This window comes from Sneathiella sp. (assembly GCF_047631475.1).
Classification (GTDB): Bacteria; Pseudomonadota; Alphaproteobacteria; order Sneathiellales; family Sneathiellaceae; genus Sneathiella.
This window is the reverse complement of the sequence record NZ_JBLHZT010000027.1, coordinates 1-50,890: the sequence shown is the minus strand read 5'-3', so window position 1 is coordinate 50,890 and position 50,890 is coordinate 1. Positions and strand designations below refer to the sequence as shown.

General features: G+C 49.1%; 52 protein-coding genes and 1 pseudogene. 33 read left to right on the top strand and 20 right to left on the bottom strand.

What is annotated here, in order from left to right; genetic code table 11:
* On the top strand, positions 1–974 hold a 974-nt coding region (locus ACJAYR_RS12060), incomplete at its 5' end, for an ATP-binding protein (protein WP_415236827.1).
* 10 nt (positions 975–984) lie between these two features.
* On the opposite strand, the gene ACJAYR_RS12055 is transcribed toward ACJAYR_RS12060, so the two are convergent.
* From ACJAYR_RS12055 to ACJAYR_RS12030, 6 genes are all read right to left on the bottom strand, one after another.
* Positions 985–1,332 (bottom strand): hypothetical protein, encoded by a 348-nt coding sequence (locus ACJAYR_RS12055; RefSeq protein ID WP_415236826.1) that lies wholly within the window; start codon positions 1,330–1,332, stop codon positions 985–987.
* Between the two features lie 9 nt (positions 1,333–1,341).
* Positions 1,342–1,692 (bottom strand): tRNA-binding protein, encoded by a 351-nt coding sequence (locus ACJAYR_RS12050; RefSeq protein WP_415236825.1) that lies wholly within the window; start codon positions 1,690–1,692, stop codon positions 1,342–1,344.
* 58 nt (positions 1,693–1,750) lie between these two features.
* Positions 1,751–2,176 carry a hypothetical protein gene (locus tag ACJAYR_RS12045; RefSeq protein ID WP_415236824.1) on the bottom strand — a complete coding sequence of 142 codons (426 nt, stop codon included), beginning with the start codon at positions 2,174–2,176 and terminating at the stop codon, positions 1,751–1,753.
* Between the two features lie 51 nt (positions 2,177–2,227).
* Complete coding sequence (proC, locus tag ACJAYR_RS12040) at positions 2,228–3,037, bottom strand: pyrroline-5-carboxylate reductase (protein ID WP_415236823.1); 810 nt, start codon at positions 3,035–3,037, stop codon at positions 2,228–2,230.
* 3 nt (positions 3,038–3,040) lie between these two features.
* Positions 3,041–3,634: a YbjN domain-containing protein gene (locus ACJAYR_RS12035; RefSeq protein ID WP_415236822.1), complete on the bottom strand. Its 594-nt coding sequence runs from the start codon at positions 3,632–3,634 to the stop codon at positions 3,041–3,043.
* Between the two features lie 131 nt (positions 3,635–3,765).
* The gene (locus ACJAYR_RS12030) at positions 3,766–4,089 is read right to left on the bottom strand and encodes an accessory factor UbiK family protein (protein WP_415236821.1); all 324 of its coding nucleotides are present in this window, start codon (positions 4,087–4,089) and stop codon (positions 3,766–3,768) included.
* A 122-nt stretch (positions 4,090–4,211) separates the two neighbouring features.
* Between ACJAYR_RS12030 and lgt the strand changes: the two genes are divergently transcribed.
* The 13 genes from lgt (at position 4,212) to ACJAYR_RS11965 (ending at position 14,562) form a co-directional block, all read left to right on the top strand.
* Positions 4,212–5,018 carry a prolipoprotein diacylglyceryl transferase gene (lgt, locus tag ACJAYR_RS12025; protein WP_415236820.1) on the top strand — a complete coding sequence of 269 codons (807 nt, stop codon included), beginning with the start codon at positions 4,212–4,214 and terminating at the stop codon, positions 5,016–5,018.
* Positions 5,018–6,100 (top strand): class I SAM-dependent methyltransferase, encoded by a 1,083-nt coding sequence (locus ACJAYR_RS12020; RefSeq protein ID WP_415236819.1) that lies wholly within the window; start codon positions 5,018–5,020, stop codon positions 6,098–6,100. The genes lgt and ACJAYR_RS12020 overlap by 1 nt, the downstream gene beginning before the upstream one ends.
* Positions 6,101–6,102: 2 nt before the next feature.
* Positions 6,103–6,873 (top strand): peptidoglycan editing factor PgeF, encoded by a 771-nt coding sequence (gene pgeF, locus ACJAYR_RS12015; protein ID WP_415236818.1) that lies wholly within the window; start codon positions 6,103–6,105, stop codon positions 6,871–6,873.
* 84 nt (positions 6,874–6,957) lie between these two features.
* Positions 6,958–7,815 carry a hypothetical protein gene (locus tag ACJAYR_RS12010; protein ID WP_415236817.1) on the top strand — a complete coding sequence of 286 codons (858 nt, stop codon included), beginning with the start codon at positions 6,958–6,960 and terminating at the stop codon, positions 7,813–7,815.
* Positions 7,816–7,968: 153 nt separating this feature from the next.
* Positions 7,969–8,904, top strand: coding sequence for a ribose-phosphate pyrophosphokinase (locus ACJAYR_RS12005; RefSeq protein WP_169543060.1), 936 nt, complete (start codon positions 7,969–7,971; stop codon positions 8,902–8,904).
* A gap of 96 nt (positions 8,905–9,000) precedes the next feature.
* The gene (locus ACJAYR_RS12000) at positions 9,001–9,639 is read left to right on the top strand and encodes a 50S ribosomal protein L25/general stress protein Ctc (protein WP_415236816.1); all 639 of its coding nucleotides are present in this window, start codon (positions 9,001–9,003) and stop codon (positions 9,637–9,639) included.
* Positions 9,640–9,653: 14 nt separating this feature from the next.
* Positions 9,654–10,259, top strand: a complete 606-nt coding sequence (gene pth / locus ACJAYR_RS11995) for an aminoacyl-tRNA hydrolase (protein WP_415236815.1) — start codon at positions 9,654–9,656, stop codon at positions 10,257–10,259.
* A 2-nt stretch (positions 10,260–10,261) separates the two neighbouring features.
* Entirely contained in the window at positions 10,262–11,359 is a 1,098-nt protein-coding gene (gene ychF, locus ACJAYR_RS11990; protein WP_415236814.1) for a redox-regulated ATPase YchF, read from the top strand.
* Positions 11,360–11,410: 51 nt separating this feature from the next.
* Complete coding sequence (locus ACJAYR_RS11985) at positions 11,411–11,875, top strand: MaoC family dehydratase (RefSeq protein WP_415236813.1); 465 nt, start codon at positions 11,411–11,413, stop codon at positions 11,873–11,875.
* On the top strand, positions 11,872–12,342 hold the full coding sequence (locus ACJAYR_RS11980; protein WP_415236812.1) for a MaoC family dehydratase: 471 nt from the start codon (positions 11,872–11,874) through the stop codon (positions 12,340–12,342). The genes ACJAYR_RS11985 and ACJAYR_RS11980 overlap by 4 nt, the downstream gene beginning before the upstream one ends.
* Before the next feature lie 112 nt (positions 12,343–12,454).
* Positions 12,455–13,429: an SPFH domain-containing protein gene (locus ACJAYR_RS11975; protein WP_415236811.1), complete on the top strand. Its 975-nt coding sequence runs from the start codon at positions 12,455–12,457 to the stop codon at positions 13,427–13,429.
* The gene (locus ACJAYR_RS11970; RefSeq protein ID WP_415236810.1) at positions 13,429–13,896 is read left to right on the top strand and encodes an NfeD family protein; all 468 of its coding nucleotides are present in this window, start codon (positions 13,429–13,431) and stop codon (positions 13,894–13,896) included. Before ACJAYR_RS11975 ends, ACJAYR_RS11970 begins: the two co-directional genes overlap by 1 nt.
* 3 nt (positions 13,897–13,899) lie before the next feature.
* Entirely contained in the window at positions 13,900–14,562 is a 663-nt protein-coding gene (locus tag ACJAYR_RS11965; RefSeq protein WP_415236809.1) for a dienelactone hydrolase family protein, read from the top strand.
* A 21-nt stretch (positions 14,563–14,583) separates the two neighbouring features.
* On the opposite strand, the gene ACJAYR_RS11960 is transcribed toward ACJAYR_RS11965, so the two are convergent.
* From ACJAYR_RS11960 to petA, 6 genes are all read right to left on the bottom strand, one after another.
* Entirely contained in the window at positions 14,584–15,441 is an 858-nt protein-coding gene (locus ACJAYR_RS11960) for a VOC family protein (protein WP_415236808.1), read from the bottom strand.
* A 17-nt stretch (positions 15,442–15,458) separates the two neighbouring features.
* The gene (locus tag ACJAYR_RS11955) at positions 15,459–15,986 is read right to left on the bottom strand and encodes an adenine phosphoribosyltransferase (RefSeq protein WP_415236807.1); all 528 of its coding nucleotides are present in this window, start codon (positions 15,984–15,986) and stop codon (positions 15,459–15,461) included.
* 17 nt (positions 15,987–16,003) lie between these two features.
* Positions 16,004–16,879 (bottom strand): S-methyl-5'-thioadenosine phosphorylase, encoded by an 876-nt coding sequence (locus ACJAYR_RS11950; protein WP_415236806.1) that lies wholly within the window; start codon positions 16,877–16,879, stop codon positions 16,004–16,006.
* A gap of 123 nt (positions 16,880–17,002) precedes the next feature.
* Positions 17,003–17,770, bottom strand: coding sequence for a cytochrome c1 (locus tag ACJAYR_RS11945; protein WP_415236805.1), 768 nt, complete (start codon positions 17,768–17,770; stop codon positions 17,003–17,005).
* Positions 17,763–19,001 carry a cytochrome b gene (locus ACJAYR_RS11940; protein ID WP_169543073.1) on the bottom strand — a complete coding sequence of 413 codons (1,239 nt, stop codon included), beginning with the start codon at positions 18,999–19,001 and terminating at the stop codon, positions 17,763–17,765. The genes ACJAYR_RS11945 and ACJAYR_RS11940 overlap by 8 nt, the downstream gene beginning before the upstream one ends.
* A gap of 12 nt (positions 19,002–19,013) precedes the next feature.
* Complete coding sequence (gene petA, locus ACJAYR_RS11935) at positions 19,014–19,541, bottom strand: ubiquinol-cytochrome c reductase iron-sulfur subunit (RefSeq protein ID WP_415236804.1); 528 nt, start codon at positions 19,539–19,541, stop codon at positions 19,014–19,016.
* A 147-nt stretch (positions 19,542–19,688) separates the two neighbouring features.
* Between petA and ACJAYR_RS11930 the strand changes: the two genes are divergently transcribed.
* Positions 19,689–20,147 (top strand): tRNA (cytidine(34)-2'-O)-methyltransferase, encoded by a 459-nt coding sequence (locus tag ACJAYR_RS11930; protein WP_415236803.1) that lies wholly within the window; start codon positions 19,689–19,691, stop codon positions 20,145–20,147.
* A 15-nt stretch (positions 20,148–20,162) separates the two neighbouring features.
* The gene (gene hemF, locus ACJAYR_RS11925; RefSeq protein WP_415236802.1) at positions 20,163–21,005 is read left to right on the top strand and encodes an oxygen-dependent coproporphyrinogen oxidase; all 843 of its coding nucleotides are present in this window, start codon (positions 20,163–20,165) and stop codon (positions 21,003–21,005) included.
* Between the two features lie 696 nt (positions 21,006–21,701).
* On the opposite strand, the gene upp is transcribed toward hemF, so the two are convergent.
* Positions 21,702–22,352 (bottom strand): uracil phosphoribosyltransferase, encoded by a 651-nt coding sequence (gene upp / locus ACJAYR_RS11920; RefSeq protein ID WP_415236801.1) that lies wholly within the window; start codon positions 22,350–22,352, stop codon positions 21,702–21,704.
* Between the two features lie 153 nt (positions 22,353–22,505).
* On the opposite strand from upp, the gene ACJAYR_RS11915 reads away from it, so the two are divergent.
* A complete protein-coding gene (locus tag ACJAYR_RS11915; protein WP_415236800.1) occupies positions 22,506–23,609 on the top strand; it encodes a C45 family autoproteolytic acyltransferase/hydolase in 1,104 nt (367 codons plus the stop codon).
* Between the two features lie 15 nt (positions 23,610–23,624).
* Here the strand turns inward: ACJAYR_RS11915 and ACJAYR_RS11910 are convergent, their stop codons facing one another.
* Together ACJAYR_RS11910 and ACJAYR_RS11905 are read right to left on the bottom strand one after the other, a co-directional pair.
* Positions 23,625–24,176 (bottom strand): hypothetical protein, encoded by a 552-nt coding sequence (locus ACJAYR_RS11910; RefSeq protein ID WP_415236799.1) that lies wholly within the window; start codon positions 24,174–24,176, stop codon positions 23,625–23,627.
* Positions 24,177–24,223: 47 nt separating this feature from the next.
* Entirely contained in the window at positions 24,224–24,430 is a 207-nt protein-coding gene (locus tag ACJAYR_RS11905) for a hypothetical protein (protein ID WP_415236798.1), read from the bottom strand.
* Between the two features lie 229 nt (positions 24,431–24,659).
* Here ACJAYR_RS11905 and ACJAYR_RS11900 point away from each other — a divergent pair, with 229 nt between their 5' ends.
* The 10 genes from ACJAYR_RS11900 to add are packed head-to-tail and all read left to right on the top strand — an operon-like array spanning position 24,660 to position 37,077.
* The gene (locus ACJAYR_RS11900; RefSeq protein ID WP_415236830.1) at positions 24,660–25,643 is read left to right on the top strand and encodes a BMP family lipoprotein; all 984 of its coding nucleotides are present in this window, start codon (positions 24,660–24,662) and stop codon (positions 25,641–25,643) included.
* A 21-nt stretch (positions 25,644–25,664) separates the two neighbouring features.
* Positions 25,665–27,233: an ABC transporter ATP-binding protein gene (locus ACJAYR_RS11895; protein ID WP_415236797.1), complete on the top strand. Its 1,569-nt coding sequence runs from the start codon at positions 25,665–25,667 to the stop codon at positions 27,231–27,233.
* Positions 27,233–28,354 (top strand): ABC transporter permease, encoded by a 1,122-nt coding sequence (locus tag ACJAYR_RS11890; protein ID WP_415236796.1) that lies wholly within the window; start codon positions 27,233–27,235, stop codon positions 28,352–28,354. The genes ACJAYR_RS11895 and ACJAYR_RS11890 overlap by 1 nt, the downstream gene beginning before the upstream one ends.
* Positions 28,355–28,361: 7 nt before the next feature.
* Complete coding sequence (locus ACJAYR_RS11885) at positions 28,362–29,327, top strand: ABC transporter permease (RefSeq protein WP_415236829.1); 966 nt, start codon at positions 28,362–28,364, stop codon at positions 29,325–29,327.
* Entirely contained in the window at positions 29,327–30,193 is an 867-nt protein-coding gene (locus ACJAYR_RS11880; RefSeq protein WP_415236795.1) for a purine-nucleoside phosphorylase, read from the top strand. The genes ACJAYR_RS11885 and ACJAYR_RS11880 overlap by 1 nt, the downstream gene beginning before the upstream one ends.
* Positions 30,174–31,166, top strand: a complete 993-nt coding sequence (gene deoC, locus ACJAYR_RS11875) for a deoxyribose-phosphate aldolase (protein WP_415236794.1) — start codon at positions 30,174–30,176, stop codon at positions 31,164–31,166. The genes ACJAYR_RS11880 and deoC overlap by 20 nt, the downstream gene beginning before the upstream one ends.
* Positions 31,167–31,176: 10 nt before the next feature.
* A complete protein-coding gene (locus ACJAYR_RS11870; RefSeq protein WP_415236793.1) occupies positions 31,177–33,561 on the top strand; it encodes an aldehyde dehydrogenase family protein in 2,385 nt (794 codons plus the stop codon).
* A gap of 5 nt (positions 33,562–33,566) precedes the next feature.
* Positions 33,567–34,904: a thymidine phosphorylase gene (deoA, locus tag ACJAYR_RS11865; protein WP_415236792.1), complete on the top strand. Its 1,338-nt coding sequence runs from the start codon at positions 33,567–33,569 to the stop codon at positions 34,902–34,904.
* Entirely contained in the window at positions 34,898–36,109 is a 1,212-nt protein-coding gene (locus ACJAYR_RS11860; RefSeq protein ID WP_415236828.1) for a phosphopentomutase, read from the top strand. Before deoA ends, ACJAYR_RS11860 begins: the two co-directional genes overlap by 7 nt.
* Positions 36,106–37,077 (top strand): adenosine deaminase, encoded by a 972-nt coding sequence (gene add / locus ACJAYR_RS11855; protein WP_415236791.1) that lies wholly within the window; start codon positions 36,106–36,108, stop codon positions 37,075–37,077. The genes ACJAYR_RS11860 and add overlap by 4 nt, the downstream gene beginning before the upstream one ends.
* Before the next feature lie 2 nt (positions 37,078–37,079).
* Here the strand turns inward: add and ACJAYR_RS11850 are convergent, their stop codons facing one another.
* The gene (locus ACJAYR_RS11850) at positions 37,080–37,664 is read right to left on the bottom strand and encodes an OmpH family outer membrane protein (RefSeq protein WP_415236790.1); all 585 of its coding nucleotides are present in this window, start codon (positions 37,662–37,664) and stop codon (positions 37,080–37,082) included.
* Between the two features lie 121 nt (positions 37,665–37,785).
* Positions 37,786–38,346, bottom strand: a complete 561-nt coding sequence (locus tag ACJAYR_RS11845; RefSeq protein WP_415236789.1) for a nitroreductase — start codon at positions 38,344–38,346, stop codon at positions 37,786–37,788.
* Positions 38,347–38,606: 260 nt separating this feature from the next.
* Here ACJAYR_RS11845 and ACJAYR_RS11840 point away from each other — a divergent pair, with 260 nt between their 5' ends.
* Complete coding sequence (locus ACJAYR_RS11840) at positions 38,607–39,431, top strand: universal stress protein (protein ID WP_415236788.1); 825 nt, start codon at positions 38,607–38,609, stop codon at positions 39,429–39,431.
* A gap of 58 nt (positions 39,432–39,489) precedes the next feature.
* Here ACJAYR_RS11840 and ACJAYR_RS11835 read toward each other — a convergent pair whose 3' ends face one another.
* Complete coding sequence (locus tag ACJAYR_RS11835; protein ID WP_415236787.1) at positions 39,490–40,071, bottom strand: pseudouridine synthase; 582 nt, start codon at positions 40,069–40,071, stop codon at positions 39,490–39,492.
* Between the two features lie 223 nt (positions 40,072–40,294).
* On the opposite strand from ACJAYR_RS11835, the gene ACJAYR_RS11830 reads away from it, so the two are divergent.
* A complete protein-coding gene (locus tag ACJAYR_RS11830; RefSeq protein ID WP_415236786.1) occupies positions 40,295–41,320 on the top strand; it encodes a response regulator in 1,026 nt (341 codons plus the stop codon).
* Between the two features lie 233 nt (positions 41,321–41,553).
* Here the strand turns inward: ACJAYR_RS11830 and ACJAYR_RS11825 are convergent, their stop codons facing one another.
* Positions 41,554–43,689: an HD domain-containing phosphohydrolase gene (locus ACJAYR_RS11825; protein ID WP_415236785.1), complete on the bottom strand. Its 2,136-nt coding sequence runs from the start codon at positions 43,687–43,689 to the stop codon at positions 41,554–41,556.
* A 164-nt stretch (positions 43,690–43,853) separates the two neighbouring features.
* On the opposite strand from ACJAYR_RS11825, the gene ACJAYR_RS11820 reads away from it, so the two are divergent.
* Positions 43,854–44,522, top strand: coding sequence for a transglutaminase-like cysteine peptidase (locus tag ACJAYR_RS11820; protein WP_415236784.1), 669 nt, complete (start codon positions 43,854–43,856; stop codon positions 44,520–44,522).
* Between the two features lie 81 nt (positions 44,523–44,603).
* Here ACJAYR_RS11820 and ACJAYR_RS11815 read toward each other — a convergent pair whose 3' ends face one another.
* Complete coding sequence (locus tag ACJAYR_RS11815) at positions 44,604–45,947, bottom strand: TolC family outer membrane protein (RefSeq protein ID WP_415236783.1); 1,344 nt, start codon at positions 45,945–45,947, stop codon at positions 44,604–44,606.
* Positions 45,948–46,816: 869 nt separating this feature from the next.
* Between ACJAYR_RS11815 and ACJAYR_RS11810 the strand changes: the two genes are divergently transcribed.
* From ACJAYR_RS11810 to ACJAYR_RS11800, 3 genes and pseudogenes are all read left to right on the top strand, one after another.
* Entirely contained in the window at positions 46,817–49,084 is a 2,268-nt protein-coding gene (locus ACJAYR_RS11810; protein WP_415236782.1) for a type I secretion system permease/ATPase, read from the top strand.
* A gap of 43 nt (positions 49,085–49,127) precedes the next feature.
* On the top strand, positions 49,128–50,456 hold the full coding sequence (locus ACJAYR_RS11805) for an HlyD family type I secretion periplasmic adaptor subunit (RefSeq protein ID WP_169543096.1): 1,329 nt from the start codon (positions 49,128–49,130) through the stop codon (positions 50,454–50,456).
* Positions 50,456–50,890: pseudogene (locus ACJAYR_RS11800) on the top strand (hypothetical protein); the annotation flags it as partial. The gene ACJAYR_RS11805 and the pseudogene ACJAYR_RS11800, both read left to right, overlap by 1 nt.

Sequence of the window (50,890 nt, the reverse complement as noted above, 5' to 3'; positions counted from 1 at the left end):
AGGAAAGTCTGCCGGCCCGCAATTTCACACTCACCAGCAACGAAAAACTGGAAAGTGTCGTCATCCGCCTTCAGTTGCCCAATGATATCCTGCAAATTGTCGTGCGGGATAAACGGCTTTTCTCATCTACAACCTATATTTTTGTGATGTGGATGATTGCAATTTCCCTCGCCCTGCTGGGCATTGCCGTTATCTTTTTACGCAACCAGATGCGACCCATTAAACAATTGGCCTCAGCCGCAGAAAAATTCGGTCGTGGTCAGGAAGTCGAAGATTTCAAACCCTCCGGCGCCCTTGAAATCCGGTCCGCGTCCAAGGCATTTCATGACATGAAGCACCGAATATTAAGGCAAATAACACAACGCACAGAAATGCTGGCTGGTGTGAGCCACGACCTTCGCACACCGCTCACACGCATGAAACTTCAACTGGCGATGATGCCCGAAGATCAAAGCCGCGAGAATTTGCAAAGTGACGTGGAAGACATGCGGAACATGGTCGAAGGGTATCTTGCCTTTGCAAAAGGGCAGGAAGCGGAAACTGTACAGGAAGTCAACGTAACTACACTGATTGAATCCGTCGTCGAAAATGCCCGCAGACAAGGGGCACAGATCACCCTCACAGCCACGCCGGAAATCAGAACATCCATTCGCGCCAACAGTGTCAAGCGCTGCCTTACTAATCTCGTTGAAAATGCCCGCCGCCATGCAACGGAAATCGCTATTGCGGTATATCCTACGGATAGTCAGATCGTGATTTCGATAGACGATAACGGACCGGGTATTCCTTTAGAGAAAAGACAGGACGTCTTTAAGCCTTTTCATCGGTTAGATACTTCCCGCAACAGTGAAACCGGCGGTAGCGGTCTGGGCATGACCATCGCCCGCGATGTGGTACACGGACATGGTGGTCAGATTGCACTCGGCCGCTCTTCCATGGGCGGCTTGCATATTGAACTCACCTTTCCCTACTAGAACCCCTTGTTCAGGTTTTAAGGGATTGAAAGGCCGCCTCGATTGCTGATGTTGTCGACAGTTCTGTCACCGAGGCCTGAGCAAAAGCCTTGTTTGCTGCAGCCAGAACAATGGGGACGGCTGCTGCGGCCAGTTGGGGCGTTATTGCCGCCTTGGCAATCATCAAAACCTTAATGACCTCTTCTTCATAGGTTGCGGACAAAGCCTGTACCTCCGCATCCCGTGATTGAAATACCAAGAACGCCTCTGTTGACGCCTTCTGGGCCGCTTCCAGCCTGGCCTGATGATCTTCAAATAACGAAGACAAATCAGGCGCTTTAGGCATGGCATCGTCAACGTCTGATTTGTCTTCTGTCATTTCTGTTCCTCAATGCAATCGTCCGCCGATCGGCACATCATGATCAGGCGAAATCAGTGAAATCTGCCCGTTTGCATCACTAAAGCCCAAAACAAGAACCTCTGACATTATGGGGCCGATCTGCCGGGGCGGAAAATTAACAACGGCCGCCACCCGTTTTCCGACTAAGCTTTCCAGTGTATAGAGGTCCGTAATCTGTGCCGATGTTTTGCGAACACCGATCTCCTCTCCAAAATCAATTTTAAGCTTATAAGCCGGGCGACGCGCTTCAGGGAATTCCAATGCTTCCAGCACAATTCCTACCCGGATATCCACTTTTAAAAAATCTTCAATTCCTATTTCTTTGGCTTTCTCGTTCATCCAACCCTCCGCATTTTTTGGGGATGCTAGGGCAATAGAAAACCCAAAACAAGCCTTCTTAGCCACCAGAGAACTTTTTCGCCACGTCTTCAATTACGCTCATTGATTGTGTGAAAGACTGGGTCAGCGCCGCATTGGTTTTCACGGTAGATTGCATCATCTTGGACGCGGTCGCACTAAACGAATTTGCGGCAAGCATATGACCATCCAGAATAGTCCCGATATCCGGCACCGGATTGACTGCCCCTCCGGCTTTTTGGCCTTCTGATTGAAGACCAGCCGCCATCCCTTGCAGGACAGATTGTAGCGTCGCCTGTTGTTCCGCGCAGATGGATTGAAGGCTGTCAGCCATTTCGGTGCTGATCGATGATATCGCCTCAACATTTTGTTTTTGGGATTCAGTTATTGGGGTCAGGTCAGGAATGATAACCTTCCCTGCCAACGTAGGGGCTCCCATTCCTGTTGAGGGTTTTGTATCTGACATCGCATCCTCCAAAAGAGAGGATATGGGGTCAGAAGAACAACTTTAAAGTGTTTAACTTAATTCAATTGAACGTTTCTTGGCGGCTTCAACTGTTTTCGTCATTAAGTCGATCAAAGAATTATTCGCCATCAACACATCAAGGCCAGCAGCAGTCGTTCCATTTGGACTTGTTACATTCTTTCGGAGTTGGGCAACATCCAAGTTAGACCTTTGGGCCAATTCACCTGCCCCTGCAACCGTGACCTTGGCGAGCGTTGTCGCCAGATCTTCAGGCAAACCCGCAGCCACCCCAGCCTCCGTCATTGCTTCGATCATGTGAAAAACATAGGCTGGGCCTGAGCCGGACAGCCCGGTCACAGCATCCATCATATTTTCATCATCCACCCACGCCGTTGTTCCAATCGCTGACATCAGACTATCGCAAAGCCGGCGATGTTCCTGTGTAACAGAGGGGTTCGGAACTGAGACAAGCATCCCTTTGCGAACCGCCGCAGGCGTGTTTGGCATGGTCCGAATAATCGCAGTGTCCTTGCCAAAATAATTTTCAAAAACGTCAATTCGGGTTCCTGCGGCAATAGAAATAATCAGCGCACCCTTGTCTGCATATTTCTTATAGGTCGGTATAACCTCCGTCATAACTTGTGGCTTCACAGCCAACACAATGACATCCGGTTGATAATCTTCTTCAATCAACAAAGGAGAAGTAAAAATTCGACAGCCAGAGCGGGACGCCAGCTCCAAATTGTTCGTTGATGGATCAACGACCAGAATGCTGTTTGGTTTAATGTTTTTTTCGATCCAGCCGTCAAGCATGGCACGGCCCATATTACCGCAACCCACCAGCAAAATTGTCATAGACATGATTTAAGCTTCACCCATTGTTTCTAACATGGCAGATTCAATTGCCTCTTCAGGAGTTTTTCCGCCCCAAATCGCGAACTGGATGGCCGGATAGAATTTTTCCAACTCACTCATGCCAATTTCAACCAGATTCTGAATCTGTTCAGCATTCATGTCGCAATTTTCATTTAGTAAAAGAGCATGCCGGAACATAACAAGCCCTTCTTCACGCCAGGTATCAAAATGGCCGATGAACATTTTTTCGTTCATCCTTGCCAGCAATTCATAGATCGCATCATATTTCCGGTCAGGAACCTTTACGTCATAAGCGCAGGAGAAATGGATCGCCTTGATATCAGCACGCCATGAAAACCAAAGGTGATACTGACACCAGCTTCCCTCTACGCCGACAGTCAGTTCATTCCTGCCCTGCCGCTCAAAGGACCAGTCATTTGCAGAAATAATGGATTCAACAAGGTCGAGAGGATTGTGGTCTTCGAGTTCTTCTTGGGAAAAATACACAGTCGTCATGCCAAGACTCCTTTGCAAGACCCCCGCTTTCATCATGCCAACCGTTACAGGCCGCACAATTCCATCGGGAACATCGATTTGGGCCATATCTGGTACCCTAAAAAAAAGAATACCATACATTTAGCGTAAAGCGCCTTTCACATCGGCGCAACACCCAAATCAATTTTTGAGCAACTTTCTTGTGGATAACCGTTATTTTTCAAGCCTTGGAGGGAAAACTACTCAGCCGTTTTAGACGTTGGCGTTTTTTCCTTTTTTGCTGCCGATGCTTTTTTTGCCGCAGGTACTTTTTTTGACGCCGCGACTTTCTTTTCAAGCTCAGCAATTTTGGCATTCTGCGCTTCAAGAGTATCGCTCATGGCGACCAGCATGGCCTTCATTGCGTCAAATTCCTCGCGAGGAACCAAATCCATATCAGCCACCAGCCGTTCGATCCGCTGATGCACCAGATTTTCCCACTCGGATTTCATCCCTTGCGCAGTTCCGAGCGCGCCAGACGCCAACCGGGCAATGTCATCAAAGATACGTGAATTTGTCTGCATGAAACTGGGTCCTTTCAAGTTAATCGCACTATGACGTGCAGCAACGGGAAAATCAATTGCTTTAGACGTTTTAAACAATTGTCCTACTTGCGCAGTTCGGTGCATCCTTTATATAAAGACTTATGAACTCAGCGATACAATTTCTAGCAGTTTCCTTTCCGGAAATTGACCCCATACTCATCGAATTGGGCCCTTTTGCCATTCGCTGGTATGCCCTTGCCTATATCACCGGTCTTATCCTTGGCTGGCGATTGATGATCCACTTTGCCAAATCCGATAAATCACCGCTAACGCCAGAGCATATTGATGATTTTCTGGTTTGGGCGACTCTGGGTGTCATTCTGGGCGGACGCCTTGGCTATGTCCTATTCTATAAGCCGGGTTATTACATTACCGACCCGCTGGAAATCGTCAAAATCTGGGAAGGCGGCATGTCTTTTCATGGGGGCTTTCTGGGCGTTGTCATTGCAGCGATCCTGTTTGCTCGAAAACGGTCAATTCCTCCGCTGGCGCTGGCTGATATGCTGGCGACGGTTGCACCGGTGGGATTGTTCTTTGGACGGATCGCCAATTTTATAAATGGCGAGCTTTTTGGACGCGTAACCGATGTTTCCTGGGCGATGGTTTTTCCAAATGGCGGGCCCTTGCCACGCCACCCCAGTCAACTATACGAAGCACTTCTCGAAGGGGCCGTGTTGTTTGTCCTTGTCATGATCCTGCGGCAAACAAAATTCGGTCAGAAACCCGGACTACTGACGGGTACATTTTTGGTCGGTTATGCCGCTGCACGTGGTTTTGTTGAGCTGTTTCGTCAACCGGATGCTCATCTTGGATTTCTGTTGGGAGGCGCCACGATGGGGCAGCTCCTCTCAATACCGATGGTGTTGATCGGGCTCTATTTCATACTTCGCCCCGCCGCATCCCGATAATGACCGATCTTGAAAACATCCTGAAAAGACGCATTGAAGAAAGCGGCCCGATTTCTGTTCATGACTTTATGTCTGACGCGCTTCTTCATCCAGAATTTGGCTATTATCAGCGTTCCAACCCTTTCGGACGATCCGGTGATTTTATTACAGCCCCGGAAATCAGCCAAATGTTCGGAGAACTTATCGGCCTATGGTGTGTGGACTGCTGGGCGAAAATGGGAGGGCCTTCCCGCGTCAATTTGATTGAGCTGGGCCCGGGCAACGGGACGTTGATGAAGGATGCCCTGAGAAGCGCCAAACTGGTCCCGGAATTTGTTAATGCCATGTCATTGCATCTCGTAGAAGTCAGCGACCGCCTCATAAACAAACAAAAAATGGCCCTTTCCGACCACACCGTCCAATGGCACTCGCATTTTCCTGAAGATCTGGATGGCCCTTATATTGTAATAGCCAACGAGTTTTTTGATGCGCTGCCCATCCATCAGTTTCTGCAGTCCGAAAGCGGCCCCAAGGAACGCGCAATCACCTACGTTGATGACAAACTGACATATACCACAATGGCCGTTGCACCTGACGCGCAGCCATTTTGCAATCCAGCCTATCTTGACAAGCTGGAACCAGGCGAAATTTATGAAGTTTGTCCGTCTGCGCTCTCCATAATTACAAGTATCGCGCACCAAATCGCTGAAAAAGGCGGTGCGGCTTTGACCTTGGATTATGGACCTGAAAAAAGTGCAACCGGGGATAGTTTCCAAGCCCTAAAAGACCACAAATATGTCTCCGCACTGGAACATCCGGGGGAGGCTGATTTGACGGCCCATGTTGATTTCGGTCGGTTGGCAGACGTTGCGCGGGAGTGTAACGTGACGGTCGCACCAATAACCTCGCAAGGCCGTTTTCTGGAACGCTTGGGTATCGAAGCCCGGGCGCTACAGCTATCTGCAAAGGCAACCGATAGCCAAAAAGAGAAAATTGCCAGCGACCATAAACGGTTGGTCAGTTCAAGCGGAATGGGGACTCTTTTCAAAGTGCTCTGTTTTCATCATACTCTCTCTGCATCGCCCGCGGGCTTTAGGGAATAAAGATGATCAAAAGCGAAATATTTAATGAAAGTCAGATTAGTCACGGATTTTTCACACGTAAAAACGGCGTCTCTAACGGTGTGTACGCGAGCCTGAATTGTGGTGCGGGTTCCAATGATGCAACTGACAATGTCATAAAAAACAAGGAAATCGTCGCCAACTCACTGCAGGTTTCGCCTGACAATTTAACGACTTTATATCAGGTTCACAGTGCCGATGTGCTTACTCTGACCGAGCCGGTAGATACAGAAAACCGCCCCAAAGCCGATGCCATGGTGACGAACGTTTCAGGTCTCGCACTAGGGATCCTGACAGCAGACTGTGTCCCGATCCTTTTTGCCGATTCTGTCAATCGGGTCATCGGGGCAGCTCATTCGGGGTGGAAAGGCACAATTGGTAATATTTCAAAGGCCGTGATCGAGGCTATGATAGAGCTTGGGGCATCCCGTAGTTCAATCTGTTGCGCCATTGGTCCGGCTATTCAGCAGGCGTCTTACGAAGTCGGACCCGATTTTCCGGCTCCGTTTATTGCTCTGGATCCGGTGTATGAATCTTTCTTTATTCCGTCCGAGCGTGAGAAACACCACATGTTTGACCTCACCGGTTTTGTAAAAATGCAACTACTGCAACAGAATATTAAAGCCGTTGATCTGATTGACAATGATACCTGTGCAGATGAAGAGTATTTTTATAGTTACCGGCGGATGTGCAAACGGGGCGAGCCTGACTATGGTCGGCAAATCTCTGCCATCGCCCTCCGCCCGCAAACCTGATTATAATTGTTCCGATTTGAGAGAGACGCATGCCTCATCTGGTAATCTTTTTTGTTCTGTGCCTTTTAGGGCTGGTGGCAAGTTGTGCGTTATAATCTAATCAAAACCCTCTTGGTTGGCGCCCTTGCTTTTGCATTATCGGCATGCCAACCGCTTGAACGGCCTTTTCAGCCAAAATCCAAAAGTGCGATGCGCAATGCGGCACCGGGTCCGCGTGCGTCCCTTTATATTGAACCTGTTCAAAATGGCCCGGAGGAGCTTTCAGAAATCCTGTCAGAGAAGCTGCAGGATCTTGGTATTGCGGCCTTCTCAGGGGAGGAGCCGTTCAACCGCTACAAAATGAGCAGTCGGATCATCCTGAAAGACGATGTCAGCTATATTCTGTGGACATTGGTCGACCCAACGGGGCGAGACACCAAGCTGCGAACCCTGCAAAAAATCGGGGAAATAGTCCCCGGGCCAGATCATGCTGGGACAGACTACGAAAAAGTCGCGTTACATACAGCCAGTGACATCGATGTCATGCTAGGTGGTGCCGGCATAAATTTTGAAGCTATGGCAACGCCTCGACTTTTCGTACCGATCGTCGAGAATGCTCCCGGAGACGGATCGGAAACGCTGGCATCTGCCATGCAAACCCATCTTGTAAAAGCCGGGCTGGATGTCCAGCCCGACCAGTGGCAGGCAACCTATATTCTAAAAGGCAGCGTTGATCTGACCAAACCCATGGGAGGCATGCAAATCGTCTCGATCATCTGGAAACTGGAACGACGGAACGGTGAATATGTCGGCAAAGTTGAACAAAAAAACAGAATCAGGGCAGGAACGCTGAACGGTCCTTGGGGCGAGGTTGCGATTGCAGCTGCCCAAGGTGGCGCTAGAGGCATCCTGAATTTGCTTCGCCAAGCAGAACCTGCATATTTTAAAGACAAAAACGGATAAATATTCTCATTTCCTCAAAATTCCGTGTTTAAGGCGTTTACAGAATTGAAGACCCTTGGTAAGTTCCGCCCCGCAATCGAGGGGTAATTTCTGCCTCTCCCCTTAAAATTGTTTGACTGAGTCAGGCCAGTAGTCGCCTAAAGGACCGTTCACATGAAAGTGCTTGCGGGGAACAGTAATCGCCCATTGGCAGAAGCTGTTGCATCTTATCTTGATTTACCCTTGACCGACGCTGCTATTCGCCGTTTTTCGGATCAGGAAGTTTTCGTGGAAATCCATGAAAATGTTCGGGGCGAGGATCTCTTCATTATCCAGCCCACATCCTTTCCAACAAACGACCATCTGATGGAATTGCTGGTTTGTATTGATGCCTTGAAGCGGGCGTCCGCAAAACGAATCACTGCCGTCTTACCATATTACGGATATGCCCGTCAGGACCGCAAACCCGGCCCTCGGACACCGATTTCAGCAAAACTTGTTGCAAATCTTGTCACAACAGCCGGGGCAGATCGCGTCTTGACGCTGGACCTGCATGCAGGTCAGATCCAGGGCTTTTTCGATATTCCGACCGATAACTTGTTCTCTGCACCAATTATCGTACCAGATATAGAAGAAAATTACGGCCGCGGAGGAGAAATCACAATCGTCTCTCCGGACGTTGGCGGCGTTGTGCGGGCACGGGCCTTTGCCAAAAGGCTTGACGCGAACCTGGCAATCGTTGATAAGCGCCGTGAAAAAGCGGGCGTTTCTGAAGTTATGAATATCATCGGTGACGTCAAGGGACAGACCTGTATTCTTGTAGACGATATCGTTGATAGCGCGGGGACATTGTGCAATGCAGCGGCAGCCTTGGTAGATCAAGGCGCTAATCGCGTAGCGGCCTATGTGACCCACGGTGTCCTCTCTGGAGGGGCGATCAACCGGGTACAGGATTCCGCTATGGAAGAAATGGTAACCACGGACAGCATTCTGGCAACTGAGGCATTCAAGGCCTCGCAAAAGATGCGTCAAATTTCAATTGCCCCCCTTATCGGTGAGGCGATGAAACGGATTTCACAGGAAACTTCGGTTTCCAGCCTGTTTGATTAATTTAAACAGGATAACGATGCGCGCACCCCTGGAGGCACGCATCACCACTGACACCGGGACAGTTTCCCGGTGTTGCTCGTTAATAGGAGAAGAGTAATGAGCGAAAATGCAATTCTAATTGCTGAAACGCGCGATCGGGTAGGAAAAGGGGTCTCCCGTGCTTTGCGTCGTGAAGGCCGCACCCCAGCGGTAATTTATGGTGATAAAAAAGAACCTGTTTCTGTTTCTTTGGAAACAAAAGAACTTGTTAAAGTTCTGAACACAGGTGCTTTTATGTCAACGATTTATACAGTTCAGGTTGGCAAAACTAACTATAACGTGTTGCCACGTGATCTGCAGCTGCACCCAGTAAAAGATAGTCCGGTTCATGTTGACTTCCTCCGCGTTTCCGCGAAATCCTTGATTGCGGTTAATGTTCCTGTTCACTTCCTGAACGAAGACAAATGCGTTGGTCTTGTTCGCGGTGGTGTTCTGAACGTTGTCCGTCACGAAGTTGAAATGCTTGTACCTGCAGGCGATATCCCTGAATTCCTTGAAATTGATCTCAGCGAATTCGACATCGGTAGCAGTGTTCATATTTCTGACTTCTCACTACCAAAAGGCACCGAGCCTACGATCACTGATCGTGACTTCACTGTTGCTACAATTGCTGCACCAAGCGGTGGCACAGATGAAGAAGAAGACGGTGAAGCAGACGCAGAAGCTTCTGAAGGCGAGAGCTCAGAAGAGTCTTAAGTTAGGATGCATCGATGATTTTGCTGGTTGGACTTGGTAATCCTGGTAAAGGATATTCTGATAACCGGCATAATTATGGTTTTATGGCGGTGGATGACATCATTCACCGCCATTCTTTTGGACCAGAGAAAATTCGATTTCAGGGCATGATTTCCGAAGGACGTATCGGAACTGAAAAAGTCCTTGCCCTAAAACCCACAACCTATATGAACGAGTCTGGCCGTTCTGTCGGTGAAGCCGCCCGGTTTTACAAGATTCCCCTTGAAAACATCATTGTCCTGCATGACGAACTTGATTTGCCAATAGGTAAACTGCGAGTCAAAACAGGGGGTGGCCATGGCGGTAATAATGGCATTCGATCGATTGAAGCCCATATGGGGAAAGAGTTTCACCGTATCCGCATGGGGATTGGGCACCCTGGTGACAAAAGTCAGGTTTCAGGACATGTCTTGAAGGATTTTTCCAAAGCGGATCGAAAAATTGCCCAAATGGTAATTGAGGCTGTGTCCCGTCACATCGAAAAGATGATCGACGGAGATGCCGCAGGATTTATGAACAAAGTTGCGCTGGAATTGGCTCCGCCCAAGAAAACAACAGCGCCAGAAGCCAAAGGAAACTGAGTATGGGATTCAAGTGTGGTATTGTCGGCTTGCCCAATGTTGGAAAATCAACGTTGTTCAATGCACTGACCCAAACTGCTCAGGCAGCCGCTGAAAACTACCCTTTTTGTACGATTGAGCCGAACACCGGACAGGTTCCTGTCCCGGACAGCCGCATGCAGGTTCTGGCTGATATTGCGCACTCTAAAGAATTAATCCCGACACAACTGGAATTCGTTGATATCGCAGGGCTTGTCCGCGGTGCCGCAAGCGGCGAAGGCCTCGGCAACAAATTTCTGGCTCATATTCGTGAAGTCGATGCCATTATCCAAGTTATCCGCTGTTTTGAAGATGATGACATTACACATGTCGATGGCAAAGTTGATCCCCTTTCAGACGCTGAAACCATCGAGACCGAGCTTATGCTGGCCGATCTGGAAAGCCTTGAAAAACGCACAGAAAATCTGGTTAAAAAAATCCGGGGCGGCGATAAGGAAGCCATTCAACAGTCTGAACTGATCGATCGGGCCTTAGCGGTTCTAAAAGATGGTAAGCCTGCCCGTATGGTTGAACTGGCCCCTGAAGAAGTTCGCCCGTTCAAGATGCTCCAGCTTTTGACAGCGAAACCAATTTTATACGTTTGTAACGTGGATGAAGACAGCGCGGCAACCGGCAACGAGCTATCCAAGCGGGTCGAGGAAAAGGCCGCGGCCGAAGGCGCTGGTGCGGTCGTCATTTCAGCTGCGATCGAAGCCGAAGTTGCTCAGCTTGATAACGAAGAAAGAGCAGAGTTTCTGGCCGATCTAGGATTGAGCGAGACAGGCCTTGGCCGGATTATCAAAGCGGGCTACGACCTCCTTGATTTGATCACTTATTTTACAGTTGGCCCGAAAGAGTGCCGAGCCTGGACCGTCACTGCGGGGACCAAAGCACCGCAGGCCGCTGGCGTCATTCACACGGATTTTGAAAAAGGCTTCATTCGCGCAGAAACCATCTCCTATGATGCCTACGCAACCCATAAAGGGGAAGCCGGGGCCAAGGAAGCCGGTCAAATGCGTCTTGAAGGCAAGGAATATGTCGTTCAGGACGGAGATGTCCTGCATTTCAGGTTTGCCAACTGATTTTCCGGTTTATAATAGGGCAACTATACCCTTTATAAGCCAGAGACAAGAATGACAAAAACCTACTGGGAAGACTTTCCGGTTGGTCGGGAAGACACTTTCGGCCACCGGATCGTTGATGAAGACGAAATCATCGAATTTGCAACAGAATTCGATCCACAGCTTTTTCACATCGACAAGGACTTGGCGAAAGATCACTTTTTTGGTGGCATTATTGCTTCAGGATGGCACACGGGTGCCATGCTAATGCGACTGATCGTTGACAATCTGCTGCAGGGTTCCACCTCTGTTGGATCCCCGGGGATTGAACAGCTTCGCTGGAAAGCACCGGTTCGTCCCGACGACATTCTTTCCGCCCATAGTGTTGTTTTGGAGGCAACGGTTCACAAAAAGAAGCCTGATCGGGGGTTTACAAAATTCCAGTACACCGTGTTCAACCAGCACAATGAAGTCAAAATGACGATGGTCTCGACAATTATTTTCCTCCGTCGTCCTGAAACGGTAGTGCCATCATGACCACTGGATATTTTGAAGATGTAGTGGTCGGCACCGTTCTGGAGTTTGGCAGCAAAACAGTCAGCAAAGAGGAAATCATCCACTTTGCAACAAAGTATGACCCTCAGCCCTTTCATATAGACGAGGAAGCCGCGCAAGCCAGTCCCTATGGAGGCATCATCGCATCCGGGTGGCACACGGCGGGAATGGCGATGCGCATGATGGTCGATAATATGATCAATGACCGGGTCGGCTTGGGATCTCCCGGTTGGGACAACTTGAAATGGCATCTCCCGGTACGCCCGGATGACACCCTTCGTGTCAGAACAGAAGTGATCCGCAAGAAACGATCTGCTTCGAAACCGATGATCGGCACCATCTTTGGGTCAATGAAAGTCCTTAATCAACATGACCAGATTGTCATGAGTGTTGAAACCATTGGAATGGTCAAAGCACGTACGATCGGTGAAGCAGAGCAAAACAGGTAGGGCTGTCAACAACTTACACGACTACCAATAGACACCCCCCCTTTTTATGATATGATATCCGGGTATAACCGCTACACGTGCTGGGCGTGAAGCGTACACAGGGGGCACCTCAATGGATATGGTATCAGGTTTTGCGTTATTGGTGATTTTCGTCGTTATTCTGGCGCTTGTGATCGTATTCATGGGCGTGACAGTTGTGCCGCAAGGGTATCAATATACGATCGAACGTTTTGGTCGGTATACCCGTAGCTTGACGCCTGGCTTAAGTTTGATCCTGCCTTTTGTTGACCGGGTGGGTGTTAAAATCAACATGATGGAACAGGTCCTCGATATTCCAACGCAAGAAGTAATTTCCCGAGACAACGCAATGGTTCAGGTCGACGGTGTCCTGTTTTATCAGGTCTTGGACGCTGCGAAATCTGCGTATGAAGTTCGGGACTTGCAGCGCGCCATTCAGAATTTAACACAGACCAACCTCAGAACCGTTTTGGGCTCAATGGATCTTGATGAAGCCCTCAGCCAGCGGGATAGCATCAACACGCGACTGTTGAACGTAATCGATCAGGCGTCGACCCCATGGGGCATCAAAGTGACCCGTGTCGAAATCAAAGACATCACGCCCCCGGGCGATCTTGTGCAGGCAATGGGCCGCCAAATGAAAGCTGAACGCGAAAAAAGAGCCGTCGTATTAGAAGCGGAAGGTGTCCGTCAGGCCGAGATTCTGAAAGCGGAAGGCGAGAAAAAATCAGCTATTCTGGAAGCGGAAGGTCGGCGTGAAGCGGCCTTCAAAGATGCGGAGGCTCGGGAAAGACTGGCAGAAGCGGAAGCAAAAGCAACCCGCGACGTGTCTGTTGCAATTGCCGAAGGCGATATTCAGTCCATCAATTACTTTGTCGCGCAGAAATATGTTGAAGCGATGAAAGAAATCGGCTCAGCACGAAATTCTAAAGTCGTCCTCATGCCAATGGAAGCCAATGCACTGGTTGGTACATTGGGGGGCATCGGAACGATTGCCAAAGAAATATTTGGCAATGGCAATGGAAACAGTAAGAACGTGTCGACAGGCAGCGTTCCAAAGAGCGAATAATGGAATATTTTAACGCCGCAATCCAATGGGTCGCCGATCTGGAATATTGGGCCTGGTGGACTTTTGCCATCTTCCTGGTGATAATCGAGATATTCGCCCCTTCCTTTGTCTTCCTCTGGTTGGGCTTATCCGCAGCCGTGGTCGGACTTCTGGTCCTTTTGCTTCCCTCACTTAGCTGGGAGTATCAATGGGCGGCCTTTGCAGTCTTCTCGGTGATCAGTATCGTCGTCACTCGCCTCTTCCTGTCAAAAAACCCCGGCGTAGAAGACAATCTGAAACTGAATCAGCGTGGCGCCCAGTATGTTGGGCGGAGTTTCACATTGACCGAAGCAATCGTAAATGGCCGCGGCAAGATCCATGTAGATGACAGCCAATGGGCCATTTCAGGCCCCGATATGAGTGAAGGGTCAACGGTCACTGTAACCGGTACAGATGGCATTCTATTGATTGTCGAAGCGAAGGAATAAACAATGTCTGAGATGGTCTCCTTAACAGCAGATGATAACCATCAATTCCAGGGATATCTGGCATCCCCAACAGGATCGTCGAAGGGTGGGCTGGTTGTTGTACAGGAGATTTTTGGGGTCAACAGCCATATCCAATCTGTTTGTGACAGGTTTGCCCGGCAGGGCTTTACAGTTCTGGCGCCGGCTCTTTTTGACAGGGTCTCTCCAAATACCGAATTGGGGTATTCCCCAGAAGATATTCAGTCTGGATTGGCCATTCGCTCAAAGGTCAACACAGAGGATGCGCTCCGCGATATTCAGGCTGCCGTTACCTATTTGGCCGACGAAAGCACAGTCTCGGTGATTGGATATTGCTGGGGTGGGACGTTGAGCTATCTCTCAGCCTGTCGGCTCTCCGGCATTTCCAAAGCCGTTGGATATTATGGCGGTGGTATCAATGAACATATACAGGAACAACCCCAGATCCCGACACAGCTGCATTTCGGGGATCAGGACGGGTCTATTCCCATGAAACATGTGGATGCCATTATGAACGCCCACCCAGAGCTTGATATTCATGTGTATCAAGCGGGGCATGGCTTTAACTGTGATTTACGGAAAGATTATAACGCGCCGGCAGCAAAGCTGGCCCTCGAACGCAGCCTTGCTTTCATCACCGGCACTTGATTTTAGCTTGCTTTACCCCGTTTAAGACGCGACAAACTCCAAAACAACGCCATGTGTTTCTTTTGGCGACAGGCGCAATGCACCGTTGGCGATTTTCTGAACTGTCAAATCTGTCCCGGAAAGATATTCCTCAGTCTGAGAGAAATCTTTCACTGCGAGCGTCATGGCGATCAAATATGGAAATTCCGGGAAATCTCCGTCAATGACAAGGCCTGGAAACAGCAAATCGAGATCGCTGTCTGATACGAAAATCATCGTCATGCGCCCGACCCGAACACTCAGGGTAGAATCCGTCAGCGTCACGTTCAAGACACCACAAAGTCTATTATAGTAGTCCTGTAGACTTTTAGGGTCCTCAACAACGATCACAACAGACTTGATATGATCTGTCGCATTTGCATGCGTCTCCCATTCCGGGCGGCGGATCAGCTCAGGCGTCAAATGATGGCAGATAAACAAGTTGCGCTCGGACAGCCCTTCAGGACGAAGGCGCAGAAGTTTGAACTCCGGAATGACATCCCCCTCCGGCAGTTCGAGTTTCCGTTTTAAATCCAGTAATTCGCTTGGGGCCAAGCCTGTTTCTTGCAACGAAGATCTCGTTTTTTCTGGATCACTGCTGGCGAATGCCATACCCAGAAGCCCCTCCCCGCGTTCCTCAAGAAGCTTGTCCAGACCATTGGATTCCCGTGTATCATCCACAATGCCCAGAAGCTCGATATAGTCTTCGCCAAACATGATGCAGTAATTTGCAGTACCCCAACCGATATGGGATCCACGCGGCGTTATTGTAAAGCCGATTTTTTCATATGTTTTTTTGGCTTCTTCCAAATCAGACACTCCAATGAGCGTATGATCGAGACCCGTCAAATAATGAGCCATATCCCCCCCTTTACCCGTTAATCGCCTTCAAACTCGCACAGCGTTTGCACATTCACACCCATCTTTTCGATCCGTGCCCGTCCGCCAAGGTCCGGAAGATCAATGATGAAGGCCGCCCCAACAATTGTGCCTTTTGCCCGACGGATAAGTTTAATTGCTGCCTCTGCTGTTCCGCCCGTCGCAATCAAATCGTCCACGATCAGAATATTTTCCCCTTCCTCAATGGCATCTTCATGTATTTCCACAGTGTCTGTGCCATATTCCAGTTCATACTCCTCAGCGATGGTAGCAGCTGGCAATTTTCCTTTTTTACGGACCGGAACAAATCCCACACTCAGCTGATGAGCAATAGCCCCGCCTAGAACAAATCCGCGTGCCTCAATACCCGCGACTTTATCAATACGAACCCCGGTATAAGGCCAGACCAACTGATCTATTGCAGTCCGCAGGCCAGTGGCGTCCTGCCACAAGGTAGTAATATCCCGGAACATGACCCCTTCTTTTGGATAATGAGGGATTGTTCTGATGTATTTTTTAATATCCAATTTACGCGTTCCTATTTTTAAAGAAGCCGACCAGCGACGGCATCAAGTTTGTCAATCATAGCAGCATCACGGGCTTCAGGCGGGGTAATCAGCGCATATTCAAGCGCTGTATGGCAGCCTGCATGGCAAATGGCAGTGCGCGTGCCCAGTGGGGCAGCAACCTCTGACACCAGCGACCGAGCATTGTCAGCATTTTCTCCCAGCACCCTGATTACTGCTGATACGTCCACATCGTCGTGATCCGGATGCCAACAGTCAAAATCGGTTACCATGGCAACCGTCGCGTAGCAGATCTCCGCTTCGCGGGCCAGTTTTGCCTCTGGCATATTCGTCATACCGATCACCTGGCATCCCCAGCTTCGATACAGGTTTGACTCGGCCCGGGTCGAGAATTGCGGCCCCTCCATCGCAAGATAGGTCCCGCCGCGTACCAACTTGACGCCCGTGTTGTTTGCCGCCACTTCCAACTGATCTGCCAGCCGCGGACAAACCGGGTCCGCCATGCTGACATGCGCCACGAGACCGGTTCCGAAAAAGCTTTTCTCTCGGGCAAATGTCCGATCGATGAACTGATCAACCAGAACAAACGTTCCGGGTGCCAGATCTCCGTCCAAGGAACCACACGCACTTACTGATATAATCTCGGTGACTCCGGCTCGCTTCATCGCATCAATATTGGCCCGATAGTTGATTTCTGATGGCGAAATCTTGTGACCACGACCATGACGCGGAAGGAAAACCATATCCACATTTCCAAGCCGACCAAACAACAATTGATCAGATGGCGCACCGAACGAGGACGTTACCGTTTCCCAACGCTTGTCTTCCAGCGCATCCAGCTCATAAACACCACTTCCGCCAATAACGCCGATGACAGGCCTTTTTTCCGACATACCTTATTCTCCTTTAGATCAATCCTATCCTCTAAAGCCAAACAGGTCAGCATCAAAGAAACGAGAAAACACAAAAAAAGGGCGCCTTACTCAGGCGCCCTTCTCAGAATTTTCCTGTCTAACTCAGTGAAGGTCAGACCAGACTTTACGTTTAACTGCATAGAACAAGCCGCTCAGAAGCAGCAGGAACAAAATCACTTTCAGTCCCATATTCTTGCGCTCTTCCAATTTTGGCTCAGCTGCCCATGCAAGGAAAACAGTCACATCTTTTGACATCTGTTCAACGGTGGCAGGCGTACCATCTGAATATTCAACAGCATCTTCAGACATTGGTGACGGCATCGCAATTTGATGATTTGGGAAATAAGCATTGTAATGCATTCCTTCCATCAACTCCATGTCCGCTGGCGCGTCTTCATATCCTGTCAGCAGAGAATACAAATAATTCTCAAAACCAACGCGGGATTTGACGATCAGAGACAGATCTGGTGGATAGGCACCACCATTTGATGCCCGAGCCGCTTTTTCGTTAGCAAAGGGTGATGGAAACTTATCAAAAGGCTTACCGGCCCGCTCGAACATATCCCCGTCATCATTTGGGCCATCTTCATAAGTCGCTTCCGCTGCCAGTGCTTTAATTTCATCTTCATTAAAGCCCAAATCTGCCAGACTGCGAAAAGCCACCTGTTTCAGACTATGACAGCCCGCACAAACTTCGCGATAGACCTGGAGGCCGCGTTGTGCCGCCGCCCGATCATACGTTCCGAACATGCCCGTATGCTGCCAGTTAATGGACTTATACTCGATACTCGCACCCGCCGCTTGCACGCCGGTGAACGCGACTACTGATAGAAGAGCAGCAGCACTCAAAGACTTGATCAACTTAAGCATTGCTTGCCTCCTCAGCAGAAGGTTTCTTGGCCAAAACTGCCTCTGAAATACTTGCCGGCAGTGGTTTGGGTTTCTCGAACCATCCGACAAGCGGTAGCAAGATCAGGATATGAACGAAATAGTAAGCTGTCGCCAAACGACCGATCAGGATGTATGGCTCTTCGGCTGGTTTGCCACCGACATAAGTCAGGACGATACAGTCGAGAACAAAAATCCAGAAAAGCTGTTTGTAGATCGGCCGGAAACGCGCAGAGCGAATACGGCTACGATCAAGCCAAGGCAGAGCAAACAGAACGGCAATCGCACCGAACATCAGCAACACACCGCCAAGCTTGTCAGGAACCGCCCGCAGAATTGCGTAGAAAGGCAGGAAATACCATTCAGGCACAATATGCGCAGGTGTTACCAACGGGTTGGCCGGGATGTAATTGTCCGGATGTCCCAGGTAGTTTGGTGCATAAAACAGGAAGGCTGAGAAGAAAATCAGGAAGATCGCCAGACCGAACAGATCCTTTACTGTGTAGTAAGGATGGAACGGAATACTGTCTTGCTTGTCTTTGATCTCGATACCTGTTGGGTTGTTTGAACCATTATGGTGCAATGCCCAGATATGCAGAATAACAATACCAACGATCACAAATGGAAGCAGGTAATGCAGGCTGAAGAAGCGGTTCAAGGTTGGGTTATCAACTGAGAAACCACCCCAGAGCCAGGTTACAATGGTTTCACCAACCACTGGAATAGCACCGAACAGGTTCGTAATAACGGTTGCACCCCAGAAGCTCATCTGTCCCCAAGGAAGCACGTAACCCATAAAGGCTGTTGCCATCATCAAGAGGAAGATAACCAGGCCAAGCCACCAAAGCAGCTCACGCGGGGCCTTATACGATCCGTAATACAGTCCACGGAAAATATGCAAATACACAACAATGAAGAACATGGAAGCGCCATTGGCATGCATATACCGGAGCAACCAACCATAATTCACATCCCGCATGATATGTTCCACGCTATCAAAAGCGAGGTCAACATGGGCTGTATAGTGCATGGAAAGAACAACACCAGTGACAATCTGGACAACCAGCATGAAGCCGGCAAGTGATCCAAATGTCCACCAATAGCTTAAGTTCTTAGGTGTTGGATATTCATACAGAGCGTGATGCATCATGCCGGTGATCGGCAGACGATCCTCTACCCATCTAACGACAGGGTTTTTTGGTTCAAATGACATATCGTACCCCCTCTAGCCGATCTTCACGGTGTTATCGTCAAGGAATTCGTATGGCGGCACTGCCAGGTTAGTAGGTGCAGGACCTTTCCGAATTCGGCCGGATGTATCGTAATGAGAGCCATGGCATGGACAGAACCAGCCTTCGAAATCGCCTGATTCTTTCAGCGGTACACACCCAAGATGTGTACACACGCCGATCATAATCAGCCATTCGGGCTTCAAAATACGGTCAGAATCAGCTTGTGGATCTGGTAGGGACGCCACATCAACGCTTTCAGCAGCTGAAATTTCATCTGCAGTACGATGACGAATGAACACGGGCTTACCTTGCCATACGGCGGTAATCTCGGCTCCTTCTTCAATAGCACCTATGTCCACTTCCGTGGTGGAAAGGGCCAAAACATCTGCGGATGGGTTCATCTGATCCACGAATGGCCAGATTGCCAATGCTGTCCCCACGGCACCAACGCCACCAGCAGCAATATATAGAAAGTCGCGACGCTTTACGCCGTCTTCTTCTACAGGGGTGGTAGTAGTCATTAAACTTCCCCGGGTTTCCAAAATAAATCTCTAGCGAACGCTTTTTGTCACCATAATTGCCCAATGTCCAGCCCCAACGCAAAGAATGTGGCAATAAGTAGCAGAATTGCTTTGTAATTGTGGCACGAAAGCCATTAAAACACGGTTATGGAGCTCGCACTATACCAACCGGACATTGCACCAAATGTAGGCACACTCATGAGAATGGGAGCCTGCCTTGGGCTGAAAGTCAATATTATTGAACCATGTGGTTTCCCATTTGGCGCTAAAGACATGAGGCGCGCCGCCATGGATTATGCGCAGTTTTCGGATGTGGAACGACATTCTTCTTTTGAAAGATTCTGTGAAAACCGTCCCGATAGCCGCCTTGTTTTGCTAACGACCAAGTCTGCCGAACCCTATACAGACTTCACTTTTCATCCTACCGACATCCTTTTATTGGGACAGGAAAGTAAAGGCGTTCCTGATGAAGTCCACAATCGGGTACAGGCGCGGATCACGATCCCCATGCAACAGGGCATGCGATCTGTCAATGTGGCGATTGCCGCCGCCATGGTAACCAGCGAAGCACTGAGGCAGACCGGCGGTTTTCCAACCAGTGACTGAAAACGAGGCTTTTTTATGACTATCGAGACCCAAAAGCAGACAGCCGAAAACTGGTTTCGCACGTTGAGAGACCAGATTCGGGACAGTTTTGTCGCGCTGGAAAACGAACTGACCGGCAGGAACAGCGACCTGGACCCCGGCACCTTTACAGTGACAAAATGGAATCGCCCTGAAGGCGGCGGCGGAGAAATGTCTGTTATGAAAGGCAGGGTTTTCGAAAAAGTTGGCGTCAATATTTCTACGGTCCATGGACAGTTCTCAGAAGAATTTCGTAAAAATATTCCCGGCACAGAAGGATCCTCTGAATTTTGGGCAAGCGGAATTTCTCTTGTTGCCCATATGAGATCACCTTTGGTACCGGCGGTACATATGAACACCCGCCATATTGTGACAGGCCGGTCCTGGTTTGGCGGCGGTGCAGACCTGACCCCCATGTATCCGGATGATACGGACACGGCGCTGTTTCATGCAGCCTTTAAAGAAGCATGCGATAAACATGACCCGGACTATTACCCGCGCTTCAAAAAATGGTGCGATGAATATTTCTTTCTGCCCCACCGCAATGAACCGCGAGGCGTCGGGGGTATTTTTTATGACAAACTGGAAGGCGACTGGGACGACAACTTCTCTTTTACCCAAGATGTTGGCCGTGCTTTTCGTGATATATACCCGCAGATTGTCAAAAAACACATGAACAAAGACTGGACGCCGGAACAGCGCGAACATCAATTGATAAAGCGAGGCCGGTATGTTGAATTTAACCTGCTCCATGACCGGGGAACGACATTTGGATTGAAAACGGGCGGAAACACGGAAGCCATTCTGATGTCAATGCCGCCTGAGGTGAAGTGGCCTTGAAACCAGTCTGGCCCCTTCTGAAAAATGGAAAAACGAGACCCTGTGACCAATCGCACATGGCAAATACTTGGAAAATCGGACAACTCGCCCTACGTTCCTATTGACGCATTTAAATGACGTCACGGGATCAAAAGAAAACCTTGGTTTTTGTCATCTCTCCCTCCTTCAGGTGCCTAACGACGCCATCTGAAGTCTGATTGCAAAGCCAACGAACGCTAGAGACCCTGTAGCGAGGTCGGTGCAAAAGGCAGAATTGCATCGATTGTTAAAACTTCCCTCGAAAAAGACCCCGACTTAGCCATCGGGGTCTTTTTACATTTTACAAAAATATAACGAAGCCGGATGTTTTTTTCGCAGTTTTCAGCGAATCCTGTAAACACAAATCAACGAAATGAAACCCTGTGTGACAACGCGCACATTAGAATAGCTTTAATCTGGAGTGAATTTTTCGTAAGATCTCTTCATCAGCCGCTATGGTGCAGGAGATTATTATGGTTCGTTTCAGATACAGTTTATTGACAGTTTTCGTCGACCTTTACGAAACACTTTCTCACTTTTCTCTGAAAAGCGAGATGGCCATGAGAAACTGCCAAACAGGAAATTGCCCCGGGAAGTAACTCCCTCATTATTTCCCGACGCAAAAAAGGCCTTGTTCTTGAACAAGGCCTTTTGTCATTTTAAGAGATCCCGAATAAATTAAAGCGTCCCGTATAAACGGTCCCCAGCATCCCCCAGTCCAGGCACAATATAGGCGTGATCGTTCAGCATATCGTCCAGTCCTGCTACATAAACTTTAACCTTGGGATGTTTATCGAGCATAACCTGCACGCCTTCCGGAGCGGCAACAAGCGCCATAAAGCTGATCTGTTCAGGCTGAACACCATGATCAAGCAAAACATCCACACCTGCGGCGGCTGAATATCCAGTGGCCAGCATTGGATCAACAAGAATAAAAAGTCGATCTCCAGCAGATGGTAATTTACGTAAATATTCAACGGGGCGCTTTGTTTCAGGATCCCGATACATGCCGATATGTCCAACACGCGCAGAGGGCATCAATTCCATCAAACCATCAGCCATCCCCAATCCTGCGCGTAGAATTGGGACAATCGCCGCTTTTTTCCCTTCGAGAACCGGAGCCTGCATCTCACAGATCGGCGTGTTAATTTCTTCTGTGGTCATGGGTAACTGACGGGTGATTTCATAGCCCATTAACAAAGCGATCTCTTTCAGGAGCTGCCGGAAAGTCTTTGTTGATGTTTCTGTCATCCGCATGTGACTGAGTTTGTGTACAATCAATGGATGGTCGAGAATATGGAGATTTGGAAAACGTGGATCGATGGCCATAGGTTCAATTTACCTGTCAGTTTGAATTTGCAGGAGAATACCGCGTCTTCAATATCGGCGGCAAGATGTCTTTGGCCCGTTTTAAATTTTTCTGGTCTGGACTACCGGGTAAGTTTATCGTTGAAAAAACAACAATAACCAAAAGGAGAAAACATGCAGCTTCTGGATTTGACGGGGACACCGTATGAAAGAGGGCTTCTTCATGGCTCCAAAATGGCCCCAAATATCAAGGCAAATGTTCAAACCTATTTAAATCGCTTCTTGATGGGAGGAGCGCCTCGCGATGTTATTTTTGACGAAGCGAAAGCGTGGACACTTCGTTTTGAGAATCACGACGCCGGATATTTTGAGGAAATGAAAGGGATTGCAGACGGGTCCGGAATTTCACTTGCAGAAATCGGATTACTTAATGCCCGCTACGAGCTGTCATATACGCTCTACACCAACGAAGCGGCTGCCGCGAACGATCAGCCCCTAAGCCACGAACCGGAAGGATGCACCGCTTTTGGTATTCAGCCTGAATATACCAGCTCCGGCGCGACAATTATGGGGCAAAATTGGGATTGGCTGGAAGGGCTACTTGGCAATATGTGCCTTTTACGAGTTCGGTCCGACGATCATCCGGCCTATCTGGTTCTAACGCAAGCCGGTATCGTCAGCGGCATGATCGGATTGAACGAACATGGAATTGGTCTATGTGTAAACGGACTTTCCTCTAAACGCGATGGAACCCACCTGCACCACCGACCCTTTCATATACGGGTGCAGGACATCATGCGATCCACCACCATGAACGCAGCCATGAAGATCATCCTGTCGTCGGACAGGGTCTGCTCAACCAACTGGATGCTCGGTTGTAAAGGCGGGGAAGTTCTGGACATTGAAACCTCTCCCGATGTGGCCCATGCGCTTTACCCAAAGGACGGGTTAATCACTCACGGGAACCACTTCATCAATCAAACCGGGATTGAAACTGAATTTGAACGAATTGCGCCGTGTAGCTTATACCGAACCCCAAGGCTGGAACGCCTGATCCGTCAAAACCAGCAAAAATGGGATATGGAGCATTTAAAGGCAACGCTTAAAGATGGGTTTGGCGCCCCAAAAGCGATTTGCCGATATCCCAACCCCGACGATCCAGAAGAGGCCAGAACAGTCACTGTTGCGTCCGTTGTGATGGATCTGGACAACTTGACTATGGATATTTCAGACGGACCACCGGACGCATCGCCTTACAAACGTTATAGTTTGTCGTAAGGCGGGATGAGCTTTCTATTTTCCAGAAAGCCGCTTCGCCAGCACGGTTCCTAGTGTTTCTGCCAGAACATTGGTGTTGTTTTCCAATGTTTCGATAATGCAGGACCGGTCACAGTCTGGCGACGCTTCCAATATACCGGGGAGAGGCAGATCAAAACGCGCGAGAACATCCTGACTTTCCACATCAATCATCCGGCCCTTTATCTCAATATCCACGCGAGTGCCTTCAGATAATAATATGGTATTGGCAAAAATCCTGACCACAGCGACATACTGATAAAGCCCATCCTCTTTTAATCGTATCTGAGATAATAGATCCGCATCACTTGAAGTCAGAGAGTAATCGCCCCCCTCCTTCGCCTGTATGCCCGCCTTCTCCATATGGGCTGAAATTTTGTTCACGACATTGGCATACAGTTTTGACGCAATCGTGCTTTCATCCAGACCTTTCCCGGTCAAAATAAGAACGGTTCTGTCTTCCGCCATAGCCACAGGGATCCAAAAGGGCACCATCCCGCAACATACCGCAAGCATCAACGCAACAAAAATACTTTTAGGACGGCTCACCTGATCACACCCTTATTGATTTTTCCGGACCGATTTTAGATCACTGATTATTTTCGCGCGCTGCGCTTGCGCCGTCTCGGATCATTATTCTGGGCAACCAGTTTTTCGGCCAGTCTGCCTGCAAGAATTTCAGAGTAGCCTTCCATGCCATGTTTACTCAGCATTTTGGAGTTCCCGAATCCTTTTTCCCCTGAAAGATGCGCAGCCACTTCCGCATTTACATCGATCGTCTTTTTTTCTGAACCTGACATCATTTACCTGCATTATTTGAGCCTAAAGAACCGTTATACCTATGATTTGACAAATAAACACATTTTTTGCACCTGTTTTCCTGTCAAATCCCTAGGCCCATCCATTTTTGAGCCCTATACTTTATACGAGTTATGAAGCCTTGACCAACTGGTCAAGTTTTGTATTAGATAGTACTGGGATGTAATCCAAGACTTGAGGATAGACCTCGAACAGGGAGACTATAAACACATGATGAAAAAATGGAAATTGGCGGCGCTAGCGGCGGCTGCAGTTGCTGTCACAGGCGTTGCAAAAGCGGACGACTTCAAGCCTGCGATCGTCTTCGATATGGGCGGAAAGTTTGATAAATCTTTCAACGAATCTGCTTATAACGGTGCTGAAGAATTCAAAAAAAGCACTGGCATTGACTATATGGAGTTTGAAGTAACTCAAGTCTCACAACGGGAACAGGCTGTTAAGCGGATGGCCAAAAAAGGCGCGTCCGTTGTTGTTGCAATGGGTTTTGCACAGGCTGCCGCTGTTGAAAAAGCTGCAAAAGCCTATCCTGACACAAAATTCACGATCGTGGATATGGTCGTTGATCTGCCAAACGTCCAATCAATTGTCTTTAAAGAACATGAAGGCTCGTTTCTGGTCGGTATGGCTGCTGCAATGACAAGCAAGACCGGCAAAGTCGGCTTTGTTGGCGGTATGGATATCCCGTTGATCCGTAAATTTGCACTTGGTTATGCTGAGGGTGCTAAATATGCCAATCCAGATGCCGAAGTCTTTCAGAACATGACAGGCACAACACCAGCGGCATGGAACGATCCGACGAAAGGCGGCGAACTTGCAAAAAGCCAGTTTGATCGTGGCGCTGACGTGGTTTATGCAGCAGCTGGCGGTACAGGCATCGGTGTTTATCAGGCTGCCAAAGATGCTGGTAAATTTGCAATCGGCGTTGATAGCAACCAGAACTACCTGCATCCAGGAACCATGCTGACCTCCATGACCAAACGGGTCGATGTTGCTGTTCGCGAAGCATTTGAAACAGCAAAAGCCGGCACTTGGAAGCCAGGGATCAAGGTTCTGGGCCTCAAAGAAGGTGGCGTTGGCTATGCGGTTGACGAGCATAACAAGTCTGTCCTGAGTGAAGACGTTATTGCCAAGCTTGAACAGGCGCGCGCTGACATCATTGCGGGTAAAATTCAGGTTAAAGAATACAAACCAAATTAATTGACAGATTGATCTATCAATATGACAGCAGAAAACACGGCGCTTGAACTGCGCCGCGTCAATAAGTGGTTTGGCTCGGTCCATGCGAATAAGGATATTTCCTTATCCGTGGACCGAGGAACCATTCATGGCATAATCGGGGAAAACGGTGCGGGCAAATCAACGCTCATGAGCATCGTTTATGGGTTTTATCAGGCTGACGAAGGCGAGATTTTTGTTGGTGGCAAAAAGTGCCAGATTGACAACCCTCAGGCCTCGATCGAGGCAGGCATTGGAATGGTTCATCAGCATTTTATGCTGGTGGATACCTTCACTGTTCTCGAAAATATTATATTAGGTGTCGAAGGTGGTGCCCGTCTTTCCGATGGGATGAATAAAGCCCGCAAGGAGCTGCAACGCCTTGAAAAAGAATACACGCTCGAAGTCGATGTCGATGCCTTGGTAGGAGACCTTCCCGTCGGACTGCGTCAACGGGTCGAAATTTTGAAAGCCCTATACCGCGGGGCCGAGATCCTTATTCTCGACGAGCCAACGGGCGTACTGACCCCACAGGAAGCAGATCATCTTTTCCGGATCCTGCATACCCTTCGGGAACAGGGAAAAACAGTTATCCTGATTACGCATAAGCTGCGCGAAATCATGGCAATCACGGACAATGTTTCTGTTATGCGCCGGGGCGAAATGGTTGCCCATGTAGCAACAAACGAAACCGATCAGGCAAAATTGGCAGAATTAATGGTTGGGCGGAGTGTCCTTCTGCAGGTTGAAAAGAAACCGGCCGTTCCGCAAGAGGAACTTATGAAACTTACCGGTGTCACCTATCTGGATGACGACGGGGTTGCCCGACTGAAAGACATTAATCTGACCCTTCGGGCGGGAGAAATTTTGGGCGTTGCCGGTGTTTCTGGCAATGGCCAGTCAGAACTTCTTGAAGTATTGGGCGGTATGCGACGGCCAACCCTTGGCAGCATAAAGTACAAAGATCAGGAGCTCGTCGGCAGCAAAGATTATACTGCCCGTGGCTTGCGCAAAATTGGCCTTGGACATGTCCCGGAAGATCGGCATAAAGCAGGCCTTGTCCTGAATTTCAGCGCCAACGAAAATACGATCCTCGGCTACCACGATCTTGAGATGTTCAACAAAGGAACTCAGCTGGATCACGCCCAAATGGTCGAAACCTGCGAAACATATATCGAGAAATTTGATGTGCGCCCGCCTAACCCTTATTTGAAGGCCAGTGGATTTTCCGGCGGGAATCAGCAAAAACTTGTTCTCGCTCGTGAGATGGAGCAGGACCCCGATGTGCTGTTGGTTGGACAGCCAACCCGCGGGGTCGACATTGGCGCCATCGAGTTCATCCATAAACAATTGATCAAAATGCGCGATGCTGGCAAAGCAATTTTGGTCGTCTCTGTTGAAATTGACGAGGTAATGTCACTCGCGGACAGGATTGCCGTTATGTTTGATGGCAAGATTGTCGGGGAGCTGTCAGCAGAAGAGGCAACAGAGAAAAAACTTGGTCTGATGATGGCTGGGATTTCTGAAAATGAAGCAGACGTGACACCTGTAGGGAAAGAGGCCGTAATCTGATGGCAGACGCAAAAGCCAAATTTGGGGCACCGTCAAAGGTACCAGCCTGGGTAAATCTTGCCCTGATCCCTTTTCTCAACCTTCTGGCCGCCTTTTTTATCTCTGGACTGGTTATTCTGGTGGTCGGGGACAATCCGCTCAAAGCACTTGAAGTGCTATTTTACGGGGCCTTTGGATATCCCGAAGCCGTTGGATATACCCTTTATTATACGACCAATTTTATTTTTACCGGTTTGGCCGTTGCGATCGCGTTTCATTGTGGTCTGTTTAATATCGGTGCGGAAGGTCAAGCCTTCATTGCAGGGCTAGGCGTGGGATTGGCGGCTCTTTACCTTGATTTCCTGCCCTTTTGGGCGATTATACCGATCTCCATTTTTTCAGCCGCGTTGTTTGGCGGCGCTTGGGCATACATCCCAGCCTATCTTCAGGCCAAACGTGGCAGCCATATCGTAATCACCACGATCATGTTTAACTTCATCGCCTTTTCGGTCATGAACTATATTCTGGTGGAAGTACTTATTTCCCCTGACGCAGGTGGGTCACCGGAAACCCGTGAATTTGGCGAAAACACCTGGCTGGCTTATGCCCCCGATTTTACAGGCATGTCCGAGTCTCCGCTGAATTTCAGCTTCCTGATTGCCTTGGGGTTAAGTGCCGCTTTTTACTATTTTGTCTGGCACACCCGTTGGGGATATGAAATCCGCGTTGTTGGCGAAAACGAAACGGCCGCCCGTTATTCTGGCATTTCGGTTTCACGGAACATCATTTTGGCAATGGTTATTTCAGGGGCGCTGGCAGGCTTCGTGGCTGTCAACGAACTGCTGGGGGTTCATCATAAGGTGATCATGGATTTCACAGGCGGTTATGGTTTTGTCGGTATTGCAGTTGCCCTTATGGGCCGTAATCACCCTGTTGGTATTTTTATGGCCGCTCTTTTATTTGGGGCTATTTATCAGGGCGGTACTGAGCTTGCATTTGAAATGAACACCATTAACAAAGAAATGGTGATCGTCATTCAAGGACTGATCATTCTTTTCTCTGGCGCCCTCGAAAACATGTTCAGACCGAAAATAGAAGACTTCTTCCGACGGCGGCCATCCGCCCGCACGGCGGAGGTATAAAATGGAAATGTTTGAACTAATCGTTCTTTTGCTGGATGCAACGTTTCGTGTCGCTACCCCGCTTATTCTTGCCGCGTTGGCCGGTATGTTTTCCGAACGGTCGGGCATTGTGGATATTGGACTGGAAGGGAAAATGCTGGGCGCGGCTTTCGCCGCCGCTGCCGTTGCAGCCGTTACCAATTCCGCATGGGTTGGATTGGGCGCGGGTATCCTGACATCACTCACCCTGTCTTCATTACATGCCTATGCCTGTGTGACCCATAAAGGTAATCAGGTGGTGTCCGGCATGGCGATCAACATCGTTGTTGCTGGCCTGACACCAACCCTTGGTTTTGCATGGTTTAAACTGGGCGGCCGAACACCATCGCTCAACGGTGATGCCCGGTTCAGCAGTCTCACCCTGCCCTTTGCAGAAGCTGTGAGAGATATTCCTGTTGTAGGATACATCTACGCAGAGCTGATTTCTGGTCACAATATCATCGTCTATATTGCCGCCGCCGCTGTGCCATTAGTCGCCTATGTGTTATACCGCACCCGGTTCGGCCTGCGTGTTCGTGCTGTCGGCGAGAACCCGCACGCGGTGGATACCGCTGGCATTAATGTTGACATCATGCGTTATAAAGCCTTGGCCGTGACAGGTTTACTTTGCGGGTTTGCCGGTTCTTATTTATCAACCGCCCATGGGGCTGGATTTATCCGGGACATGACAGCTGGCAAAGGATATCTTGCGCTGGCGGCCCTGATTTTTGGCAAATGGAAACCCGTACCCACCATGTTGGCCTGCCTGCTATTTGCCTTTACAGATGCGTTGCAAGCCCGTCTTCAGGGTGTTGATCTACCAATTATTGGCGTTATCCCGGTTCAATTTATCCAGGCACTGCCATATATCCTTACTGTACTGCTCCTTGCTGGATTTGTTGGCAAAGCGCATCCGCCGAAAGCAATTGGCGAACCATATATCAAGGAACGATAATGGGACTTAATCCATATAATGCGGCTGATTTCATTCAGGAAACAGCCCCGGGCTTTCGGCCCCGTGTCGGCATCATTCTTGGTTCCGGACTTGGGGGTCTGGCCGATCGAATTGATGTTGTTACCAGCATTGAATTTAAAGACATTCCGGACTTTCCGCAGTCTTCTGTAGAAGGTCATGCCGGTCGGCTTATTCTCGGACGACTGGGCGGTATGCCTATCGTTTGCATGCAAGGCCGCATCCATTTATATGAAGGCATTGATCCACAAGATCTGGCTGTGCCGGTCCGCGTCCTAAAATTATTGGGCATTGAAATCCTTTTGGTGACCAATGCGGCGGGAAGCTTTCACAAAGATGTGGGTCCCGGTCGGTTAATGTTGATTACAGATCATATTAACATGACGGCTAGAAATCCACTTGTAGGCGACAATGACGATCGGTTTGGGCCACGTTTCTTTTCCATGGAAGATGCCTATGATCCAACGCTGCGGGATCATTTCAAAGCCATCGCAAAAGAAATGAAAATCGACCTCGCAGAAGGTGTTTATCTTCATTATCTGGGCCCGAATTTTGAAACACCTGCTGAAATCAATGCGTTTAGAATTCTTGGCGCAGACGCTGTCGGCATGTCGACGACACCGGAAGTTCTGGTAGCGCGACACTGTGGACTAAAGGTCGCCGCTATTTCTAACATTACCAATCTGGTTGCCGGCCTGAGTGAAACAAAACTCAGCCACGAACAAACGCTGGAATGCGCGAAACTTGCGGCTGCGGATCTTGAACAACTTATTATCATCTTTTTGGAGACCCTTAAGCGGGAACTCCTGAAAACACATATTAAGGAGGATGACAATGGCAACAGTTAGCCAGCTTAACCATCCAGCCCACACGCATGCCCGTAATCCCGGACTGCCGTTCAATAAAGATGCGGTTGAAGATGTTTTTGTCAATCTTAGCGCCGTTGAACGCCGTTCCAGCACGCTTGGCGGGCGGCGATCTGTTAAAAAAGACTATCAGGCCGCCTGGTTGCTAAAAGCAATATCCTGCATCGACCTTACAACGTTAAGCGGCGATGATACGCCGGGCCGCGTAAAACGCCTTTGCGCCAAAGCCCGCCAACCTGTTAGACCCGATCTACTACAAGCACTTGGCATGGCCGACAAAGGCCTGACCACGGGGGCAATTTGTGTCTACCATACAATGGTGGAAACGGCTGTGCAGGCACTGGAAGGAACGAACATTCCCGTCGCGGCCGTATCAACCGGCTTTCCCGCCGGTCTCAGTCCGTTTGAATTGCGTGTGAAAGAAATTGAAGCCTCGGTTGCGGCAGGGGCAAAAGAGATCGATATTGTTATTACCCGCGGACATGTTCTAACTGGAAACTGGCAAGCATTGTACGAAGAGGTAAACGCCTTTCGTATTGCCTGCAAGGATGCCCATTTAAAAGTAATTCTGGGAACAGGCGAGCTTGTTACTCTCCGAAATGTTGCTAAGGCCAGCATGCTGTCAATGATGGCGGGCGCTGATTTCATTAAAACATCGACTGGTAAAGAAGGGGTCAATGCGACCTTGCCTGTCAGCCTTGTCATGATCCGGGCCATTCGGGAATATCAGGAAATGACCGGGTTCAAAATCGGTTACAAACCAGCCGGAGGTATCAGCGCGGCAAAAGACATCTTGGGCTATCAGTTCATGATGAAGGAAGAACTCGGCAATGACTGGCTGCAACCGGACCTTTTCCGCATTGGCGCCTCCAGCTTACTCGGAGACATCGAGCGTCAATTAGAACATTTTGTAACCGGTAGATATTCTGCCGATTTCCGCCACCCGATGGGTTGAGGACAAAAAGATGAGCATAGCAGAGATATTTGATAGCATGGAATATGGTCCAGCCCCTGAAAGCGACGCGAACGCCCGGCAATGGCTTCAACACCATGAAGGCACATTTGACCTTTTTATCAACGGCTCCTGGACAAAAGGAACAGCAAACACCCGCTTTGCCTCTATCAATCCGGCAAATGGTGAAACGCTGGCTCAGATAACACAGGCAAGTGCTGAAGATGTCGAAGCGGCCGTATCAGCCGCCCGAAAAGCACAGGGGAAGTGGGAAAAATTAGGCGGATATGGACGGGCCCGCCATCTTTATGCCCTCGCCCGTATTCTTCAGCGCAACGCCCGGTTGCTTGCGGTTCTGGAAAGTCTGGACAATGGAAAACCGGTACGTGAGACCCGGGATATTGATATACCGTTGGTCGCCCGTCACTTTTATCACCATGCTGGCTGGGCACAGTTGCAGGAAAGCCAGTTCCCCAATCATGAAGCCATGGGTGTTATCGGTCAGATCATACCGTGGAATTTTCCATTGCTTATGCTGGCCTGGAAAATTGCCCCTGCAATCGCGGCTGGAAATACCGTTGTCCTGAAGCCAGCCGAGTTCACCTCGCTCACAGCCCTTTGCTTTGCTGAACTTTGTAAACAGGCCGGTCTTCCTGATGGGGTTGTCAATATTGTGACCGGGGATGGACGCACGGGCGAGCAGATTGTTGGCCACCCGGACATCAACAAGATAGCGTTTACCGGCTCGACTGAAGTAGGACGCCGGATCAGGGAAGCGACAGCCGGCACAGGCAAACACTTAACGCTGGAGTTAGGCGGCAAGTCCCCGTTTATCGTTTTTGACGATGCTGACATTGATAGCGCCGTTGAGGGCGTGGTCGATGCCATTTGGTTCAATCAGGGACAAGTCTGCTGTGCAGGTTCGCGCTTGTTGGTCCAGGAAGGCATTGCTGAAAAGTTCTACCGCAAATTACGCGCCCGAATGGAAAATCTCCGGCTTGGGGATCCTTTGGATAAATGCATCGATATGGGGGCCATTGTCGCACCGGTTCAGTTGCAGACAATTGAGGCGCTTGTGAAAAAAGGGTGCGATGAAGGCGCCGACATGTGGCAGCCCAGCTGGACTGTGCCAAAAGACGGCTGCTTTTATCCACCGACTTTATTTACCAATGTTGCCCCCGCGACAACCATTGCCCAAGAAGAAATCTTTGGACCCGTTGTTGTTGCAATGACGTTTCGCACTCCGGGCGAAGCTGTTCAACTGGCCAACAATACCCGATATGGTCTTGCGGCCTCGGTTTGGAGTGAAAACATCAATTTGGCGCTGGATATCGCCCCAAAGCTGGATTGTGGTGTGGTCTGGGTTAATAGCACCAATCAATTTGATGCTGCTTGTGGCTTCGGCGGCAATCGAGAATCCGGCTATGGCCGTGAAGGCGGCATTGAAGGTATGCAGGAAGTATTGAAACCAAAATTCCTTTCCAAACTGCAAGCCTACAAAGAGACCCCTTCGCAGAAACAGTCCGGCAAATCAGCGTTAGCCCCTGTCTCAACGGTAGACCGAACCGCGAAGATGTATATTGGTGGCAAGCAGTCCCGGCCCGACAGTGGCTACAGCCTTCCTGTGTTCTCTGCAAAAGGGGATTTCATTGCCGAGATTGGAGAAGGAAACCGAAAAGATATTCGGAACGCGGTTGAAGCGGCCAGAAAAGCAACGGCCTGGACCAATACGACTGCGCATAACCGCGCGCAGGTTTTGTATTATTTGGCTGAAAATCTGGATATCAGGCGTCAGGAATTTGCGGATCGCCTCTCACAGATGACCGGCGCGTCAGCCAAGGATGCCCAGAACGAGGTCGCCGTCGCCGTTCGGCGTTTATTCACATATGGCGCCTGGGCAGATAAATATGAAAGCCGGGTTCATAATCCGCCCATGCGCGGCGTTACGCTTGCAATGAAAGAGGCAATTGGTACCATTGGCGTCATATGTCCAGATGAAAACCCGCTTCTGGGTATGATTTCACTGGCAGCACCGGCAATTGCCATGGGGAACCGGGTTATTGTCGTCCCCTCTGAAATGCATTCTTTAAGCGCAACGGATTTTTATCAAGTACTGGAAACATCGGATGTTCCGGCGGGCGTCTTCAATATTGTCACGGGCCGAAAATCTGATCTGGTTAAACCCTTGGCCTCGCATGATGATGTGAAGTCCCTCTGGTATGTTGGATCGGCTGAAGGATGTGCTCTTGTAGAGAAATCTTCTTGTGGCAACATGAAGCGGACATGGACCAATCATGGCCTCAAGCGGGACTGGTTTGTCCCGGAACAGGCAGAGGGTGAAGAGTTTTTGCAGCATGCCACTCAGATTAAAAATATCTGGATCCCGTACGGAGAATAATCATCATGACCGCTGATTTTTTCCCGCAAGAGATTATCCGCAAAAAAAGAGATGGGGCAGCGCTTAGCAAGGCTGAAATCGATTTCATGGTCCGTGGCATTACGGACAATTCTGTAACAGAAGGACAGATTTCAGCATTTGCGATGGCCGTCTATTTTCAGGATATGACGATGCAGGAACGGATTTGGCTGACGCAGGCAATGGTCCATTCCGGGGACGTGATGAACTGGACAGACGCCGATCTGGGCCGTCCTGTTGTGGACAAACATTCAACTGGTGGCGTTGGTGATAAAGTAAGCCTGATGCTGGCCGCTATTGTTGCCGCCTGCGGCGGAGCGGTCCCAATGATCTCGGGCCGGGGATTGGGGCATACAGGAGGCACACTGGATAAACTGGACAGTATTGAAGGATACAACACAGCCCCGGATCCAATGCTCCTGACCAAAGTAGTAAAAAATATCGGATGCGCGATCATTGGGCAGACCGCGGACCTCGCCCCTGCAGACAAGCGCTTCTATGCCATTCGGGACGTTACCGCAACCGTCGAAAGCATCTCGTTGATTACCGCCTCCATCCTGTCCAAGAAACTGGCGGCTGGTCTGGATGCCCTTGTCATGGATGTGAAGTTCGGTTCTGGTGCCTTTAAGCAAAAGATTGAAGATGCCGAAGAGCTTGCGCGCAGTATTGTAACTGTATCCAATGGTGCAGGGGTTCCAACAACGGCTCTTTTGACCGATATGAATGAAGTCCTTGGTACGACAGCTGGAAACGCCGTTGAAGTACGTGAAACCATTGATTACCTCATGGGGGGGAAAGTCGATGAGCGGCTCAACACGGTTGTTATTGCGCTGTGTGCAGAGATGCTGGTGCTGGCGGGTATCGCGGATAAGACCACAGCACCGCTTGCTGTAAAAGGAGCCCTGTCCAGTGGAACCGCCGCTGAAAAATTCGCCCAAATGGTGGCTGCCCTTGGGGGCCCAACAGATTTGATGACCAATCCCGACAAACATCTTCCGCTCGCACCAATCCGTCGAGATGTTATCGCACCCAAGCGGGGCTTTATCAAAACGCTCGATACCCGCGAAATGGGTGTTTCTGTTATGGATCTCGGCGGCGGACGTCATGCCGCAAGTGATCCTATTGATTATGGCGTTGGACTGATCAACATTAAGGGAATTGGCGCAAAGGTTGGACCACGCAATCCTGTCGCAACGATTATTGCCCGCACGGAAGATCAGGCTGACCGCGCTGAAAAACGGATTTTAGCCGCCCTCACCATCGCTGGCGAGGCACCTACCAAAACGCCTATTGTTCTGAAACGCGTTACAGGAGAACAATCATGAGCCGGGCCTTGTTACTTGTCTTGGATAGTTTTGGGTTAGGCGCTGCCCGTGATGCAGCCGATTTTGGGGATACAGGGGCTGATACCTTTGGCCATATTCTGGATGCCTCTCTCACAGGAAAAGCCGATAACGAAAACCGCTCAGGCCCTTTACGCCTCCCTAACCTTGAAGCATTGGGTCTATACAAAGCCCATAGCCTGCACACAGGAAAAGGCCCGATACGCGAGAGCAACTATACTGGCCTTTACGGCTATGCACAGGAAATGAGTAAGGGGAAGGACACGCCATCTGGCCACTGGGAAATGACAGGGGTCCCCGTCATGTTTGACTGGGGTTACTTCCCCAAGGAAATCCCCTGTTTCCCTGAAACACTGACTAATGCGCTGATCAAGAAATGTCATTTACCGGGCATTCTTGGCAATTGTCATGCTTCAGGCACTGATATTATCACGCGCCTCGGGGACGAACATGTCGAAAGCGGAAAGCCGATTTTTTACACTTCCGCCGATAGTGTCCTGCAAATTGCTGCACATGAACAAAGTTTCGGCTTGCAACGCCTATATGACCTGTGCGCCGAAGCACGTATACTCGTCGATGACCTGGAGATCGGGCGTGTCATTGCCAGGCCGTTTGTCGGATCTACAGGGGCCTATACCCGAACAGGCAACCGAAAAGACCTTGCCGTCCCCCCACCAGAACCCACGTTGCTGGACGCCCTGAATAGAGACGGTAAACCCGTTATTTCCATTGGTAAAATTGGCGATATATTTGCCCATCAGGGAACCGGAACCGAAATCAAGGCAAATGGAAATATGGCGCTGTTTGATGCCACACTTGCGGCGTTGAAAAAAGCAGAAGACGGCAGCTTCATTTTTACAAACTTTGTGGATTTTGACCAATCCTATGGCCACCGACGAGACATCGCGGGATATGCCCATGCGCTAGAAGAGTTTGATCGGCGCCTGCCTGAGCTTTTTAGTGTTTTGGAAGACGATGACCTTGTTCTAATGACGGCCGATCATGGATGCGATCCCACTTGGCCGGGCTCGGATCATACCCGTGAGGTTGTTCCTGTTCTGGGCTATGGTAAGAATATTCCAGCGCAGTTCATAGGGGAAAGAGACACCTTTGCCGATATCGGCCAGACAATCGCCTCGCATCTGGGGATTACACCACTGAACAAGGGATCATCCTTCTTGTCATGAAAACAGTAAAAAAAGCGGAACTGCACGTTCATCTGGAAGGGACAACCACCCCGGCCCTTGTAAAAAAACTTGCAGCCAATAATGGGGCTGAGCTGGATCCGTCCACTTTCAAGTCTGACGGAGAATTTTCCTGGTCGGATTTTTGGGATTTTCTCCGCTGTTATGACAAAGCCGCGGCCGCTATTCAAAGCAAGGACGACTATCGTGCGGTTACCTATGATTATCTCAAACGCTGCGCGCTAGAAAATACAATATATGTGGAAACCTTTTCCTCTCCTGACCATGCGGCCGATGCTGGTATCAGTTACACAGATCATTTAGAGGGCATTGCCGCAGGCATTGACGATGCCCGGCGTGATTTTGGCATCGAAGGACGGATTATTGTCACGTGCGTCCGTCATCTGGGTCCTGAAAAGGCTAACTCTGTTGCCCAGAAATTTGTAGAATACCCTCATCCCTATGTGGTTGGTTTTGGCATGGGGGGTGATGAAGCGCAGTACCACCCAAAAGACTTTGCTCCTGCTTTTTACAAGGCGCATGATGCCGGTTACAAGACGACAAATCATGCGGGTGAATTCGGAGATTGCCAAAGCATCAGGGACACCCTCACCCATCTTCCCGTCAGTCGGATTGGCCACGGTGTGCGAGCTATCGAAGATCCAAATCTGGTCTCTGAACTCGCCGAAAGACAAATCCCTTTGGAACTCTGCCCCGGAAGTAATATCGCAACCGGCCTTTATGATGGATACGAACAGCATCCTTTCGATCAACTAAAACAAGCGGGTTGTGTCGTCACACTGAACTCCGACGATCCCCCTTTCTTTGCCACATCCATCGGCAAAGAATATGAAAGGGTCGCCGCGGTGAACGGGTATGATGAGCAGATCATGCGGCAGATCACCATTAACAGCCTGAAATCGGCCTTTTGTGATGACGCCCTGAAAGAAAAACTGATCGCGGCAGTTTAGGTTTATTGGTTTTTATCGACAGTAATTTCGACCTTTGTTTTGGACGCATTAAAACGTTTCAAAACTTCCTTAGTGATGTCCATCCCATCATTAAAGAAAATGACATTGTTTCGATCGAAGCCGATATTCATGCCTTTTTCAGCAGCAACATTAGCCGCCAGCTTGACAATAACACCTCGAAGCTGGCCCCGCATCCGATTGAGGACATCATTCACTTTAGCATTGGAAATCTGCGCCTCGCGCTGAAGACCCAACTGGTCTTTCTGGATTTCGCGAGCCTTGGCCTGGAAAACATCCGGTGCAAGAATTGTCTGCTGCCGCTTCAATTCATCGGCGCGGACTTTAAGTTGTTCTTTTTTTACATCAATTTCTTTTTGAACATCATCAACCCGGGCTTTCATTTCCTTTTCAGCATTTTTCCAAGTCTCAGAACTGTTCAGGATAAATGTAACATCCACAATCGCTGCTTTTGCTTGCGGAATAGTCGTTTGTGCCAAAACATCTGAAACGATCAAGCCACTGCCAAATACAGAAAAAGTAACAGCCAGACTAACAGCAGCTACACGGCTTTTGAAAAATTGAATCACTAATCAGCTCCGATATTTTGAAAACAGGGTGCCCTAGACACCGATATGTGCAGACCATAACAAAAGGCAGCAGGGAACTGCAACTATTGTTACGGGATAAAAACAGGCAAATCTGTCAATATTATGCGGATTTCCACTCACTTACATAATCAGTCAACGAAAGATCCGGCATCGGCGGGACCGTTTTCGCCGTCCCAAGATACAAAAACCCGACAATCATATCGTCACCAACAGCGCCCAATCGACTGCGCACATGTTCATCGAAACATGGAGAGCCTGACCGCCATATCCCTGCATATCCCATAGCATGGGCCGCGATCATTATATTCTGGGCGGCAGCTCCGGCGGATATGATTTGTTCGACGGCAGGAACCTTGGGATGCTCCTGCACTTTCGCAATGACAGCAATCACCAATGGCGCACGTAGTGGTTTCTTGGCTTCTTTTTCAATGGCTGCCGGTGTTGCTTCAGGGTTGCTTTTTTTCAGCGCCTCGACAAAAATCTGCCCAAGCTCATGCCGCATTTCATCTTTGAAATAAATAAACCTCCAAGGACGAATGCAGCCATGATCCGGTGCCCTTACCGCCGCCTGAAAAAGTGTCTGCAATGCTGCATCATCCGGTGCAGGCTCAACCAGCTTTGCCGCAGATTTTCGAGTAAGCAACGCATCAATAGCATTCATCGCAAAGATTTCCCTAATCCGGTTAACGTTAAAGATGCAACCTAAACCGGGTGATCCCAACGAGCAATAAAAACCCGTTATTCTTTTGGACTGGCCCTGTACGTCCTGTCACAAGATTCTTGAAAACCATCTTCATAACGCAAGACGCTGACAAACAAAAAAGCATCATCTTTATTCAGATTGTTCCAGATCAATTCATCCTCTAAAAATATAGGCTAGTACTAAGGTAACAGCTAAATACTAACAAGACGAGGCATACCATGTCCTTCAAAACCATCTTATTGCATTTGACCAATGATGAGAAACTGGAAGCGTCTATTTCCGTCGCCTTGAATCTGGCAGCTGAAAATTCTGCTCATATTGTCGGTCTTTACACAATTGCACCTGTAACCCCTCCCACCTCGTTCATGGGATATATCCCACCTGAATTCATTGAACGCACACGAGGAATTGAAACAGAAAACGCAAAACAGGCGTGCGAACGACTAACGGCAAAAGCAACGGCCGCCGGTGTGGAGTTTTCCTGCGTTCAGGAAGAAGGCTATGCGCCTGATGTTATTCAGAAGCATGCGCTTACTGCCGACCTTGTCATCTTGGGCCAAATCGACCCAAGCAATGAAAAATCTGCACAATATCAAAACCTCGCAGATGAACTTGTTGTTGGATGCCCCTGTCCGGTTCTGACCGTGCCATACGCTGGCAACTTTGAGAAATTTGGGTCTCATATTCTGGTCGGGTGGAACAACACGCGTGAAGCATCGAAAGCTCTGCGCGGCGCACTTCCCTTTATTAAAAAGGCCACGAAGGTAACACTTCTGAATGTAAATCCAACATCAGATCAAAGTGTTGGAAATGACGCTGCGAAAAAATTTCTGGAACGTCATGGTGCCACCGTTCAGGTGAAAATCGGACACTGGCCAGATGTAGGGGTTGGCAATGCGCTGCTGGATGCACTAGTCGACTATGAGGCAGATATGCTTGTAATGGGCGCGTATGGCCATAGCCGGTTAAGAGAAATGATCCTTGGGGGAGCGACTCAGGAAATTCTCGGACATATGACCGCACCGGTATTGTTCGCACACTAATCGAAGGCATTAGCCTTCGGCTTTGAAAGGGGGCGTCCTGTTCTCTCCACTCCATCCATCACGAAGACAGGATGTCCCCTTTTAAAATTTCACGCCATTGCCCGGGCTCCAGATTCTCTAGCGACAAATCTCCAATGGCAATGCGGATAAGCCGCAGCGTGGGCAAGCCCACCGCGGCTGTCATCCGGCGAACCTGCCGGTTTTTCCCCTCAGTCAGGGTAAGCTTCAACCACGTGGTCGGTATATTTTTTCTCTCCCGGATCGGTGGGTTCCGTTCCCCTATCAAGGGTTGCGGTTCCGGCCTTTCGACAAGACATTCTTTTGTTTTATAGCCTTTGATGACAGGGCCCTTCCGCAGCGCATTCAAATCCTGATCCGAGGGATCTCCTTCTACCTGCACCAGATAAGTCCGTGGATGTGCAAATTTCGGGTCCAGCAGTTTGTTTATGAAGGGGCCGTCATCGCTTAGAATTAGAAGTCCTTCACTGTCCCGATCCAGTCGCCCGGCCGCATACACCCCCTTGGGTAGCCCAAATCCTTCCAGAGACGGGTGGCCTCCCTCGCTCGTAAACTGACTTAAAACACCGAAAGGTTTATGAAAGGAAATGTAGGTATATTTAGATTTAGGAATGAAGGACAATTTTGAACCTTATGGCTAATAGGACACAATGGACAGATTTCTGCCTTAATTAAGGTGAGTTAGAAACAATTTTGTTAACATTCTCTCGATACTTTAATAAACAGAAGACATTGGTTTTACCGCGTTTTCACAAATGAAACAGTATAAAAACCTGCCAGTATGTTTTGTAAAATGATCGTATCAATATTCTGAATTAGATTGAACCGTGGAGCAATAAAACCAGATGAACGAGATTTTAAATGCAAAAATCCTGTTTATCGGAAACAAGGATGGAGATGCACAGCAAATAGGCTGGCTATTGGCAAATATCTCCAAACCTTCCATGGATCTGATGCATGTGCCTGATGCGCACGCTTTTATTAATCAACAAAGCGCCGCAGGTGCCGATGTCATCCTGCTGGATCAAGACAGTACTGGCGATACGGCTTTTGAAACCCTCAAAGACCTAAGAAGAAACATCCCGTCGGTTCCGGTTGTCATTTTAACAGATGATGAAGAAAACACGGGTCAGGAGGCTATTCGAAGTGGCGCTCAGGATTATGTTATCCGAAGCCAGTTAACCAGTAGCAGCATGGCCCGCAGCCTGATTAGCGCGATTGTGCGACATCAAGGTCAAAGCAACGCACCTGCGACAACGCCTCTGTTGGAATCGGCGACGGCTGTACTTAACAAGCTCCCTTTGGGCGTCATTCTGATGACCGAAAGCTCTCAGGTTCTTTTCTTCAATGATAAAGCAAAAAAATATCTGGAGAAAAAGGACGGCCTAATACTGGATTCAGAGCAGAAATGCCGGGCAACCGTAGCCAGTGAAAACAAAAAGCTGGCAGAGCTTCTGACAAACACACTTTCACCGGAAACCAATGGAAAGGGGGAACTGGATTTCGCCCTGACAATCACCCGTGAAGAAAGTGATACACCGCTTACCGTTATGCTGGCCCCGATCGGAACCGGAATAGCCGGTAAAGGAGCCGTTCTTTTTGTCTCAGACCCTGCAGAACCTGTGGAACTCTCTATCGATACAATTTGCCGTCTTTATGCTTTAACACCCGCCGAGGGTAGGCTGGCTCTGGGTCTGACAAATGGCAGCAAGCTGGATGATCTGGCTGAGGAATGGGGCGTTAGCATGCATACTGTGCGTTCTCAATTACGGCAGATTTTCCGAAAGACCGATACCAGTCGCCAAAGTGAACTGGTTAAGCTCATCCTGACAGGCCCTGCTGCACTTCAAGCATCCCCGGCAATTTTATAGAAAACACCCGTAAGCAGGCGGCCCGGTATGGACTAAATCCATATAAATCCGCTGAATGATCTATCCGAAGAGGCCAACCTTCGCGCAAGCCAACTGGCTATAGCGCAGACGGCCCCCCTATAGATGCAGACCTGCCGCGACTGGGGAAAACGGACTAAGCGCCACCATCCCCACCGCGGCACTTGTGACAACACTTGCAAGGTTAGAAATGATGCGGCGACAAGCCAGGTTTCTTAATCACCGGGCTGTTCTTCTGCTTCCGGATCTGGAAGGGTATTCGAGAAATGCTGCCATTTTTCGCGGCCCCCGCCATTTTCAAGGAAATTAATGAGTGCACTAATGGGCTTGCGATCGTATTTCTTGTCCGCTTCTTCCAAAAGAATGCTGACCGCTTTATTAAAATCAAACGCGTCTCGGTAGGCCCTCGGACTAACCATACCGACAAAGGCGTTTGCGACGGCAACAATCCGTGCAGCTTCATTGATAGCGGTTTCCTTCAACCCACGAGGATGGCCGGTGCCATCCCAATGCTCCTGCAATTGACGGAGGGTTTCTGCAATAGGAAGATCAAATTTCACATTTTCAAGCAAATCGGCACTGGAAACGAGGCTTTCTCTGATGACGCGCAGCTCATCTTCCGTTAATCGTTCCGTCTTGGTTAGAATTTTGGACGGCACCAGAATCTTACCCAGGTTCATCAAATTACCGGAAATATCGACGGTTCGGATGACCCGTTCTGACGCGTTTAACTCTTCGGCAATAGCAACAGCTACTTCCGCGACCCAGACCGACTGATGAGCGGAATATGGATCCCGCTTATCAACAAAGGCCACCAATGCAGACACAAGACTGCGCAATACGTTTTCCCGGCGCTCCCGCTCGGTCACGACTTCAGTAATGTCCTGAAACACAGCGAGCATGTTTTGCACATCATTTTGTTCTGTTCTAAGCGGAATAATATCAGATTTAACAATGCGATCCCCGTGCTGGGGATCCGGCAAACTCATAACCGCAGACTGAACCGCGTTATCCTGCCGGGCAAAATGAAGCATATCCAAAAGCTTTTTTGACGACTCAGGGTTCATAACGCTGGATAGTTTCCGGCCCAGAATTTCATCTTGAAGCAATTCTACATTGTCTGCTGCCAATTTATTGGCAAATGCATATCGATCGCCCTGATCAAACACGGCTATTGCTGTTGGTTGCTGATCCGTAACCACCTTCAAAAATTCAGTACGCTCACGAAGTTCCTCGGCAACCTTTTTGTATTTCTCCGCAAGTTCCGCCGCTCTCAGCGACGTGCCGTGGCGCCAAACGGCCACAACGGTTCCGGTAATTCCCAGGATCAACAACAGAAAAACTCCGAGCATCGCGTTCCGCCGCTCCCGCGTCTCGGAAAGTGCTTCGATTGTCGTAACACTCCGCACCAGAAACCACGGCGCCCCCGAAATAGCCCGCCCGGTCACAAGGACTTCATCTCCCAGATAGTTTGACTTAATTGCAAACAGACCAGGGTTCCTAGCCGCAAAGGCCGCTGCCAGCTTATCATCAGAGCTTACTCTGCGCTTAAGGGCAGGCGTTCCGTCTGCCAGCGGGGAGATATATTCGGTCAACGCCCCTCGTTCGCGGACGAGAATTGTTTCCGCTGTTTTCTGAACTTCACCCGGTTGAAGAAGAAGAGGGAACAGAGATTTTCGGACCGTTCTAAGACCAACGACAAATCCGATCACCTTGTTCGGATCTCCCGCTGACTGGACGGCAAAGATCGGATAAACAAACCCCATTGTCGGCTCGCCGTCCAGACCTTCATATAAATCAATGACAGCCGCACGTCCTTGATCTGCTTCAGCAATGGCCGCACGGATCGATGGGTTCATCGGCGGCATATTCCCACTGGAAACCAGAAGCGTTCCAGTGCGGTCTGTCAACGCAATCCCTGCCCGTCCCGGGCGCGCAACATTAGCATTAATCTGAGGCTCCTCAGGCTCCCAAAATCCACTGATGACCGCATGGTTGTTCAGTAGGTTTATCAGATATCCAGCTTCCGGCACCTCTGTAACCTTAAGACCGTTTTCTTCCGTATCAAGAACCAGTTGAGTGAGATACACTTGCAGCGAAGCATTTTCAGAAAGACTATTGATCGCTGATTTTTGTTCTGCCAGCCACCCTTCAACCGCTGCTACACGGCTATCAGCGACGATTCCCAACCGGATCTCCCAGTTTTGAATATCCCGATCATGCTGTTTACCAACAAAACTGATCGTGCCCCAAACACCGAGCGCAACCACGAGAGCAAGACTTATTGCACCCAACCATACCATGCGATAGGTCCGCTTGTTTTCATAAGTCTCTTCTTGAATGTCTGACATACAATTATCCCGCGATTTTTCACAAAATATGCCTGCAATGAGTTTACGAAACGTAAACCATACTTGCAAAATGGTGAGATAACGAAAAATTCATCGCACCCTTTCCGTTATCGTTAATAATTTTTAACGATATCATTGCGTATATTAGGTGATAACAAAGCAAAATGAATAGATTTATTAGTAGGCTCATGAACAGATACACTAAATTGCCGAGGCGATTGCTGATGACCTGCACATTTGCGTGCAGTTTGATGATGGTACCTCACATACCATCTGCTCAGGCTGTCGGTATTTTTGGTTTTAAAGAATATGCTCATTATGATCTGAAACCGTTTCCTAAATGGAAAAATGTTTTGGATACTTATAAAGATACTCCAGGCGACTGCGATAATGGTCAGCTAAACGCCTGCGCTTATGCCAAATGGGAAGAACTTGTCGAAGAATTAAAGGGCAAGCCGAAAAAGTATCAATTGGAACGAGTTAATACCTACATCAACCTCCACAGATATATCCTGGATCCTATCAACTGGGGGGTTAAAGACTATTGGGAAATCCCCAAAGAGTTTTTTGCCCGGTTCGGCGATTGCGAAGACTATGCCATCGTCAAATATTTCACGCTGCGTTCCTTGGGCTGGAAAGCCGAAGACATGAAGATCGTGGTGCTGCAGGACCTGAACCTTAGAATCGCCCATGCGGTGTTAGCAGTTCAATTCGACAAAAAAGAAGTCGTGCTTGATAATCAGATCGGACTGGTTATTGATGCAAAAAGAATAAGGCATTACCGACCCATCTATTCGGTAAATGAACAAGGCTGGTGGCGATACAAACCTTAAGGTCTGAGGACAACATTTAGCATAAAAAAGGCCGCGTCTGGATGTTTCAGACGCGGCCTTTTTAATGGTATTCCTAAAAGATTAGCTGTCGCCGTTTGGCAATGCATCTTCAAGAAGTGTAACACCCAGTGTGCTGTTCAAACGACCCATGGACGCCAGCAACCGGTATTTGGCAAATAGAACTGCATATTCGACAGTTGCCAAAGATGTTCTTGAGTTGAACAGTTCATTATCCGAATCGAGCATATCAAGAAGGTCACGCTGTCCGATCTGGAATTCCTGACGGTATGTTGCAGCAACCTGACCGTTTGCAACAACCTGATCACTCAGAGCAGCTGCCCGAGCCTGTGACCGTGCAAGAGCACTCCAGCCCTGACGAATTTCTTCTTCAACAAGACGCTCGAAACGCATCTGACGCTGTTTTGATTCTGAATTACGTTCAACAGCTTCCCGTTGACGACCCAGATCAATACCACCGCGATACAGGTTGTACCGAAGACGAACCATTGCAGTGAAATCTTCGTTATGCCCTTCAACACCATCAAGGTTGTTGTCAGCGGACGCATCAAGTTCGAGATTTACAGTAGGGTAGAAGTTCGCTTCTGCAGCTGTAATTTCAGCAGTAGACGTCCGAACATCTGCTTTCGCAAAACGAATGTCTGGATTGCTTTCCATTGCGATTGCAATAATGTCTTCCAGATTTTCAGGAAGGGCACCATCGTTAAATGTTGGCAATTCCAGATTTAGCGGAGCTTCACCAACCAGGCGGCGGTATGCGATTTCAGACGTATCGAGCTGACGCAGAGTTTCGACAAGAACAGCTTCCGCAGCGGAGACCCGCGCTTCTGTTTGTTGCGTATCACCAACGCCGCTTTGTCCAGCTTCAACGCGGTCCTGAATTTCGCGAAGTGTCCGTTTGTGGATTTCGAGATTTTCTGTTGCCAGATTAACAACCTCTAGGTTCCGCAAAACATCAAGATATGCCTGCACAACGTCCAGGCCAATCGCTTCAGAGCGTTCGCGAACCCGATAAGCCGCGCCGTCGATCCGATGCTCCTGACGTTCAACTTCCGCAGCGCGCGCGCCGCCGTCAAACAATGTCTGGGAAATTGACAGGCTGCTTTCTGTGCGGCCAAGCCATTCTTCGTTAATGGACGTTGTATTCGTCCATTCCTGTCCACCGCCAATGGCAATATCAACAGTTGGATAATAAAGGCCTTCAGCCTGTTTCAGCTCTTGTCCGATTGCCCGGCGGTTTGCAGCCGCTTCAGCGATTTCCGGATAATTGCTTACTGTGGATTGCACGGCTTCTGCAAGCGTGCCCGCCATAGCTGACGTTGAAAATAGCGCGCTACCAAAGATGGCTGCGACGACCGCTTTCGAAATCACAGTCCGAGTTGTGCTCGTGACTTCCATTGATTTCATACCCCTCTCCCAAATCTTGTTCAAATTCGTCAAACTCTAAATCGAGTACCCCTACTACCAATAGTTGGCTGGGATACCCGCTTGTTCCAGTACTGTCAAACATGGAGATGAGCAGACTGGGTTTAAATTTGTCCTAATGTACTCAAAGCGCTTGCATACAAACAACTGCATTATGGCAGGATCTAAAAATAATCCTCGAAAACCCAACGTTTGTGTCTTATTTGCAACGAATATTTCGCTTCAGTAATGATGCATCCACACAATCTAGGGCGATTCACAGAATCAATTCCACACAACATGTCATTTGGCACCCTCGCTAACACGCTCCTGTCATTGCAAGAATCAGGATTTACCGTGCTCTTCGCCAGCCTGTCGCCTTCGAACGACGCCCTTTAAGAATCTTTTTTCTGTTTGGTATTGTTGCAGAGAGTCTTCACTGAGCGCACTCTCAAATTTTATGGTTAACGGATATGTCTTATTTTATTGCGTCTTGTCCCAAAGTGACACCAACATGCAGGAAAATAACGGTTTAGTGGTGATGGGGAGGTCCCGATTTATTCGATTTTAATGGAAAAGAAGCGGGATTAAAGCGGGCATTAACAGCTTTTTCATCAAATAGCCGTTCAATGTCACGACATTAGGTAAAATTTTAGGCGTTGTTATTCGATAATTTGACCGAAAAAACAACATGGGGGATGCCGCTTTACCGGGGTAGATCAGGAAGAAAACGCATCTTTCGATACACGGTCAGGTCGTATTACTAGGATTTGCGAAAAGGGACAGGGGAAAAGGTATTTGATTCTTGATAATGGCTTTCAGCACATGTCACATCGATCAAATATCTGTTTCAACTTTGGAAACAGAAAACTATGACAGATAACAGTTCGACATCCGGTTTTGCCGCAGGCACTAAAGAGCAGACCGCAAACCAACAAGAACCCGCAGCGACAGAAACCGCCGCAGGTTTAGAAACAGAAGATTGGGATATACGGCTATCTGATATTTCCAGGGCTGATTTGGATCCTCTATTAGGGTGTCTGGTTGCCCTAACCAAGATTTTTGAAGATCCTCGAACCCCGGATGCCTTGATATATGGTCTTCCGCTAGAGGAAAACCGGCTGACGCCTCAGCTGTTCATGCGTGCCGCCGGCCGGGTAGGCATCAGCGCCAGAATGACCAATCGTAAACTCAACAAGATCCCGTCGGTCGTTCTACCGTCGGTTTTGTTATTGAAGGATCGCAGGGCCTGCATCCTGCTAGAAACAAACGGCAAGTCAGCAACTGTGGTTTTCCCGGAATCGGGAGAAGGATCGCAAACCATTTCAATGGATGATCTCGACGCCCAATATGCCGGATACGCGATTTTCCTAAGGCCGAAATTCAAATTCCGCGTGGAACGGGACGAAACGCTATATGCTCGCAAGGGGTCCTGGTTCTGGGGAACCATGTGGCAATTCTGGCCAACCTATCTTCAAGTGATGATCGCAGCGATGCTGATCAACAGTTTTGCCATCGCAAGCCCGCTTTTTATTATGAACGTGTATGATCGCGTGGTCCCGAACAAAGCGGTAGAAACACTTTGGGTCCTTGCTTTTGGTGTAATTACCGTTATCGGCTTTGACCTTGTGCTGAAATCCCTTAGATCCTATTTTGTCGATAACGCGGGGAAAAGGGCTGATGTTCTGTTGTCCAGCCGCATTTTTGAGCAGGTTCTCAATATTCAGGTTAAAGCCCGCCCCGCCTCTGCTGGTGCCTTTGCAAACCATTTGCGTGAATTTGAAACCCTGCGGGACTTTTTCGCATCAGCAACTGTAACCGCGTTGGTGGATCTACCGTTCCTTGGGATATTCCTGTTCATCATCTACCTGATTGGTGGTCCGATTGTGATCGTTCCGGCCATCGCCATACCGGCCGTAATTTTGATCGGGTTGTTTCTACAATGGCCCATGCGCCGGGCTGTCGCCCAGAATACCGAAGAAAGCTCCCAGAAACATGGCGTAATCATCGAAACCATTTCAGCATTGGATACGGTCAAGAGCCTGGGTGTTGAAGGGCATATGCAAAAAGAATGGGAACGCTTCGTCGGACAAACGGCGGAAACAAGCGTCAATTCCCGCTTCTTTGCAGGACTGGGGATAAACCTGTCTGCCGCGGCCATGCAGTTGGTGACCGTCGCCGTTGTTATTTACGGCGTTACTGAAATGACCAAACCGGACTCGACCATGACTGTTGGTGCATTGATTGCTTCCACCATTCTTACGGGCCGGACAATGGCACCGCTCGGACAGATTGCCGCCCTGCTAACCCGCCTTAATCAGGCGATTGTTGCACTAAAAGGCCTGAACCAGATCATGAACCTGCCGGTGGAACGCTCCTCTGAAAAAAGACAGTTGAGCAGGCCACATATTTCCGGTGATGTAGAGTTCAAGGATGTTACTTTCAAATATCCTGGAACAGACCTGCCTGCGCTGTCGGATGTCTCGTTCAAGATCAAGGCTGGCGAAAAAGTAGCGATCATCGGTCCCGTCGGATCAGGCAAGACAACGGTTTCCCGCTTGCTGATTAATCTTTACGAACCGGATGAAGGCGCCGTTCTGGTGGATGGAACAGACATTCGCCAGATTGATCCTTCCGATATTCGCAAGTCCATTGGAAGTGTTATGCAGGATGTCACGCTTTTCCATGGAACCGTTCGCCATAACATAACAATGGGACACCCTCAGGCGGATGACGAGATGATCCTCAACGCTGCCAAACTGGCCGGTGTCCATGACTTTATCAGTCGCCATCCGCATGGATATGACCTTCATGTAGGGGAAAAAGGCGCGACCCTGTCCGGCGGACAAAGACAATCGCTGGGCATCGCACGTGCCTTGCTTCCCAATCCACCCGTCTTGATGTTCGATGAACCGACCAGTTCCATGGACTTGAACTCTGAACGCCGCTTCATCAATCGATTGAAAGAGTATGCAGAAGACAAAACCCTGATTCTGGTAACTCATCGCACGTCACTATTTTCACTTGTCGATCGGATCATCGTTCTGGGCAATGGCAAGGTCGTTGCCGATGGCCCTCGCGATGAAGTGCTGAAGGTTGGGCAACGCCCAGGCCGTAAACCTGCACAAAAAGCTAGCTGAACCGAAGACAAACTGAGTGAATGAAAGACAAATAGGCAAAAAAATGTCCGACAAAATTCAATGGAGTGATACCGATTTTACCTCAGATGTTGTGTCAGCAAAGATGCAGGGCCCAAACCCTAAATCCTTTCTGCTTCTGTTTGGTGTAATCGCGTTCTTTGTAGCCGCTTATATCTGGGCGGATAATGCAATTCTGGACGAAGTGACCCGCGGTGATGGAAAGGTTATTCCATCAAGTCAGGTACAGGTTATTCAAAATCTTGAAGGTGGTATCCTGAAAGAACTGTTGGTACGTGAAGGCGAAGTTGTCGAGAAGGGACAAATTCTCCTGCGGATCGATGATACTGGCTTTGCCGCTCGGTTTGGTGAAATTGAATCCAATTACATGAATCTGATGGGGCGGGTAACCCGTCTTAGGGCTGAAGCCAACGGCACAGCACTTGAGTTCCCTCCGGAACTGCTGGCTGAAGCGCCCGAAATCTCTGTTCGTGAACAAAATCTTTTCAATGCTCGTCAGGCTGAATTGCAATCTCAGATTTCTATTCTGCGCCAACAGGCCCAACAGCGGAAACAGGAGATTGCTGAAATCAATGGGCGGCTTGCACAGCTTCGTTCCAGTATAGCATTGGTTAATGAAGAACTGGCCATTACCGAGCCGCTGGCGGTAAAAGGAATTGTGCCAAAGGTACAGCTTTTGCAGTTGAAACGACAGGTCAATGATCTGAAGGGACAGATTTCGGCCTCGACATTAGCGCTCCCCAGAGCAAAAGGGGCAGTAAAGGAAGCCAATCAAAGGATTGAAGAGAAAATTCTGAACTTCAGAAGTCTTGCTTCCCAAGAGTTGAGTGTCGCGCGCGGTGAGTTTGAAGGCGTTCGCCAAACCATTCTGGCAGCCAAAGATCGGGTTACCCGAACAGATGTCCGCTCCCCCTTGAAAGGGGAGGTCAAAGAGCTCAAAATCCAGACCGTCGGAGGGGTTGTTCGTCCCGGTCAGGATATTGTCGAGATTGTCCCTATCGAAGACAACCTGCTTGTGGAAGCCCGCATCAGACCTTCTGACATCGCTTTCCTGCGTCCTGGTCAGAAAGCGACGGTAAAAATCACGGCATATGATTTTTCGATTTATGGAGGGCTGCCCGCTGAACTTGAACGGATTAGTCCAGATACCATTGTTGACGAAAAGTCAGGAGAGACCTTCTATAAAATCATCGTCCGCACCAAAGAAAATTCTTTGAAACGAGGCGAAGAAATATACCCTATCAAACCGGGTATGGTCGCAACCGTAGATACCCTGACAGGTCACAAATCAGTCTTGGATTACATTCTGAAACCAATTCTGAAAACCAAAAACACCGCGCTGAGAGAACGCTAATGATCAGGAAATCATTCATCTCAACGCTTGCTGTTGCTGGTCTGATATCGATCGCGACGGGCAATGCCCGTGCTGTTGCGGAAACGGACCTTGGCTTATTCGGAACGATTGAGATCGCCTCCGATGACCTGACATCATTACCGCAATGGAAGAGAGTCATTTCCAGCTTTAAGGAGTTGGATAAACAGGCCGCCTTATGCGACCGGGACATCCAGAAATGCAAATCGCAACAAATGACCTTATGGCGTGCAAAGATTCAGGAATTAGAGCTGGAGACAGCCAACGCCAAGGTCCGGCAAATAAACAGCTTCATCAATAAATGGCGCATGGCCACCGATGAAGAAACCTACAAACGTTCGGATCACTGGGCGGAACCGCTGGAATTTATTGTCAATGGCGGCGATTCCGAAGACTTTGCGATCATGAAATATATC

Coding starts and splice junctions, on each gene's coding strand:
- ACJAYR_RS12055 (WP_415236826.1), bottom strand. CDS start 1,332: ATGACAGAAGACAAATCAGACGTTGACGATGCCATGCCTAAAGCGCCT.
- ACJAYR_RS12050 (WP_415236825.1), bottom strand. CDS start 1,692: ATGAACGAGAAAGCCAAAGAAATAGGAATTGAAGATTTTTTAAAAGTG.
- ACJAYR_RS12045 (WP_415236824.1), bottom strand. CDS start 2,176: ATGTCAGATACAAAACCCTCAACAGGAATGGGAGCCCCTACGTTGGCA.
- proC (WP_415236823.1), bottom strand. CDS start 3,037: ATGTCTATGACAATTTTGCTGGTGGGTTGCGGTAATATGGGCCGTGCC.
- ACJAYR_RS12035 (WP_415236822.1), bottom strand. CDS start 3,634: ATGGCCCAAATCGATGTTCCCGATGGAATTGTGCGGCCTGTAACGGTT.
- ACJAYR_RS12030 (WP_415236821.1), bottom strand. CDS start 4,089: ATGCAGACAAATTCACGTATCTTTGATGACATTGCCCGGTTGGCGTCT.
- lgt (WP_415236820.1), top strand. CDS start 4,212: ATGAACTCAGCGATACAATTTCTAGCAGTTTCCTTTCCGGAAATTGAC.
- ACJAYR_RS12020 (WP_415236819.1), top strand. CDS start 5,018: ATGACCGATCTTGAAAACATCCTGAAAAGACGCATTGAAGAAAGCGGC.
- pgeF (WP_415236818.1), top strand. CDS start 6,103: ATGATCAAAAGCGAAATATTTAATGAAAGTCAGATTAGTCACGGATTT.
- ACJAYR_RS12005 (WP_169543060.1), top strand. CDS start 7,969: ATGAAAGTGCTTGCGGGGAACAGTAATCGCCCATTGGCAGAAGCTGTT.
- ACJAYR_RS12000 (WP_415236816.1), top strand. CDS start 9,001: ATGAGCGAAAATGCAATTCTAATTGCTGAAACGCGCGATCGGGTAGGA.
- pth (WP_415236815.1), top strand. CDS start 9,654: ATGATTTTGCTGGTTGGACTTGGTAATCCTGGTAAAGGATATTCTGAT.
- ychF (WP_415236814.1), top strand. CDS start 10,262: ATGGGATTCAAGTGTGGTATTGTCGGCTTGCCCAATGTTGGAAAATCA.
- ACJAYR_RS11985 (WP_415236813.1), top strand. CDS start 11,411: ATGACAAAAACCTACTGGGAAGACTTTCCGGTTGGTCGGGAAGACACT.
- ACJAYR_RS11980 (WP_415236812.1), top strand. CDS start 11,872: ATGACCACTGGATATTTTGAAGATGTAGTGGTCGGCACCGTTCTGGAG.
- ACJAYR_RS11975 (WP_415236811.1), top strand. CDS start 12,455: ATGGATATGGTATCAGGTTTTGCGTTATTGGTGATTTTCGTCGTTATT.
- ACJAYR_RS11970 (WP_415236810.1), top strand. CDS start 13,429: ATGGAATATTTTAACGCCGCAATCCAATGGGTCGCCGATCTGGAATAT.
- ACJAYR_RS11965 (WP_415236809.1), top strand. CDS start 13,900: ATGTCTGAGATGGTCTCCTTAACAGCAGATGATAACCATCAATTCCAG.
- ACJAYR_RS11960 (WP_415236808.1), bottom strand. CDS start 15,441: ATGGCTCATTATTTGACGGGTCTCGATCATACGCTCATTGGAGTGTCT.
- ACJAYR_RS11950 (WP_415236806.1), bottom strand. CDS start 16,879: ATGTCGGAAAAAAGGCCTGTCATCGGCGTTATTGGCGGAAGTGGTGTT.
- ACJAYR_RS11945 (WP_415236805.1), bottom strand. CDS start 17,770: ATGCTTAAGTTGATCAAGTCTTTGAGTGCTGCTGCTCTTCTATCAGTA.
- ACJAYR_RS11940 (WP_169543073.1), bottom strand. CDS start 19,001: ATGTCATTTGAACCAAAAAACCCTGTCGTTAGATGGGTAGAGGATCGT.
- petA (WP_415236804.1), bottom strand. CDS start 19,541: ATGACTACTACCACCCCTGTAGAAGAAGACGGCGTAAAGCGTCGCGAC.
- ACJAYR_RS11930 (WP_415236803.1), top strand. CDS start 19,689: ATGGAGCTCGCACTATACCAACCGGACATTGCACCAAATGTAGGCACA.
- hemF (WP_415236802.1), top strand. CDS start 20,163: ATGACTATCGAGACCCAAAAGCAGACAGCCGAAAACTGGTTTCGCACG.
- upp (WP_415236801.1), bottom strand. CDS start 22,352: ATGGCCATCGATCCACGTTTTCCAAATCTCCATATTCTCGACCATCCA.
- ACJAYR_RS11915 (WP_415236800.1), top strand. CDS start 22,506: ATGCAGCTTCTGGATTTGACGGGGACACCGTATGAAAGAGGGCTTCTT.
- ACJAYR_RS11905 (WP_415236798.1), bottom strand. CDS start 24,430: ATGATGTCAGGTTCAGAAAAAAAGACGATCGATGTAAATGCGGAAGTG.
- ACJAYR_RS11900 (WP_415236830.1), top strand. CDS start 24,660: ATGAAAAAATGGAAATTGGCGGCGCTAGCGGCGGCTGCAGTTGCTGTC.
- ACJAYR_RS11895 (WP_415236797.1), top strand. CDS start 25,665: ATGACAGCAGAAAACACGGCGCTTGAACTGCGCCGCGTCAATAAGTGG.
- ACJAYR_RS11890 (WP_415236796.1), top strand. CDS start 27,233: ATGGCAGACGCAAAAGCCAAATTTGGGGCACCGTCAAAGGTACCAGCC.
- ACJAYR_RS11885 (WP_415236829.1), top strand. CDS start 28,362: ATGTTTGAACTAATCGTTCTTTTGCTGGATGCAACGTTTCGTGTCGCT.
- ACJAYR_RS11880 (WP_415236795.1), top strand. CDS start 29,327: ATGGGACTTAATCCATATAATGCGGCTGATTTCATTCAGGAAACAGCC.
- deoC (WP_415236794.1), top strand. CDS start 30,174: ATGACAATGGCAACAGTTAGCCAGCTTAACCATCCAGCCCACACGCAT.
- ACJAYR_RS11870 (WP_415236793.1), top strand. CDS start 31,177: ATGAGCATAGCAGAGATATTTGATAGCATGGAATATGGTCCAGCCCCT.
- deoA (WP_415236792.1), top strand. CDS start 33,567: ATGACCGCTGATTTTTTCCCGCAAGAGATTATCCGCAAAAAAAGAGAT.
- add (WP_415236791.1), top strand. CDS start 36,106: ATGAAAACAGTAAAAAAAGCGGAACTGCACGTTCATCTGGAAGGGACA.
- ACJAYR_RS11845 (WP_415236789.1), bottom strand. CDS start 38,346: ATGAATGCTATTGATGCGTTGCTTACTCGAAAATCTGCGGCAAAGCTG.
- ACJAYR_RS11840 (WP_415236788.1), top strand. CDS start 38,607: ATGTCCTTCAAAACCATCTTATTGCATTTGACCAATGATGAGAAACTG.
- ACJAYR_RS11830 (WP_415236786.1), top strand. CDS start 40,295: ATGAACGAGATTTTAAATGCAAAAATCCTGTTTATCGGAAACAAGGAT.
- ACJAYR_RS11825 (WP_415236785.1), bottom strand. CDS start 43,689: ATGTCAGACATTCAAGAAGAGACTTATGAAAACAAGCGGACCTATCGC.
- ACJAYR_RS11820 (WP_415236784.1), top strand. CDS start 43,854: ATGAATAGATTTATTAGTAGGCTCATGAACAGATACACTAAATTGCCG.
- ACJAYR_RS11815 (WP_415236783.1), bottom strand. CDS start 45,947: ATGAAATCAATGGAAGTCACGAGCACAACTCGGACTGTGATTTCGAAA.
- ACJAYR_RS11810 (WP_415236782.1), top strand. CDS start 46,817: ATGACAGATAACAGTTCGACATCCGGTTTTGCCGCAGGCACTAAAGAG.
- ACJAYR_RS11805 (WP_169543096.1), top strand. CDS start 49,128: ATGTCCGACAAAATTCAATGGAGTGATACCGATTTTACCTCAGATGTT.